This is a genomic window from Kribbella albertanoniae (assembly GCF_004348455.1).
Taxonomy (GTDB): domain Bacteria; phylum Actinomycetota; class Actinomycetes; order Propionibacteriales; family Kribbellaceae; genus Kribbella; species Kribbella albertanoniae.
In genome coordinates, this window is the sequence record NZ_SMKA01000033.1 from 1 (window position 1) to 47,056 (window position 47,056).

Genomic DNA, 47,056 nt, shown 5'->3' on the forward strand with positions numbered 1-47,056 from the left:
TAACGTCCGAGCGTCCGGAGGCGGGTCCTCCGTTCTTTCGGACGTTAGGTGGGGGCCGGGGCTAGCGTCCGAACGACCGGAGACGGGCCCTCCGATCCTTCGGAGGTTGTGGGGGCGGTCAGTCTTTGAGGGCGCCGGCTAGGCCTTCTATGAAGTAGCGCTGGAAGAAGAGGAAGACGGCGACGATCGGGAGCATCGAGAGGGTTACGGCGGCGGCGAAGCCGGAGAGGTCGACGCTGTATTGCTGGGTGAAGGCTCGGAGGCCTACTGAGACGGTGCGGAGGTTGGGGTCGCCGAGGGTGAAGATGAGGGGGACGAAGTACTCCTGCCAGCTGGAGGTGAAGCCGAGGATCGCGGTGGTGGCGATGATCGGCTTGGCTAGCGGGAAGATCAGGCGGAAGGTGCGGAAGAAGCCGGCGCCGTCGATTGCGGCGGCGTCGAAGAGTTCCTGGGGGATCGCGCTGAAGTAGCCGCGGAAGAGCAGGGTGCTGAAGCCGACGCCGCCGGTGAGGGCTAGCAGGACTCCCCAGACGGTGTTGAGTAGGCCGATCGTCTGGATGAGTTCGAAGACCGGCAGCACACTCGTTGCCGTTGGCATGAACAGGAAGGCGAGGATCATCATCCCGATCAGGCGGCTGCCGGGGAACCTGTAGCGGGCGAGCGTGTAGCCCGCGAGGGCAGCTGAGATCACGGTGATGGCGGTGCTCGCCGTACTGTAGAAGACCGAGTTGAACAGGTAGCGGCTGAAGTTCGCCGTGGTCCAGGCTCGGCTGTAGTTCTCGGTTGTCCAGTGCTCGGGCCAGAGTTTGAAGCCTGCGGTGTACATCTCGTTGGAGGATTTGAACGACGAGAACACAGGCCACAGGAACGGGTAGAGATAGATGAAGGAGACGGCCAGCAGTACGGCGACCAGCAGGACCGAGCGTGGAGTCCATCGTTGGGTGCGCATGACTAGACCCCGTATTCCTTCCGTTTGAGCTGGGCCCGGCCGACGAGCTTGCCGACCAGCGCGTACACGATCAGCACGGTGATCCCGAAGACGAAGGCCGCGGCGCTCGATGTACCGAACTGTGGCCGGGCCTGGGCGAAGGCCATCTCGTAGACGTAGTAGTTGATGACGTACGTATCGGTGCCGGGGCCGCCGGAGGTCAGGATCTGGATCCAGTCGAAGATACCGAGCGACCAGATCAGGCCGAGGGACGCGATCACGATGCCCATCGGCCGGACCAGCGGCAGGGTGATGTGCCATAGCCGCTGGCGTGCTCCGGCGCCGTCGACCTCGGCGGCCTCCAGGAGGTTCTGCGGAACCAGTTGGAGGGCGGCCATCCAGAAGATCACGTACTGCCCCATGATCTGCCAGGTCGAGATGACCGCGATCGTGCTGAATGCGATCGGTCCGGATCGGAGGAAGTCGATCGGCTGGTCGACCAGATGCAGAGCGGTGAGCAACTGGTTGATGGCGCCGTCGGAGGGACTGAGCAGGTAGCCGAAGACCATCGCGACGATCGACGCCGGCATCAGCCAGGGCAGGAAGAACACGGTCCGGAAGAACGCCGGCCACCGCAGCCACGGGCGGGTCAACAGCAGCGCGATCAGGAAGGACAGCGGCAGCTTGATCAGCGTCTGCCCGATCGTGAACGCCCAGGTGTTGGCGTAGGCCTTGCCGAACAACGAGTCGGTGAGGACGGCCTTGTAGTTGTCCAGCCCGACACCAGGTGAGTCGCCGAGGGCGCCGATCCCGTCGAAGTCGTGCAGGCTGAACTGCACGGTCCGGACCAGCGGCCAGACCGTGAAGGCCAGGAACAGCACGATGAACGGGATCATCACGAGATAGATCCACCCGACGTCTGTACGGCGGTTCATTTCGTGAACTTGAACGGCGTCAGACCGTCCCAATCGGGCTCGGCGTAGCAGTCGGTCGAAACCTTCAGTCCGGACGCGGCTTCCTTGCTGAGCTGGGCTTCGAAGACCTTGTTCTGCTTGTCCTCGATGCTCTTGGCCAGCGCCGGCCAGTCACCGCCGCTCTGCAGGTACTTGTTCACCGTGCTGTAGACGAGGTTCTCCTGGATCCGGTCGACCTTGCTCATCGCCTCGGACTTGGCCAGGTCCGGGCACTTGAGCGCCGGAACCGGAGCGAGGACGTGCACCTTCGGATCGAGCGGCAGCAGCTCGCGGGCCAGGTTCTCCTTCGGCAGCCACTTGGCGGCGTCGGCCGGGTCGATCCAGGGGAGCAGGTCGAAGCCCTTGGCGGTGAAGTGTTCCGAGAACCAGCCCTTGGGCCGGGTCATCCACTCCAGGAACTGGGTCGCTTCCTTCGGGTGCTTGCTCTGCGAGCTGATGAACAGTTCGGGCAACGGCGGTCCCTGGGCGATCCGGCCGGCGTACCCGCCCGGTGCTGCCGTGGTCTTGGCCGGCGGCAGCGCGACCCCGAAGTTCTTGAACTTGAACGTCTGCGGGAAGACCGACGACATCCAGCCACCGTCGAAGTAGAACGCGGCCTTACCACCGACGACGGCCTGGCGGGCGGCGATCTTGTCGTACTGGCCGGGGAACACGTACTGCCGCTCGTACAAGGACCGGATGTACTGCAGCGCCTCGACAAACGCAGGGTCGGACGTCTCGGTGAACTTGCCGGTCTGCAGGGAGACCTTGCTCGGCCGGTAGCCCTTCTTGTTCACCCCGACGAACGTCGTGAGCAGCCGCTCGATCTCGTCCGGGCCCTGGGTCGACTGGGCGAGACAGCTCGCCCCGGCTTTCTCTTTGATTGTCTGGCAGGCGGCGGTGAACTCGGCCCAGGTCGCCGGGAGCTTGCCGGTCAGGCCGGCCTTGGCGATCACGTCCTTGTTGAAATACATGTAGCCGAAGCCGATCGTGCCGGTCGCGGGCGGCCGGGGCGTGGTGTAGATCTTGCCGCCCTGGCTGTAGATCGGCTCCATCAGGTTCGAGGTGTCGCGGAAGCGGGAGCGGAAGTCGGCCGGGAGCACGGAGTCGTCCAGCGGCGCGGCCCATTTGTTGCCGATGACATCGGCCAGCTCGAAGTACTCACCGGCGGCCGGCCAGGTGTAGGTGAAGATGTCGGGGGAGTTCTTGCTCCGGAAGCTCAGCGGCAGCGCCTGCTTGTAGTCGGCCTCGGCGAGTTCCTCCGGGACGACGTTGATGTTCGGGAACTCCTTGCGGAACTCGGCCGCGGCCTCCCGGTAGAACTCCAGCCGCTCCTGGCTGTAGCCCTGCCACTTGATGGTGACCACACCGTTGTCGCTGTCCGACTTGGCGCCGCTGCCACTACAAGCGGCGAGGCTTGCCATCGCGAGCCCAGCGGCCAAAGCCGCCCGCGCAATGCTGCTCAGGTTCATCAGTACTCCGTTCGCTGCAGGGATCGATCGGCGGCTGAGTCATAAACAGCCTGTACGGCGGCTACGACCGACAAGCCGTATTTGCCGGTAACGCTCGGGGGCTCGGTGCCCGTGAAATCGACGAGCTGGTCGCGGAAGGCGGACACGATCTCGTCGTGGCCGGTCCGGTCCCGGAGGTGGACGGACTTGCCGTCGCGGAACATCCACAGCCCGCCGGTGTGGGACAGGCGCAGGGCGCCGTGTTCGCAGACGACCTCGGTCTCGTCCTGCGGAGGCAGGCCGGTGCTGGTGATCGAGAACGTCAGCTGGATGTCGCCGGACAGTTCCATCACGCCGGAGGCTTCGGTCTCGACGGCGATCCCGGGCCGCCGCCAGATCCGCGCGTTCACCGCGACGACCTGTTCGCCGGTCAGCACCTGCGCCTTGTCGATGCTGTGGCCGCCGATGTTCATCATGATTCCGCCACCGGCGAGCTCGGGATCGAAGAACCAGGCCGGGCGGGATTCGGGGTCGTACCGGACCGCGCGCCGCTCGGTGATCAGCAACGGGCGGCCGAGTTCCCCGGAGCGCAGAATGGCGCTCGCCTGACGGACCGCCGGGACAAATCGCTGCAGATTACCAATAGCCAGTCGAACACCGGCATCGGCACAGACTTTGATCATTTTCCGGCAATCGGCCACGGTGGTCGCCATCGGCTTTTCCATCAGCACGTGCAGACCTGCGGCGGCCGCGTCCTCGGCCATCGGGATGTGCAGCGAGTGCGGGGAGGTGATGATGACGGCATCGAGGTTGCCGGCGGCAAACATGGCCCGGTGATCGCTGTACACACTGGCATTCAGCGGTCCGGCGAGCGCCTGCGCGGCATCCCGCCGTACGTCGCAGATCGCCGTGATCGCGACCCCGGGCAGACCCGCCGCGGCCTCCAGGTACACCGCGGCGACGCTGCCGGCGCCGACCAGTCCGACGCGAACTTCATTCCTTTTATGGAATGAATTCAGTCCATTCTCTGCCGTCATGCCCTGGAGTTTGCGGACGGCCGGGAGAACGTGTCAATGGAATGATTGCGTATTACTTGCTGACGCGCTCGACATTCATCCGATCGGTCTCGTCAACGCTCGGGGTCCCGGCGAACCAGGCATCCAGGATCTCCTCGAGGAGCGGCTCGGAGGTGAGCCGGAGACTCAGCGCGAGCACATTGGCGTCGTTCCACTGCCGTGCGCCGTCGGCGGTGTAGGCGTCGGTGCACAGCGCGGCCCGCACACCCGGAACCTTGTTCGCGGCGATCGATGCGCCGGTGCCGGTCCAACAGCAGACGATCGCCTGGTCCGCCGCGCCGTTGGCGACATCGCGCGCGGCGGCCTCGGAGCAGACCGCCCACTGTGGATCACTGCCGGGCATGAGCGCGCCGTACGCCGTCACCGCGTGCCCGCGTTTGGCCAGTTCGGCACCGAGTGCCTGCGCGACGGGCAAGTCCATATCCGACGAGATCGAGATCCGCATGCTGTGACCTTAGTTCGGGGAGGTTAGTTCCGGAACTTCGGTCAGGTCTTGAATTAAGTCGGGGAATCCGCTTTCCTGAGCGCACCTCTGCCGCCCCAACCGAGGAGTTCTCATGCCCGGAGCCGCCCCACTCCGTCCGCCGCCGCGCGCCTGGCGACGGCGTACCGTCGTGATTGCCGCGGCGCTGGCCGGTCTCGTCGCCGGTGGATTGACGCTGGTCGACCCGCCGTCCGCGACGGCTGCTATCTCGCCGACCGGCTGGAACACCGTGGCCGCCAAACACAGCGGCAAGTGTGTCGACACGCGGACCGCCGGTACGGCGAATGGCACCGTCGTCCAGCAGTACACCTGTAACGCCAGCACCGCCCAGCAGTGGCAGTTCCAGCCGACCAGTGGCGGGTATGTGCGGGTCAACGTGCGTACCGCGCCGGCCCAGGTGGTCGACGTCTCCAACGTGTCGACGGCGGACAACGCCCTCGTCCACCTGTGGGCGTATGGCGGTGGCAACAACCAGCAGTGGCTGCCGGTCGAGGAGGCGGATGGCGCCTACCACCTGGTGAACCGGCACAGCGGCAAGTGTCTCGACGTACCATCTGCCTCCACCGCGGACAGCGTCCAGCTGGTGCAGTTCACCTGCAACGGAAGCGCCGCCCAATCGTTCAGGATCACCTCCGTGGACACACCGCCGGACCCCGGTACGCCGGACCTCGGCCCGAACGTCTCCATCTTCGACCCGTCGATGCCGGCCAGCCAGATCCAGTCGCGGCTCGACCAGGTCTTCCAGCAGCAGGAGGAGAACCAGTACGGCGAGCAGCGGTACGCACTGCTGTTCAAGCCGGGCACCTACAACGTCAGCGCGAACGTCGGGTTCTTCACCCAGGTCGCCGGTCTCGGCCTCACCCCGGGCAGCGTGAACATCAACGGCGCTGTCCATGTCGAGGCCGACTGGTTCCCACCGCAGAACGCGACGCACAACTTCTGGCGCGGCGCCGAGGGCCTCACGGTTACCCCGCCGGGCGGGCTGGACCGCTGGGCGGTCAGCCAGGCGTCGGCGTACCGGCGGATGCACCTCAAGGGCAACCTGGCGCTGGACGACGGCGGTTGGTCGAGCGGCGGCTTCATGGCCGACACGATCGTCGACGGCCAGGTGCGGTCCGGCAGCCAGCAGCAGTGGCTGTCGCGCAACACTCGCTGGGGCAGCTGGACCGGTCAGAACTGGAACATGGTCTTCGTCGGCGCCGAGAACGCTCCCGCGGGCAGCTTCCCGAACCCGCCGTACACGAAGGTCGCGCAGACCCCGATCATCCGGGAGAAGCCGTACCTGTACGTCGACAGCGCCGGCGCGTACCAGGTGTTCGTCCCCGCACTGAAGTCGAACTCGGCGGGCCCCGGCTGGGCGAACGGTACGCCGGCCGGTCAGTCGCTACCGATCAGCCAGTTCTACATCGCGAAGCCCGGTGTCACCGCGGCCACGCTGAACGCCGAGCTGGCGGCCGGTAAGGATCTGCTGTTCACGCCCGGCGTCTACCGGCTGAGCGACACGCTGCGGGTCAACCGCGCGAACACGGTCGTCCTCGGTCTCGGCCTGGCGACGATCATGCCGACCAACGGTACGTCGGCCATGTCCGTCGCCGATGTGGACGGGGTGAAGATCGCCGGCCTGCTGATCGATGCGGCCCCGACCAACTCGCCGCTGCTGATGGAGCTCGGCGCGTCGAACTCGTCCGCCGATCACAGCGCGAACCCGACGTCGTTGCACGACATCTACTTCCGGATCGGCGGCTCCGCGGTCGGCAAGGCCACCGAATCGCTCCGGATCAACAGTGACGACGTGATCCTCGATCACGCCTGGCTCTGGCGCGGTGACCACTCGATCGGCGTCGGCTGGGGGACCAATACGGCTGACACGGGACTCGTGGTGAACGGTGACGACGTCACGGCGTACGGGCTGTTCGTCGAGCACTATCAGAAGTACCAGACGATCTGGAACGGCGAACGCGGCCGCACGTACTTCTACCAGAACGAGATGCCCTACGATCCGCCCAACCAGGCTGCCTGGATGAACGGATCCACCCGCGGTTATGCGGCGTACAAGGTCGCCGACGCGGTCACGACCCACGAGGCCTGGGGGCTGGGAAGCTACTGCTTCTTCAATGCGAACAATTCCGTCGTCGCCGAACGCGCTTTCGAAGTCCCCAACAAGCCGAACGTGAAGTTCCACAACATGGTCACGGTGTCGCTGGGCGGCGTCGGCACCATCGCCCACGTCATCAACAACACCGGTGGTCCGTCCAACTCATCAACCAACGTGGCCCAATGGGTCAACTATCCCTAGCTGAGCAGTGACCTCTGGGCCGCCGGCGATTGTTCACTCGATCTCGGCGGCCCAGTGGTTTGCCCAGCGCTGTAAGGGCTCTAGGGATTCGTAGAGCTCGCGGCCGAGTGACGTGAGCAGGTAGGCGCGGGTTTCGTTCTGGGTAACGATGCCGGTTTCTTTGAGTTCGGTGAGGCGGGTGTTGAGGACTGTGGGGGAGGCCTGGTCGCAGCGGGTGCGGAGGTCGCGGAACCCGACTGGACCGTCGCGGAGCTCCCAGAGGATGCGCAGCATCCAGCGGCGGCCGAGGAGGTCCAGGGCAGCCATGATCGGCCGGCCGGTGCTGGAATTCCGCACGGGACGGCCTGGTTTCGGAGGCGTAGAGTTGATGATACAGAAACTGTATCACTACGAGGAGTGCGCCGATGCGACCGATCGATCCGCCGTACGAACCGCGAGTGGCCGAACTGCTGGCCAAGCTGATGCCGCCGGACAGCGGTCTCGAACCGCTGGCGCTGTTCCGGCTGTTCGCTGTTCATCCCGAGCTCGCCGAGCGGATCCGGCCGTTCGCCTCCGGACTGCTGAACCACGGTCTCCTGTCGGCGCGGGACCGGGAGATCGTGATCGCGCGGACCACGGCTGCGTGTGATGCCGAGTACGAATGGGGCGTTCATGCCACGTTCTTCGCCGGCTCGTCCGGGCTCGGTCGCGACGAGTACGACGTACTGGCAATGGGGGATGCCTTACCGGAGCCGGATCGTGTTCTGGTGAACGCGGTCGACGAGCTGCTCGACGCGGCGACGCTGTCGGACTCGACCCGGTCGGCGTTGGCCACCCGCTACAGCGATGCGCAGGTGATCGAGTTGGTGCTGCTCACTGGCTGGTACCGGTCGATCGCGACCCTCATCAACGCGGCCCGCCTGCCGCTCGAGCCCTGGGCCGCGACCTTCCCGGTCCGGCGCTAGTTGGTGAAGAGGATGCGGTTCGGGGTGCCTAGGGTGTCCGTGCCGAGCCGTCCGGTGGTGGCGTTGTCGTTGAGTAGTTGCTGGATCGTGGCCGGGGAAGCGGTCGGGTTCTGTTCGAGGAGCTTGGCCGCGGCGCCGGCGGTGACGCCGACATGGCCGCCGTGGATGCCCCACGGATTCTCGTCGCTGCCGCCGCCGACCGCGGTCGTTCCGCTCGGTGCGGCGAGGTCGACGCAGCGGCCGCGGTTCTGGCCGGCGCCCAGCTGCTCCTTGGGATTGCCGGTGTTGGTGAGGTCCAGTTGGGTCGCGGTGATGGCACCGGGAACCCGGGCGGGGGAGTAGTTGCACGCGTCGGCGCCGAAGTCGGTTCCGTTGTTGCCTGCGCTGACGACCCACGTGACACCGCTCTGGATCGACTGAGCGACCGCGGCGTCGACCGCGGGGTCGGCGGCGATGGCAAAGGGCAGTACGGCGACTGCGGGTTTCACCGCGTTCTGAGTGACCCAGTTGATCCCGGCGAGCGCCCGGTCGGCGGTCGGCAGCACATTGCACCGGAAGGTCCGGACCGAGACGATCTGCGCTTGTTTTGCGACGCCGTACTTGGTGCCGGCCACCAGCCCGGCCACTCCGGTTCCGATCGGCCCGCACCCGGTGGTCCCGCCGACCAGATCGACCCCCTGCGTCGCTCGGCCACCGAAGTCGGTGTGCGTCGTGCTCACGCCTTCACTGAGTACGTAGACGCGGACGTTGGCCCCGGACGCAGTCCAGCTGTACGACTTGTCCAGCGGCCGATCGCGTTGATCGATCCGATCCAGCGCGCCACTCGGATTCAGTTGACTGCCCGCGGCGTACGCCGGGGACTGGGCGAGCAGGGTGACCGCGGCGAGCGCCGTACCGATCAGCAGGGTAGGGAATCTTGCCATCTCGTTGCCTCCTGGGCTTGGAAGGAAAGCCCCGAGCCTGGTTGCTGCCGACAGGCCCCGCAAACGTTTGAACACTGGTCAAATCCGGTGAACCGAAGGCCCGATTCGTCCGTATGCCGTGCCGTTTCGTGGTTACCCACGCGAAACGTGTGCCGTCGGTTTGGAAACGCGAGTTTGTTCCGGCGGCAACGACGGGGCAATCGGGCGGTCCTTCACTGGATGACATGCAGCTCAGGGACGGAAGGCACTTCGCCGTCGCGGTGGTCGGTGGTGGTCAGGCCGGTCTCGCCACGAGCTGGCACCTGGTGCGGGCCGGTGTGGACCATGTGGTGCTGGAGGCCGACCGGGTCGGCAGCGAGTGGCGGAGCCGGCGGTGGGACTCGTTCTGCCTGGTTACGCCGAACTGGCAGTGCAACCTGCCAGGCTTCCCGTACGGCGGCTCCGAGCCGGACGGCTTCATGGTGCGCGGCGACATCGTCGGATACCTGCAGGACTACGCCCGCTCGTACGACGTTCCGCTGGCTGAGGGCGTTCGGGTGACGCAACTGGATCCGGGGTTCCGGCTGACCACGAGCGCAGGCACGATCACGGCGGACCAGATCGTGGTGGCGACCGGTCCGTACCAGCAACCGTGGATCCCGGCACTGGCCGAGCGACTCCCCGTTCACCAGCTGCACTCTTCGCAGTACAAGAACGCTGCCCAGCTACCCGACGGTGACGTGGTCGTGGTCGGCACCGGACAATCGGGCTGCCAGATCGCGGAAGACCTGCACCTGGCCGGCCGCCAGGTTCACCTCGTCACCGGTACGGCGCCGCGCGTGGCGCGGGTCTATCGCGGCCTGGACGTGGTCGCGTGGCTGGACCGGATGGGGTACTACCGGCGCGGGATCGACGAGTTCGACGATGCCGACGCGATCCGGTTCCGGGTGAACCACTACGTGACCGGGCGGGACGGCGGCCGCAACATCGATCTGCGGAAGTTCGCTCTGGAAGGAATGCGGCTGTATGGGCGGCTCGTCGACGCGGATCCGGCGACGCTGCGGTTCGCCGATGATCTGCGGACGAACCTGGACCACGCGGACGCGGTGTCGGAGGGGATCAAGGATTCGATCGACGCGTTCATCCTTGCCCAGGGCATCGATGCTCCGGACGAGCCGCGGTACCGGCCGGTCTGGGAACCGTCGGACGTGCCGGAATCCCTTGACCTGCAAGGGATCGGAGCGATCGTCTGGAGTACCGGATTCCGCCGGGAGGACAGCTGGATCCGGCTGCCGGTCTTCGACGGCCGTGGATACCCGACGCATCATCGCGGCGTGACCAGCGTGCCCGGTGTGTACTTCATCGGGCTGCCCTGGCAGCACACCTGGGGTTCGGGCCGGTTCGGCGGAGTCGGGGACGATGCGCAGTACGTCGTGGAGCGGATCGCGGAGATGCAGTTCCACTGGCTCGCCGGACAACCCCGCCGGACGGTGGCCTGATGCGCGTCGCCGACGCTCACCGGCACCTCGGAGTTCTGCCCGCCTATCCCTTCTACGGCGGCCCGCCGGTCAACCCGGACGTGACCGCCCGCGCGACCATCGACGAGCTGATCGCCGACCTCGATGCCGAAGGCACCGAACGGGCGCTGGTGATCCCGAACTACGGCGTACCGGATGTGGCGGTCTCCTTCGGGTTCAACGAACTGGTGGTCGAGGCCGCGGCCCGGGACGACCGGATCCGCGCCGGACTCTGGGTCTCTCCGCGACCGCAGGACGCCGAGCTGACGGCCAAGGCACTCACGCTCGCCACCGAGCCCGGCGTCCGGGCGCTCAAGTTGAGCTTCCTGCTGGGCGGTCATCCGACCGGCACGGATGTTCGCCCGGCCCTGGACGAGATCTTCACAGTTGCCCGGGACAACGATCTCGTCGTTCATGTGCACACGTCGCCGGGCGCGGCCTCCGACATCGACCACGTCGGTCACCTGGTCGACCAGTACGCCGACGACGTCCGGCTGCATCTCGTTCACTTCGGTGGCGGGATGAGCGGGCACATCAAGCTGATCGGCGGCCGGTTCTTCGACTGGATCGGAGCCGGCAAACAGCTCTACACCGATCTGTCCTGGGCGATCGGCTTCGCCCCGGGCTGGCTGGCCGCGGAGATCGAGCGGCGCGGGATCGGTCACGACCGGGTGCTGTTCGCCAGCGATCAGCCCTGGGGTGACCACGCGGGCGAACTGGCCCGGATGCACGCCGCGATGGGAGATGGGGAGCTCGGCGAACTGGTCTTCCACCGCACCTTCGAACACCTATATCACTGAGAATCAAGGGAGAACATCATGACCGCCGAACTGACCGAACTCGAGACCAAGAGCCTCGGCGAGATCCCGCACCCCTCGCTGCCGCAGGGATCCAGCATCTACGGGGGCACCAAGGTGTTCCCCGACTACCAGGCCGAAGAGGGCGAAACCTATTTCACCCTCGTGCACGGCATCGCCCACGAGTCCTCGGTGAGCTTCGTGGCGATCCTGCAGGCGACCCGCGCGCAGCGGAAGGGTTTCGAGTCGGCGATCTACTTCTACGGTCCTGGTTCGCTGAACTGCCTGGCCACCCGGGGTTTCCCGACCACCGGCAACTCCGCGTTCCCCGGTGAGCACAACATCAACGACTCGCTGAAGACGTTCATCGCCGAGGGCGGCAAGGTCTACTGCTGCCGGTTCGGGTTGTCGCTGCACGGCGCGCGCGAGGAGGACCTGATCGAGGGCGTCATCCCGACGCACCCGCTGGACGTCCAGGACGCGCTGATCCACTACGCCCGCAAGGGTTCCATCATCAACTCGACGTACATGTTCTGAGGGAGTCCTCCGATGAGCGTTGGTACTGAAGAAGCCCTGGCGGCCCGGGCGGAGATGGCGGTGCTGGGCGTTCAGGTGGACGCCCCGGTCCGCCGCAGCAAGGGCGCCGGCCCGAGCGACGACGGGCACCTGGTCGTCGACGGTGCCAACGCCACCCTGCCGATCGTTGCTGACAGCCCCTATCAGGTCCGGGACGGTGCGGTCTTCCGCAACGGGCTGAATCTGGGGCTGTCGGTCGAGCCGGTCCGCCGGCCGCGGTTCTACGACCTGACCACGGCCGACGGCATCCCGTACCAGCAGATCGCGTTGCTGCACGGCAAGGACGTGCTCGCGACCACCGTCGTACAGACGTGCATCCGGTACGGCGAAGAGACGCGCTGCCGGTTCTGTTCGATCGAGGAGTCGTTGCGGGCGGGGTCGACGATCGCCGCGAAGACCCCGGCGCAACTGGCCGAGGTGGCCGAGGCCGCGGTCCGGCTCGACGGCGTCACGCAGATGGTGATGACGACCGGTACGACGACCGGCCCGGACCGTGGTGCGCGGAACCTCGTGCGCTGTGTCCGGGCAGTCCTGGCCGCGGTACCCGGCCTGCCGATCCAGGTGCAGATCGAACCGCCGGGTGATTTGCAGGTGCTGTCGGAGCTGCGGGCAGCCGGGGCGACCTCGATCGGGATCCACATCGAGTCACTGGACGACGCCGTACGGCGGAGGTGGATGCCGGGGAAGTCGTCGGTCAGCGTGGCCGAGTACGAGGCGGCTTGGGACGAGGCCGTTCGGGTCTTCGGGCGGAATCGGGTGTCGACGTACCTGCTGATCGGGATGGGTGAGGATCCGGACGAGCTGGTGGCCGGAGCAGCGCGGTTGATCGAGCGCGGGGTCTACCCGTTCGTGGTGCCGCTGCGGCCGATGCTGGGCACGCTGGCACGAGCAGACGGGGTCGTGCCACCGTCGGCTGAGGTGGTTCGTGAGGTGACGGCTCGGGTCGCCGACCTGCTCGCGGCGGCGGAGATGCGGGGTGCTGATCAGGGCGCCGGATGCGCAGCCTGTGGTGCGTGCAGTCTGCTGTCGGCGGCCGGCGGATGATCGCGCCGCTGGTGCAGACCACCGGGGTTCGGCATGCTGCCGATGTCTCCGCGCTGCTGGGTGAACCGCCGCCGGCGTTTCTGATCGGGCCGGCGGACGCGGCTGAACGCCGTACCTATCTGCAGATGCGGCACGAGGCTTTCGTGGTTCAGCAGGGGTTGTTCGAGCGCAGCGATCTGGACGAGCGCGATGAGGATCCGCGGACGGTGGTGCTGGTGGCTCGGACCGCGGCCGGCGAGGTGATCGGTGGGGTTCGGCTGGGACCGGTGCCGGACGGGCCGGATATCGGTTGGTGGCAAGGCGGACGGCTGGTCACGGTGGGTCGGCTCAACGGCGTGGGGGCGGCGCTGGTGCGGGCCGCTTGTGCGTACGCCGAGACCGCTGGGGTGCTGCGATTCGAGGCGACGGTGCAGACGTCGACGTACCGGTTCTTCCAGCGGCTCGGGTGGGACACGGTGAAGCGGGTGGAGGTTGCGGGGGAGCCGCATGTGCTGATGCGGTGGCCGATTGCGCGGATCGCGCAATTGGTTGCCGCGAGCAAGAGTTCGCTGGGACCGTTGCTGGGTTCCGTTGGCCCGGCCGGATTTGTCGGGGACGACGGGGCGCCGGTGCCGGACAGCGATCTGGTGGCGGCGTGTGACGCGATTCTGCCGGCGATGGTGGAGCGGGATCCCGAGTGGGCCGGGTGGTGTTCGGTGCTGGTGAACGTGAACGACCTGGCCGCGATGGGCGCCGTACCGGTGGGGTTGCTGGATGCCCTCGGGGCTCGCGACGCGGCCTTCGCGGCGCGGGTGCTCAGCGGGTTGCGGCGTGCTGCTGAGGCTTATGGCGTGCCGTTGCTGGGCGGGCACACGCAACTGGGAGTGCCCGCGGCGCTGAGCGTCACCGCGCTCGGACGGACGGCGACGCCCGTACCGGGTGGTGGTGGTCAGCCTGGACAGGACGTGAGGCTGACGGCGGATTTGGGTGGCTCGTGGCGGACCGGGTACGCCGGGAGGCAGTGGGACTCGACGAGTCGTCGGCGGCCGGATGAGCTGCGGGCGATGGTCGGTTCGGTCGGGAAGGCGCAACCCGCGGCGGCGAAGGACGTGTCGATGGCGGGTGTCGTTGGCACGCTGGGCATGCTGGCCGAGGCCAGTGGCTGTGCGGCGGTGCTGGACGTGGCCGCCGTACCGAAGCCTGCCGAAGCGTCGATGGGGGACTGGCTGACATGCTTCCCCGGTTTTGCGATCGTGACGGCTGGGCCGGCCGAGCTCGAGGCTGGTCCCGCGGTCAGTCGGGTGTGTGGTTCGTTGACCAGTGGACAAGGCGTCGTACTGCGTTGGCCCGATGGTGAGGTCACGCCGGCAGTGAGTGCCGGTGTGACCGGAATGGGAGCGGCGTGATGCTGCGCATGGCGGCCGTGGCCGCGAACTTCGACCGCGATCTCGAGGCGGACTTCGAGAGGGTAGCCGCGTTGATTGCCGACGCCCGGCAGGCCGGCGTACAGCTGCTTGCTTTGCCGGAAGGTGCGTTGGGCGGATACCTGCTCAGTCTCGACGGTACGGCGGAGCCGCCGCCGGCGTTCGACGTCGACGGGCCCGAGATCCAGCGGCTCGCTGCGTTGGCCGGTGACATGGTCGTCGTCGCCGGGTATGCCGAGGGGGTCGACGGGCTGATCTACAACAGCGCGGTGTGCGTGACCGGAGACGGCGTCCTCGGGCGGCATCGGAAGGTGCATCAGCCGTTGCGGGAGGACGAGCACTATGCGGCCGGCTCTTCTTTCGCTGCGTTCGATACGCCGGTCGGGCGGCTCGGGATGATGATCTGCTACGACAAGGCGTTTCCGGAGGCTGCGCGGGCGCTGGCCCTCGATGGTGCCCAGATCATCGTGTGCGTCTCGGCCTGGCCGGGGGCGCGGACGAACCCGGATCCGGATCTGTCCAAGGACCGCTGGAAGCGGCGGTTCGATCTGTTCGACCGGGCGCGCGCGTTGGAGAACCAGGTGGTCTGGCTGTCGGCCAACCAGTCGGGGACCTTCGGATCGCTGCGGTTCGTGGCCAGTGCGAAGGTGGTGGATCCGGGTGGTGAAGTGCTCGCCGATACTGGTGTCGCCGCGGGGATGGCGATCGCCGAACTGGACGTTGCCGAGGCCCTACAACTCGCCCGGCGGTCGATGGGACACCTGCGGGACCGGCGGCCGGAGACCTACGGCGTGGCGGTCTGAGTCCCGTGAAGGTTGGCGCGGTGGCGGCTGGTTTCACTCGGGACCTTGAGTTCGATCTGTCCCGGGTGGAGGCCTTGATCCGGCATGCCCGGCGCGAGTCGGTCGAGTTGCTGGTGCTGCCGGATGCGGCGCTCGGGGGATACCTGGCCGATCTGAGCAACCCGGCGCTGGACGATCTGCCTCCGGCGCTGGCGCTGGACGACCCGCTGATCGCGAAGGTGATCGCGATGGCGGGGGAGATGGTGGTCTGCTTCGGGTTCTGCGAGGCGGATGCCGGGTTGCGGTACAACACTGCGTTGTGTGTGACGGGCGACGGTGTGCTGGGCAAGCATCGCAAGGTGCATCAGCCGCCGGGGGAGCGTGCGGTCTATGCGGCCGGCTCCTCGTTCGGTGCTTTCGATACGCCGGTCGGTCGGCTGGGGATGATGATCGACTACGACAAGACGTTCCCGGAGGCGGCCCGGACCCTGGCGGTCGACGGTGCCGACGTGGTCGCCTGCCTGTGCGCGTGGCCGACGAGCATCACGAACCGCGCGCCGCGGATGAACGAGGACCGGCAATCGCGGTTGTTCGACCTGTACGACCGGTCGCGGGCCGCCGAGAACCAGGTGGTGCTGGTCTCGTCGAACCTGACCGGCTCGATCGGCGGGATGCGGTTCCTCGGCCAGTCGAAGATCGTCGGTCCGGGCGGCGACATCATCGCGCGGACCTGGTCGAAGGCGGGAATCGCGATCGCGGAGGTCGACGTACGGGCCGAGATCGAGACTGCGCGGCGGGTTCTTCATCATCTGGATGAGCGGCGGCCGGAGGTTTACTGATGCGGATCGCATTGCTCAGCTACTCGACCAAACCGCGGGGCGGTGTCGTGCACACGCTGGCCCTGGCGGAGGCGCTCGCTTCGGTGGGGCAGGACGTGACCGTGTGGTCGCTGGGGCGTGGCGGCGACACCGCGTTCTTCCGGCCGGTTGACCCGCGGGTGCGGTTGTCCGTCGTACCGTTTCCTGAGGTGGCGGAGGAGTCGGTGGGCGCGCGGATTCTGCGGTCGATCGCCGTACTGCGGGAGGCTTTTGACGGTTCTGCGTACGACGTCGTGCATGCGCAGGACTGCATCAGCGCGAACGCGGCCGGGCGGTGTGTGCGGACCGTTCACCACCTCGACAACTTCAGCACGCCCGAACTCGCTGCCTGCCACGAACGGGCCATCGTCGAGCCCGTTGCCCACGTCTGCGTCTCGGCCGCCGTCGCCACCGAGCTGGCCGACGGTTGGGGGATCAAGGCAACTGTCATCCCCAACGGCGTGAACGCCGCCCGCTTCGCCGCTGCGGCATCGGATGCTCCGGATGCGGTCGCTCGCCGCGCGGACTGGCGCTCCCGCCTCGGTCGCTACATCCTCACCGTCGGCGGCATCGAACCGCGCAAAGGCTCGCTCGATCTCCTGCAGGCTTATGCGTTGCTGGCGGACCCGTCGGTGCGCCTCGTCATCGCGGGCGGCGAAACCCTGTTCGACTACCGTTCCTACCGAGCCACCTGGGACGCCACCGCGCGCTCCCTGGGCGTCTCGCCGGTCGTCCTCGGCCCGGTCGACGACGACCTCCTCCCCGCCCTGGTCGCCGCCGCCGATGTCTTCGCCTTCCCGTCGATCAAAGAAGGCTTCGGCCTGGCACCCCTCGAAGCCCTCGCCGCCGGCGTCCCCCTCGTCGTCTCCGACCTCCCCGTCTTCCGCGAAATCTTCGGCCCAACCGCCACCTACGCAGCCACCCCACCAGCCCTGGCCCAAGCCCTCCAATCCGCCCTGACCCCGGACCGCGCTCCCACCCCGCCGATCTCCGACGACGCGCTCACCACCTCAGCCGCCGACCGCCGTACCGCGGGCCGAGCCCTCGCCGCCACCTACACCTGGCCGGCCGCCGCCCAGGCCCACCTCGCCTTCTACAAAACCCTGACCCGCTAACCCAGCCGCCGCCTCCCGGCGCCGCGCACATGTCCAGGCCCACCAGTTCCTGTTCACTGTTGGTGGGGAACACCGCCGCTGCTCGCCGCCCCGCCGCACGCTCGTGGGTGGGCCCCTAGGCCGGTTAGTTAGGGCTGTCCGCACAAGCTGGTACGACGTTGAGCACGGGTCAACCATGCTCGCGGCCGCACGATGGTTGATGCGTGCTCAAGGCGGGGTGGTCGGCGCGACCTTGAGCACGGTTCAACCGTTTCGGCGGGGTAGCAGATGGTTGATGGGTGCTCAAAGTGACTCCTGGCCCGCGTTGCCTGGGGTTGCCGGGCTCTGGCTGGGGAAGCCGAGGTCCCGTCGCCTGACCAGTGACCGGGGCAATGATGCGGGGTTGACCTTGACACTGTGACAAGGTCTTCACTGGAGGCCGGAGGTGATCACCGTGAGTGCGGTGGAGAGGTTCGTCGAGGTGTTGGGTGCCGGGGATTCGTCGGCGCGGTTGCGGGCGGCTATGACGGTTGGGTCGGAGCCGGGGCTGGTGGAGGCGTTGCTGGTGCGGTGCGCGGTGGAGCCGGACTTCTTCGTGCGGGACATGCTGACCTGGGCATTGATGCGGCAGCCGGTGGAGTTGACGGTGCCGAAGGTCCTGGCCGAGCTGCAGTCGGGGAACGCGCAGGCGCGTAGTCAGGCGTTGCACACGCTGTCGAAGCTGGGTGTGCCGAGCACGTGGACGGCGATCACGCCGGAGCTGCTGCGGGATCCGGACGACGAGGTAGCGCGGACGGCTTGGCGGGCGGCCGTCGTACTGGCGCCGTTCGAGGAGCGGGAGGCGTTGGCCGCTGAGTTGGCCACGCAGCTCGGGCGTGGCGATCGGATGGTGCAGCTGAGTCTGAGCCGGGCGCTCGTTGCGCTCGACGACCTCATCGAGCCGTACCTGCAGCCGGCACTGACTCACGCCGAACCTGCTGTTCGTCAGCACGCCCGGGCGACGCTGATGTTGCTGCGGGACCCGGATGCGGCGTTTGCGGCGGATGTCGAAGCGGCGAAGCGGATGGATGCGCTCGGCCCGGAGAAGGCGGCCCAGGCGGAAGCTCACAAGGAGGCACAGGCCGCGTGCTGATCGGTGAAGTGGCGCGCCGCTCGGGGGTGAGTAGCCGGATGCTCCGGCACTACGACTCCCTCGGGCTGGTGCGCCCCACCGGGCGTACCGTCGGCAACTATCGCGAGTACTCCGCCGACGACATCCGCCGGATCTTCCACGTCGAGAGCCTGCGTTCACTCGGCCTGTCCTTGCGCGAGATCGGCCAGGCGCTGGAAGACCCGACCTTCGCCCCGGCGGCCCTGGTCAGCGACCTGATCCAGCGCACCGAGGACCGCCTGCACCGCGAGCAGGAGCTGCTCGAACGCCTCCGCACGGTCGACGCGTCCGCACCGTCCGGCTGGGAAGACGTACTGCGCATCATCGAGCTCCTGCACTCCCTCGACTCACCCAACGCCGCCCGCCGCCAGCAGGCGGTGCTGGCTCCGCGCGACGACGTACCGGTCCCGACCGAGGTCCTCGCCAAGGCGATCCTGACTGAGTCGAATCCGAACGTCGCCGGCGCCCTCCGCTGGGCCCTCGCCCGCGCGGAGGGTGGTGTGGCGAGTCTCGCGCCCGGGCTGCAGTCAGAAGACGTCGAGGTACGGCGTCGCGCGGTGCAGGCGCTGGTCGAACTGCCCGGCGCGGATGCAACCGCCGTACTGGAAGGCGCACTGGACGATGACGACCCGATCGTCCGCAAGCACGTAGCCCTTGCCTTAGGCAACCGAGGTGTCGTGGCAGCGATCCCAGCACTGGTTGGCCTGATCGTCGAGGGAATCAACGACGTGGAGGCCGCCGAGATCCTCGGCACTCTCGCCCAGGACCCCAGCGTGATCACCTCCCTGACCGACGCGTTGGCGGTCTCCGAGTCGGCTGCGCGGATCCGCCTCACCCAAGCGCTGGCCGAGTTACCTGCCCCGCTCGCCGACGACGTTCTTCGTCAACTGACCAACGACTCCGACCGCGTTGTCGCCATGCTCGCCAACGCACTCCTGAAAGGCTGACGATGGCTCCCCGACTCGTCCTGCTCTGCGGTACGGCGTTCTCCGGCAAGAGCACGGTCGCCCGAACCGTGGCGCCCCGGCTGGCCGCCACCGTCGTCAGCCTCGACGAGATCAACGCCCGCCGCGGCCTGTGGGGCGGCGACGGGATCCCGGTCGAGGAGTGGATCCGCACCAACACCGAAGCTCATGCCGAGACCCGCGCCCTGCTCACCGCCGGTACGTCGGTAGTCGTCGACGACACCAGCTCCCCGCGCTTCCTCCGCGACGGGTGGCGCGCACTGGCGGCTGATGTGGAGGCCCAGTTCACACTGCTCTACCTGGACATCGACCACGCCACGATCCTGGCCCGCCGAGCCGCCAACCAGACCAGCGGCAAGCGCCAGGACGTCACCGACGAAGTCCTCACCCAACACCTAGCCGACTTCGACCCGCCCGGCCCCGACGAGAACCCGGTCCGCCTCAGCTCAATTGACCTGGAGTCCTGGTCGGCGCAGTGACCACCTGGTTGCGCCCGGCCTCTTTCGCCGCATAGGTAGCGGTATCGGCCGCCATCAGCAGTACGTCGAGACTGTGGCCGGCCGCCGGGTACGTCGCCGCACCGATCGAGCAGGTCAGTCCGTCGACCAGTGTGGTCCCGGTCGGCGCGGTCACGCTGATGACGAGGTTGGCAATGCGATGCCGGATGCGCTCTGCCGTGCGCAACGTGTCGTCTGCGTTGGTGTTCGGGAGCAGGATCGCGAACTCCTCACCACCGAGCCGCCCGACCAGGTCATCGGTCCGGATCTCGTGCTTCAGCTCAGCCGCGATCGTCTTTAGCACCTGGTCGCCTGCCAGATGGCCATGAGTGTCGTTGACGGTCTTGAAGTGGTCGAGATCCAGATACAGAACCCCAAGCGAGGCATTGGCATTCTGCGCACGCTCGAGTTCCTTGGCGGCGATCTCGTGCCAGAACATCGTGTTCGCAAGACCGGTGTTGGAGTCGGTGCGCGCCGCAAACTGGAATTGCCCGACAAGTAGCGCGCGATGTAGTCCGAGAACCGTGATCAGCAAAGCCACCGTCAGCCAGGGCTGATAGACCAGTAGAACAGCACTCGTCGTGCCGAGGCCGAGAGCGCCGGCGACGATGAACTGATCCGAAAGCTGTCCCAATGCTTTGCGGGCGTTGGCCTCGGGGTTGCTCAGCAGCACCGCGCCGACAACGAGGGAATAGTTGATGAGCCAGTAAGCAAGTGCTGCGGCGGTTACAGCGACGAGGCCGATCGCACCGCCTGCGTAGCTGAGTTGATTGCCGGGGTTGATGGTGCGCAGACACATGACGGCTACTGCTGAGCCGAGGACCACCGTGGCGGCAGAAAACGCAGCGCGGTGAGGCGCGGTTCGCCGCAGCCGTGCCCAGGAGTGGAGATAGCTCAAGGTGATGACTGCGATCGCCAGCAGGGGTGGCAGGATCAAGATGCCGGCGAAGATCCACATCGACTTCAGATTCACGTAGGTGGAGCCTTCGGCCGCGACCAGCCGGAGCCGCTCGATCTCGCGGCCGGCCTCGATATGGATCGCCGACCCGACCATCAGGACAGCAAACCGAACCCAGTCGCCCGGGGCCATCTCAACGTCGCCGAAGGCAACGCCGATCACCACGAGTGCTAGCACATCGACGGCCAGAACGTACCCCAGAACTGCAGTAGGAGCCGTCCACAGTGACCATCGGGAAGGAACCCAGGCAGCCGCAGCAGAATCGTTGTCACGACGGCGTCTGCGCCGCAGCCTCCAATGGCGGATACTCAGCATTAACGTTTCCCCCAGCCCCACTCGTCCTCACCTTCAGAGTAAACGCGGCATCACCCAATGTCACTGCGTTGGCCCTGATCGTGGTGCCGAGCCCGAGCCCCCGGGAGGGAGGTGCGTCGCGATGCGGACCAACGATTGGCCGTGATCCTCAGATGGCGGCTCGCCGGTACCCTCGGGCGGCACCGGCGGCGTAGACCACGCCGAGTACCCCAGCGACGGCCACGACCATGGCCGGTTTCCAATGATCCGCCGCCGCCCCGGCGACCAGGATCCCCATCCCCTGAGCAACCACCAGCGCAGTGCGGGCCAGGCCGATCACCTGTCCCCGCTGCGCATCAGGAATCTCCTGCACGAAGGTCGCTTGCGCGAGCGGCATGAAGCAGGCACACATTCCCGAGACCATCCACAGCACGACCGTCACCCACAACCCCGGCTGGAAGACGCATCCGATCAGTACGGCGCAGGTGCCGATCGCGAGCGGGCCCATCATCGCCATCCGGCGCGCCGGGGCGATTCGTGATGCCGCGAGGATGCCGACGACCTGGCCGGCCGGGTTCGCGGCGAACAGGATGCCGGCGGCGATCGGGCCGCCTCCGACAGAGACGGCGTACGGCGTGGCCAGTCCTTCGACGGTGATGTAGAAGCCGGGCACGCAGATGAGGGCCAGCAGGTAGCGCAGTCTGCGGTTGTTCCAGACCAGTCGGGCGCCTGCGACCAGGGAGCCCCACCAGCTCGGTCGGGCGGTCGGGTCGTCGCCCATCGGGACAGGACGTTCCCGCACGCCGAAGCGCAGTAATACGGCCGAGACCGCAAAAGACAGCGCGTTGAGGGCCAGCGCCTGGCTGGAGCCGAGCAGCGCGACGATGGTGCCACCGGCCACGAAGCCGGCCAGCTGAGCGGCTTGAACGGTGACCGTGGACAGACCGACGGCCGCCCGGTAGGTGTCCCCGGTCATCAGCGTCGCGAGGAACGCCGTACGGGCTGACTGGAAGGGAGCCGCGAGCAACTGCACCGCGACGAGCAGCACGCACAGGATCCACAGCGGTGTGCCGGGGATCGCCATCATGGCGACCAGCACCGCGCGAGCGGCATCGCAGCTCACCATGATCTGGCGGCGAGGGAAGCGGTCGGCCAGCCCGCCGAGCAGCGGCCCGCTGACGACGTCCGGCAACATTGTCAGTGCATAGGTCAACGCGGACAGGCCCGCGGAGCCGGTGCGGTCGAACACCAACACCGCGAGCGCGACCCGAGCCAACTGGTCCCCGATGACCGAGCCGACCAGTGCCAGCCACGACCACCTGAACTCGGCATCCGCGAAGACCTCCGCGTACGTCGCAGAGCGTTCAGGCTGGCCGGGGCGGGACATGAATCACAACGTACTGACTATGGCCGCGCCCCGGCGCGTCGTACCGGTGAGCCGTTACCGCTTCGAAGCCATCGCCTGGTCGATGGCGTCCTGCGGTACGTCGCCGTGCAGGGCTCGGTAGAACGGGTGGCCAGGGGTCAGGTCGGCGCGCTGGACCGTCGTACCGGTGAGGGCCGAGGCGTAGAGCGCGGTCACGAACTCCATCGTCGGCCGCGTGCTCGCCAGCGTGGTGTCGTGGGTGCGGCCGGCCAGCAGGTCGTCGACCAGCCGCCCGAGTTGAGCCGCGTGGTTGCTCGGTACGTCGTCCCCGGCCGATGCCGCCCACGGGTCGGTGTCTGCAGCAACGAGGTCGGTACGGCGGACGCCCGGATCGAGCCCGAGCGTCGCAGCGCGCGCCGCGTCCGGGACGGGCGTGAACTTCCAGTCCGTGTCGGAGTAGCCGTACAAATGATTGACCTCGAGCGAACCGCCGGTCGTGTCGATGCGGATCCGGCTCAGCTCGTGGGGTGACAGCAGGCTGTTGATCACGGTTGCCACTGCACCGCTCTCGAAGATGACCGAGGCCATCGACACGTCCTCGAACTCGACCGGCCGATCCAGCCGGAGGGCAGTCGCGGTCATCGACTTCCAGGGACCGAGCAGATGCAGCAACAGGTCGATCTGGTGGATGCCGTGGCCGAGGGTCGGCCCGCCACCCTCGCCGACCCAGGTCCCACGCCACTCCGGATCGAAGTAGCTGACTGGGCGGAACCACAGGGTCTCGCAGACGGCGACCTGCGGCTTCCCCAGCGAGCCGTCGGCCAGCAGCGACGCGGCCCGCCGGCCACCCGATCCGTGCCGATGCTGGAAGACGACGTACACCGAGCCGGCACTGGCCGCTTCGGCCGCGGCCACTGCATCCATCTCGGCCAGATTCAGGACCGGCGGCTTCTCCAGCAGGACGGACTTGCCGGCGGCCAGGACCTCGATGGCGATCTCGGCATGACTGCCTGGGGGAGTGGTGACCGAGACGAGGTCCGGATCAGTTGCCGCCAGCAACTCGGTGACACTGGCGAACGGCTTACCGCCGTACTTGTGGGCGTGCTCCTCCGCCTTGTCAGGAACGATATCCGCCACACCGACGAGCGATGCCGGGGCAGCGGCGTACGACCGGATGTGGCTGCGGCTGATGTTGCCGCAGCCAACGATCGCGACCTTGAGAACCGTCATTCGGCGGCTCCGCGGACGACCGCCTGCTGCTGCGCGGTCAGCGCCAGCCGCATGGTCTCGAGCGTGTGCTCCTGCGGCGCCGCCGTACTGGTCCGATCCCGTACGTCGTTCAGCAGGTCGGCGTAGTACGTCAACTGCACGTCCGAGCAGTCGATGTACTCCATGCCCTCGTGGTTGACCAGGAAGACGTGGTCGGTGCCCGGCCGGCCGGCGATGTCGACGTACTTGCGCAGCTCGATGTAGCCCTCGGTGCCGAGGATCATCAGCCGGCCGTCACCCCAGGTCGGCAGCCCGTCCGGCGTGTACCAGTCGACGCGGATGTAGCCCTGCGCGTTGTCACTGCGGATCAGCAGGTCACCGAAGTCCTGCAGACCGGGCTTGCCCGGGTTGGCGAAGTTGCCGACCGAGCTGGCCACGACCTCGGCGGTCCGGGAGCCCGTGTAGAAGAGGAACTGGTCGATCTGGTGGGACGCGATGTCGACCAGGATGCCGCCGTACCGGTTCTTGTCGTAGAACCAGTCCGGCCGCCCGGCGCCACCACCGAGGTGACCGCGGTCGCCGATCCGGTGCGGCCCGAGCCCGATGGTCTGCACCACCGTGCCGATCCGGCCCTCGCGGACGAGCTCACCGGCCTTGATCGCCGACCGCACCTCGAGCCGCTCGGAGAACGTCACCGACCAGAACCGCCCGCTCTCGGCGACCGCCTTCTCGATCTCCTCCAGCTGCGCGAAGCTGACGCAGCCCGGCTTGTCGGCGACCACGTCCTTCCCTGCGCGCAACGCGGCGACCGCGATCGGTCCGCGCCGGTCCGGTACGGCGGCCGTCACGATCACGTCGATGTCGTCCCGCTCGATCAGCTCGGCCGGGAAGTCGGCGACCGGCACGTCGGGGTACCGCTCCCGGACCTGTACGGCGATCGCTGCCGCCGGATCGTCGGTCGCCATCGCGACGAACTCGGCGCCGGCGGCGATCAGACCGGCGATCTGGCCGTGGATATGGGCGTGATCAAGACCGACGGCCGCGAACCTGACGGTGTTGGTGGTCAAAACAGTTCCTTTCAACAGGTGTATCAGCGTGAGGACTGCAAGGCCTGGGCGAACTCTTCGGCGATCTTGTCGCCGCCACCACTCTTCCATTTCTTGACCGCATCGCCCCAGGCGGAGACCGGTTTGCGGCCCTGGATGATGTCGTTGGTGACCTGGGTCATGTCGGTGTTGAGCTGCGGACCCTTGCGGACGTTGGTCTCGGAGTACATCCCGGCGACCGGGTCGGCCAGGGCGGTCGGGCAGAGGGCCTTCATCGCGTTGTACTCGGCCTCGGCGTCCCCCGCCTTCTCGGGCAGGAAGACCGTCCACGGAGCGTCCGCTGTGTACATCAGACCGAGCTGGACTTCGCTGAAGCCCTTCTTGGTCAGCACCGGGTTGCCGTCGACGACGTTGTGATGCAGGCCGGGCAGCCCGTATTTGCGGAACAGGTACTCCTGGGTGCCGAAGGGCGCGGCGAGGAAGTTCATGTACGCCAGCAGGGTCTCGACCCGCGCCTCGGACTTCTTGCTGATCGCGGCGAAACCGATCGCGGGTGCACCGAGCCAGATCTTGCCCGGCCCGGAGCCGTCGTGTTTCGGCGGCCCGACGATCCCGATCCGGGCCTCCTTGTCGACCGCGGTCTGCAGGTAGCTCGGCCAGGCGCTGAAGGTGTCCTGGACCAGCGCACTCGATCCGTTCCCGAATCGGACCTTGAGATCCTGGTTCTGGCCGGAGAAGGCATCCGGGTGGATGTACCCCGAACTCCACAGCTTCCGCAGGACCTCGAAGACCTCCTCCTGCGCCTCGTGCTCGTTGCTGCTGACCAGCGTCTTGCCGTTCTCGCTCCAGTTGTTCGGTACGTCGAACATGTTCCGCACGAATTGGGTCGGAGATGCCGCCAGCGCGAACCGGTTGCGCGGTTTGTCGGTCAATGCCTTGCACAACTCGAAGAAGTCGTCGACATTCTTGACCTCACCCTGCAGGCCCTGTTTCTGCAGGATATCCGCGCGCGTGTAGAGCACATTCGAACTGATCGCCCCGCGCGGAATGGGTACGCCGAAAATCTTGCCGGAGAAGATACAGACATTCCAGGCGGTCTCCGGCAGGTTCGCCAGGTACGGGTATTTCTTGATGTTGTCGCCGGACAGATGCGATGTCAGGTCGACGGCCTTCGCCTCCAGCATCTGCGGCACCTGGGGGACTGCGCCGACCAGGAAGATATCGCTGAGCCGGTCGCCCGCGACCACGGTGGCGAACTTCTGGGCGTAGTCGACCGACGGTGTCAGGTTCACCGTGACCGGCGACCCGACCCGGCTGTTCAGCTCCTGCCAGAACCGGTTCTGCTCGAGCTTCGGCGGGATCGGCGTGTTCGTGTAGGTCAGCACGTCGATCGGCTTGCCGTCGCCCGGAGGTGTCGTGATCGCCTGGACGGGATTGGCCGGATAGCGGGTGAACGCGTTCGGGATGTTGTACTCGGCGCCCGGCAGATCGGGTTTGACGCCGGTGTACGGCTGGTACGCCGGGCGGACGCCGGCCGTGTCGCCGCCGGCGCCGGTCTGGCCGCCGCGACCGTCGTTGGAACAGCCGGCGAGGCCGATGGCCGCGGCGCCGGCGAGCAGGGTTCGGCGGCTGAGCCGCGCATCGTGGTTGGTCATAATCAGCCCTTCACTGCTCCGGTCAGCACGCCCTTGGCGAAGTGCCGCTGGATGAACGGATAGACACACAGGATCGGGACGACCGAGATCATCAGGATCGCCATCTGGATGGAGGTCTGTGGCGGCAGCGCTTCGGTCGCCCCGAGGTCCTGGGCGCCGATCTCGACGCCGTTGACCACGTAGGTCCGCAGTACCAGCTGCAGCGGCCACTTGCTGCTGTCGTTCAGGTAGAGCAGGGCGCCGAAGAAGCTGTTCCAGTAGCCGACCCCGTAGAACAGGCCGACCACCGCGACGACCGCCTTGGACAGCGGCAGCCCGATGTACCAGAACATCTTCCATTCCGAGGCGCCGTCGATCCGGGCCGAGTCGAGCACGGCGTCCGGCAGCCCGACGAAGTACGCCCGGACGACGATCACGTTGAACGCGCTCACCGAGGTCGGCAGGATGACCGCCCACAGGCTGTCGAGCAGCCCGAACTGCTGGATCACCAGGTAGCTCGGGATCAGTCCCGGGTTGAACAGCAGGCTGATCAGCACGAGCAGCAGCAGCGGCTTGTTGCCGACACTGCCGCGGCGGCTCAACGCCCAGCCCAGCATGCAGGTCAGGACCAGGGCGATCGCCGTACCGACGGCGGTGATGAAGCCGCTCACCAGAAGGGCCTGCGTCACCGTCCCGCCGGACAGGATCGACTTGTACGCCGACAGGTCGATTCCGTGGGTGGGGAAGAGTACGAAGCCGCCGGCCCGGATCACTTCCTCGGGCGAGGCCAGGCTGGTGGACACGACCCCGATGAACGGGACCACCACCACCGCGCAGATCAAGGTCAGGAAGATCGCCTTGACGATCCGCTCGGCCAGGCCCGGCATCGGCATCCCGCCGGCGAGTACCTGCTGGCGTTTCATCCTCGGTACACCCCTTCCTCACCGAACCGGTGGGCCAGTTTGTTGGCGCCCAGGACGAGGACCAGCGCGACCACGCTCTTCACCAGACCGACCGCGGCCGACGTTCCCCAGTCGCCGCCGAGGATGCCGTTGTTGTAGACGTAGGTGTCGAGCACTTCACTGACATCGGTCCCGACCGCTTGCTGTTGCAGGATGATCTGCTCGAAACCGACCGTCAGCGAGTCGCCGAGCTTGAGGATCAGCAGCAGGATGATGATCGGCTTCAGGCCCGGCAGCGTGATGTGCCAGGTCTGCCGCCAGCGGGTGGCGCCGTCCACCGCGGACGCCTCGTACAGCGACCGGTCGATCTGGGACAGCACGGCCAGGAACAGGATCGTGGCCCAGCCGGTGTCCTTCCACATCACCTGCGAGGTGAGCAGGGCCCGGAACGCTTCGGCGTTGCCGATGATGTTGATCGGGTCGTACCCGTGCGAGCGCAGCCAGTTGTTGATCATCCCGGTGCCGCCGAGCATCTGCTGGAAGACCGCGACCACGATCACCCAGGACATGAAGTGCGGCAGGTAGATGACGGTCTGGACGAACTGGCGGATCCGGTTGGACAGCAGGCTGTGCAGGACCAGGGCCACCACGATCGGCGCCGGGAACACGATCACGGTCTGGATCGCGGTCAGGATCAGCGTGTTCTTGACCGCGTTCAGGAACTCCGGGTCGCCGTCGACGATGGTCTTGAAGTTCTCGACCCCGGACCACAGGCTCTTGCCGACGCCGAGGTACGGCTGGTAATCCTGGAACGCGATGACATTTCCCCAGAGCGGGAAATAGTGGAATGCAAAGAGGATCAGCATCCCGGGGATCGCCAGTAACAGGATGGGATAATCGCGGCGTAATCGCGTGAAAAGAGACACTGTCCTCCTCGGTGGAGGTTACCCAATAATTGGGTGAGTTAGGCAGGGGCAATAAAAAGTGATCGATCCACTTCTGAGTCGGTAGCTAACCGCAGCCCGTGGAGGGTGTCAAGAGTTCGTTGTTCGGCTAGTGTTCGGGAGTGAGCGAAGTGGAGCGGAAACGGCCGTCGACCATTCACGAGGTGGCCCGGCTGGCAGGCGTCTCGCACACGACCGTGTCGCGGTACCTGCAGGACAAGGACAGCCTGAAACCGAAGACCAGGATCAAGGTCGAGTACGCCGTGAAGGCGCTCGACTACCGGCCGAATCTGGCCGCGCGGTCGATGCGCACCCGCCGGACGAACCGGCTCGCCATCGTGCTGGCGACCGGCCCGAACTTCCCCGGGCGCGCGCTCTCGGCGGCCGCCGAGACCGCGCACCAGGCCGGCTACCAGATCGAGGTCGTCAGTGTCGAAGGCGGTCCCCGGGTCCGGGCGGCGCGCATCGACGAGCTGGCTCGCTCGGGGCAGGTCGACGGGATTCTGGCCATGTCCTCGATCGACCTCAAGAGCTCCAGGTCACTGGAGGTGCCGCTGGTCCGCAGCGAGATCCATGACGAGAAGCTGCGGGTGCTGGGCGAGCTGGCCGGAGCGACCGAGGTGCGCGAGATCATCGAATACCTGGCCGGGCTCGGGCACCGGACTTTTCTGCATGTGGCCGGCGACCAGGAGTTCTCCTCGGCCCGCAACCGCAAGAGCGTCTACCTGGAGACCATCGAGCGGCTCGGTCTGCGCTCGGTGGGCGTGGTCGACGGTGACTGGTCGGCCCAGTCGGGGTACGACGCGATCACCGCGCTGCCGGCCGACTGTGGCGTCACGGCGGTGGTGGCCGCCAACGACGTGGTGGCGATGGGCGTGATCCGCGGCGCGCGGTCCCGCGGCTGGGAAGTGCCCCGCGACCTTAGTGTGTTCGGATGGGACGACGAGGCCATGGGCCAGTTCGCGACCCCGTCGTTGTCGACGGTGTCGGTGGACCGCGAGGCCCAGGCCCGCGACGCGATCCACCGGTTGCTCGCGGAGATCCAGGGCAAGCCTGCTCCGGAGCGGTCCGCCCGGACCCTCAACCACGTCATCTACCGAGAATCGACCGCGCCACCGCCCCCGGCGGACGGGCGCTCGGAGGCACAGTGAAGTTCACCGCCCGGCTGATCGCCGCAGTCCTCGCGGCAACCGCCCTGCTCGTCCCAGCCAGTACGGCGAATGCCGCGACCACCGCGGTGGCGCAGCACCCGGCACGCTGCTCGGTCGTCTGGTTCGACCTCGGCAACACCTTGGTCGACACCAAGGTGGCCGGGCGGATGACCTGGATGGAGGGGGCGCAGCGGCATCTCCGGCAGCTCCGGGCCGTCGGCGTACCGGTCGGTCTGATCACGAACGTGCCGCCGGAGTGGGGCGCGACCGACGCCGAGCGTGCGGCCGCGACCAAGGCGTACGTCGACGGTCAGTGGGCGGAGGCGGATCCGTTCCCGTGGGCGCTGTTCGGTGACCGCATCCTGACCCCGCGGACCAAGGCCGAGTCGAAGCCGGCCCTGGCCCTGTTCGAGCGCGGGAAGTCGGCCGCGTCCCCGTGCCGATCGTTCTACGAAGGGGAGACCCCGGCCGAGATCACCGCGGCCGAGCAGGCCGGCCTGACCGGCTACCTCACCGGGCAGCCCGATCAGCCCGCCTTCATCCCGCTGTGGCGCGTGCTCTTCCCCGTGAAGCTCTGACAGAAGGGATTGTCGGCGTGACAGATCGGTGACAGGGTGCCCAATGCATCGTTGTAGCCGCAGTCTGTCCCCGCCCCGACGCGCATTGGAGTACCTCCGATGAAACGCCTACTCCGGTTGCTGATCACCGGCCTGTTACTGGTCACCGGCCTGGTCGCCGCCCAAATCCCCGCCTCGGCTCAATCCGCTGCGCCCACTGCCAGCGGCACCTTGCTGCAGCCGGCCGGAGCGAGTCTCTATCCGCGAGCCATCCGGCTTCAGCACAACGGCGCCGCCAACGGACGCATCCTGGCGAGCGTCGTCTCGTTCCGGGGTGCCGCGAGCGGTGTCGGCGTGATCCACGAGAGCACTGACAGCGGCGCGAGCTTCGCCGAGGTCGGTGTGGTCGCCGATCCGGAGGCCGCCAACAACCAGGGTCTGTGCTGCGCGACCCTCTTCGAGCTGCCCCGGCAGATCGGCTCGATGCCGGCCGGCACGCTGCTGTGGGCCGGTTCGGTCGGTTCGAACGACCGCCCGATGGCCCTCCGGATCTGGAAGAGCAACGACCTCGGCCGGACCTGGAGCTACCTGTCGAACTGCGCAACCGCGCCGAACGACCGCGGCCTGTGGGAGCCCGAGTTCTCAGTGGCCTCGGACGGCCGGCTCGTCTGTCACTACGCGGATGAGACCGACGGCGTCCACAGCCAGAAGCTGATGGAGGTCCGCAGCAGTGACGGCGTGAACTGGACCGACCGGGTCCCGACCGTGCAGAGCACGAACGGCGGCCACCGGCCGGGCATGCCGGTGGTGCGGCAGCTGAACCCGAACTTCTACGTCATGGTCTACGAGATCTGCGGACTCGGTGGTCAGTACGACTGTGTCGTCCACAAGCGCACCTCGAGCGACGGCTGGAGCTGGGGACCGCCGAGTGATCTCGGCACCAGGCCGCAGACCATCGACGGCAAGTACTTCACGCACACGCCGACCGTCGCGGTCGTCGGCAACAAGCTGTTGCTGATCGGTCAGATCCTGCAGAACGCCAACGGATCAGTTGCCGCTGACAACGGCCGCACGATCCTCGCGAACACCGAAGGCTCCTTCGGCTTCTGGTACGAGCTCGAGGCACCGGTCCACGTCCCGAACCCGGTCAACCATTACTGCCCGAACTACAGCTCACCGCTGGTCGGTTCGGCCGACGGCACGAAGGTCCTGCAGCTCGCCAGCGACTTCAGCAACGGCGACTGCCAGACGTTCTTCGCGACCGGCTCCGCGATCGGTACCGGAACTGACACCGGCGTGATCGGCGGAGCGACGTACCGGCTGCTCAGCGCGCAGAGCACCTACTGCATGGATGTCGCGGCCGACTCCCGCGAGTACGGCGGCCGGATCCAGCAGTGGTACTGCAACGGCCTCGGCCCGCAGAACTTCCAGTTCACCGCCGAGGGCAACGGCTACTACCGGATGAAGGGCCAGAACAGCCAGCTCTGCGTCGAGGTCACCAAGAACTCGTTCGAACCCGGCGCGAAGATCCAGCAGTTCGCCTGTCAGGACGGCGGCTGGCAGCGCTGGAAGTTCGTGAACGTCGGCCGCAACTACTACCAGATCGTCGGCCAGAACTCCGGCCACTGCCTGGACGTAGCCGGCGGCTCCACCGCAGCCGGCGCCGACCTCCAGATCTGGCACTGCAACAACCTCCAGCCCCAGATCTGGAAACTCGAACGCCGCTGACGTAACCCGGAGCGCTCAGGAGCCTGCAGCGGGCAGGCCGAGCGCGGTGCGCAGGCGGGCCGGGCTCATCGCGCCCGGCCGGTCTGCCTCCGGGAACGACGCGAGCAGCTTGATCAGATCGTCACGACGCGTCGGATCCGCCGCGGCCTGCCGCGGTGTGAACCCGGACAGCGCCGGGATCGGTTCCGTCAGCCACTTCTGTTCGTACTCGAGAACGAACTCCTCCAGTACGGCGGCAGTCTCCGGATCGACCGGACCACCGAGAGCCCCGCGGTCGCGGGTGGAGTCCGACGCGAGCGCGGCCATCTCGCGCATGTCCCGGGCCGGTCGACGGGACTCGCTGACCAGAACGACCGCGGGCATCAGATCGCGCAGCACTGCGACGACCCGCTCGAACCGACGCTCGCTGTTCGCTTCGACCTGCAGGATGTCTCCGCTCAGCTGGAGAGTCGCGCTGATGCGTCGCAGATCGTCAGTCGTCACGTGCTCGAGCCAGGTCGGCTCCGGCGCGTCGGCGCGGTCGAACTGCTCGTCGAGGAGGTTGCTCAAGGCAACTGGGTCCTCGGTGCGAAGGGTGGCCTCGCAGAAGACGAGCGGATCGCCTTCGGTGTTCTGCAGGACGGCCGGCGCGAAACGGCGGGTGAGGTATTCGACCACCTCGGGAGGGGTTGGTTCGGAGTCGAGTAACGCGATCAGTTCGTCGCGCTGGTGTAGCGCGACGGGCGTGATTCCGCCGAAGATCTGCAGGGTGTCGCCGGCTGCGGCGACGCGGGCACAGATCAGATCGCCAGCGGTCAGGGCGGTGCTACCGGTGCGCTCGCGTACCTGCTGGATATCGCCGGTCCGCAGGTCGCGCAGAGTGAGATTCTCGCCGGGACTGACAGCTGTCACCTCGTGCACCGAGCGAGACGTCAGCAGCCACTGCTGCGCGAGCAGTTGCTCGTCGGCTGGCAGCAGCACACCGCGAGTACTGAGGAAGTCCTCGAGCAATCCGCCTTCGAACAGCAAGACATCAGTGATGAGCGGATCCGAGATCGCCGCCTCGATCTCGGCATCGGTCTCGGCGTACTCAGCACGCAGATCACCCAGATCGTCGTGCAGGATCTGGCGGGGTGGGTCGGCCAGGTACCGGTCCGCCTTCTCGTACAGCCAGCGTGCGCGCTCCGCGAGAGGGAAGTCCTTGTTGGTGAGGTGGCACTTCTTGTACTTCTGCCCCGATCCGCACCAGCACGGGTCGTTTCGCCCGAGGTCAGCGCGCGGCGCCGCGTCGTAGCGCTCGAAGATCTGCAGCATGGGGTCGTTGTCGGGCGCTTCCACGCGCCGGAGCAGCGACAGACCACGCGTGGTGTCGCCCCGGTCGAAGGCGTAACGGGCCAAGTCGTACACAGCCGGCGGCCAGTCCGGATCGAGTGACTCGGCGGCCAGCAGCGTCTGCTCGGCGGCTGTGATTTCGCCGAGCAACTCCTGGGTCTTGGCTCGCAGCCAGCGGAGGGCGGGGCGAGTGTTCCGCGGCATCAACGGTTCGAGTGCCTCGGCGAGCAGTCCGAGTGGAGCCGCCCGCTCGGCGTCGTAGCCAGTCGTTTGCTCAAGCAGCGCCACGGCGACCATCGGTTCGTCCAGAAGCGCGAGCAGCTCCTTGACTTCGCCGGTCAGTTCGTCGAGCGCCGTGGCGTCGTGCTGCTCGGCTACCTGCGTGTACAGACCGGCGGCCGCCAGCACGGCCAAGGCCTCTTCGTTGTCCAGCTCGAAACGATCCATCACGGTTTTCAGCCGGCTGTCCAGCTGCCACGCACCGAAGTCGAAGCCTTCCCGCGCCAGCCAGTCGACGCCCCGGGCCAGACCGTTCGCCGCGAACAACTCGTCCAGCGGCATCAGTGGCTCGCGGAAGAGCTCGGGATCCTCGGCGCACACAGTCCAGATCGCCGTATCGAGCTGCTCGGGCTCACGCCGATCCAGTACGGCGATCAGGGCCTCCGCGACCGCAGTTGCCGCCTTCGCGTCGGCCGGCGCATCCGGAACCTCGAGCGCGAGCCCGTCGCCGGTGATCCGCAGCGCGATCAGATCACCGGATCGAACCTTCCTGGCGCCCCAGTACCCGAGGGGCAGTAGGACCACCTCGAAGTCGGTCACTTCTTCGAGCGGTACGTCGCGTTCGGCGAGCTTCTCGGGCTCGAACGGAACAATGATCAATTCGATCGGTGTGCCGTCCAGCAGCTGAGTGTCTTCGGTTGCGAACAGCAGTGCCGCCGCGGTGAAGTCGGGCGTCAGGTAGAGGAGATCGTGGGCGGCCTCCACCTCCGTCACCCGGCGAACGAACACCCGCCCGGCGAGCAGGCTCGGCAGCCAGGCCCACCGCTCGTCGCCGAGGAGCACCAACTGGGTGTCGGGCACCTCCTCGAGGGCTTCCTCCCAGGTGTCCACAGGCTCCGGACCGAGATCGACACCGCGACCTTGCAGTTCGGCGAAGAGCTCGTGGTCCGCCAGCGGTCCGCGCGCGGCAAGGATCTCCGCTGCAGAATCCAGTACTGCGTCGTACGACACGTCGAAATCGCCCATGGCAGACCACTCTAGGGGGCCGCGTCCTCGGCGGTGGACCAGGTGTCTGGACGGCACCGCGACGTACTGTGGGTCGCATGAACTTGAAGCTTTTGAATGGTGCTGAGATCCCCGCGGTGGGACTAGGTGTGTGGCAGGTCGAGGACGGTGCTCAGACTGAGCAGGCGGTGTCGGCGGCGCTGGAGGCCGGGTACCGGCTGATCGACACCGCGCAGGGGTACGGGAACGAGGTGAGTGTCGGGAAGGCGATCCGGGACAGCGGGATCCCCCGGGAGGAGATCTTCCTGACCACGAAGTTCGACCCGAATCGCGACGACTCGTTCACCGAAGCCCAGAAGAGCCTCGAGCGGCTCGGCACCGACTATGTGGACCTGTATCTCGTGCACTGGCCGCAAGGTGGTCCGACCCGGGCCTGGGCCGGGATGGAGAAGGCCAGTGCGGCCGGACTCGCGAAGGGCATCGGCGTCTCGAACTTCAGTGCCGCCGAGCTCGCCGAGCTCGCGAAGGTGAGCGAGGTCCCGGCCGCGGTGAACCAGGTCTACTTCAGCCCGTTCGCCTACCGCCGCGGCCTGCTGGACGCGAGCAACAAGGTCGGTCTGGTCACCCAGGCCTACAGCCCGCTGGGCACCGGCGACCACCTGACCGATCCGGTGGTCGGCCGGATCGCGGCGGAGCTGGGCCGGACTCCGGCCCAGGTCCTGATCCGCTGGGGCGTCCAGAAGGGCATGTCGGTCATCCCGAAGTCGACCCACCGCGAGCGCATCGAGCAGAACTTCGCAGTCTTCGACTTCGAGCTCGACGATGCGACCGTGGCAGCCCTCGATGGCCTCGACACCACCGGCGGCACCGCCGAGGCCCGCGAGGACAAGTGGTGGTGAGCTAGGACGCCCACACGCAGGTCGCCGTACCGAAGCCGAGTGTCCGGCCGGTGTGCGGCGACCTGACCGTCACCCAGACGGTGCGCTCCAGAGAGATGCCCGGCTGGAGTTCCGGCACGGTGTCGGTCCAGCCGAGGTCGCTGAAGCTGCCGTTGACCGCGGACTGGTAGTGGGTTGTCCGCAGGTAGCGCGCGGTGCCGAACACGGGCTCGCCGGTGCTGCTCTTGGCGACGCTGCCGTACTCGTACTTGAGCTCCATCGCCTGCTGCTGCGGTTCGTTGTACTGGACTCCTTCGGCCCGGGCCGTGACGGTCTTCGCGTCGCGGTCACAGGTCAACGTGACGGTCGTCCGGGTGTCGTAGGCGCAGGACGCGGACCGCTCGGCGAGGACATCGCCGGACAGGTTCTTGACGGTCGCGACGACCTTCTCGGTGTAGAAGAGGTTGCTGCTGATCGGGAAGCTGCGCTGGTAGCCCGCGACGGTCAGGTCGCCGTTCGCGTCCGACTTGCCGGCCACGGTGGTCGTCGTACCGAAGGCCGGGATCCTGGCCGAGGTCGTCGCCGTCGCGGAGTAGCCGGACTCGACCTTGAAGTCGACGGTGACCGGCCAGTTGGCCGCGACGCCGCCCACTCCGGTGATGCCGGTGCGGATCGCGTTCGTGGCCGGGTCACAGGTGATCCAGGCGTGGAACTTGGTTGTCGCGGCAGCGGCCGGAGCGGTGGCAAGCAGGGGTATGAGCAGGCCGGTGGCAGCCAGCACCGCCGCCAGGCGGAAGTTTTTCACGAGGGTCCCTCCCAGGGATCGAATCAAGGTTGATGATTCGACCACGCGGCGAGGTCACCCACTAGACCAGAACTAGCGCAGGGTGTCTCGCAGTTGGCGGCGGGAGGTGATGCCGAGTTTTGCGAAGGTCTTCCGGAGGTGCCACTCGACGGTTCGCGGGCTGAGGAACAGTTGCGCGGCGATCTCGGGGTTGGTCAGGCCGTCGCGGGCCAGCCCGGCGATCTGCGCCTCCTGCGTGGTCAGGTCGTTCACCGTCTCGACCGAGCGCTTCCGGACCGTCTCCCCGGTTGCGAGCAGCTCGTGCCGCGCCCGCTCCGCGAAGGCGCCGAGCCCCAGCGCGGTCAGGGCGTCGTACGCCGTCCGCAGCTCGCCGCGGGCGTCGGCGCGACGACCCTCGCGACGCAACCATTCGCCGTACAGGAGTCTGCTGCGCGCGGCCTCACCCTGCAGGCTGGTCCGGTCGAGGCACTCGATCGAAACCCGGTACGCCGCTTCGTCCGCGTCCCGGAGAGCCCGCACCCGGGCCTCGATCCCACGACTCCAGTCAGTCGGTACGGCGGTCGCCCGCTCGCTCAGCCAGGTGAGGGTGGACTCGACCAGCTTGCTGTCGCCGGTCCGGGATGCGGCTTCACCCAGCTCGCCCGCGATCAGAGCGCCGTACCCGATGATGTCCTGCTCGAAGATCCACTGTGCTGCGTCCCGGGCGAGGTCGTAGCGACCGAGCCCGTTGTTCAGCACGGCCTGGGCATACCGGACGAGGACACCTGCTCCGGTGCCGGTCACCTCGGTGCCGCGGAAGGCGGTGACCAGCAGGCCGCCGTACTCGACCGATTGGTTGCCGGTGGCCACCGCGATCCGGCGTTGTTCGTCGACCATCCGGGCCGCCTCGTCGAGTTCACCCGACAGGCAACGCAGAGCCGCGCCGAAGTCCAGCGCGAACTGCAGGCGCAGCAAGGCGCCGGTCTGCCGGGCGAGCCGTTCCTGGCGGGCGACCAGCCTGCGGGCGCTCTCGAGGTCCCACAGGTCGATCGCGATGATGCCGCTGGCCAGGTGCCCGGTCGGCTGGTCGGTGTGATCCCGCAGCTCGGTCGCGATCGCCTTGGCCAGCCCCGGCGCTGCCGCGACATAGCCACGGGTGAACCGCGCGGCGAGCGCGTGCAGGAGCTCCGGGGCACCCGAGCCGATCGGTGACGGTACGGCGTTGGCCGCCTCCGCGACGATTCCGGTCGAATCGCGTCCGGCCGCCCAGATGGCTGCGGTCAGGGCGGCGAGCTGGGTGCTCTGGGCGAGGTCGGGTTTGAGCGGTTCGAGCTGCCCCGCGGCGTCGAGGAGGGTGGCGGCCGCCTCGCGGTTACGGCCTTGATCGAACTGGATCTGACCGCGCAACCGCTGAGCCAGCGCCGATCGGAGCTCGTCCGGCGGACCGTTCTGCAACTGGTCGAGAAGACCGAGCGCGGTGTCGAGCGCGCCACCCGCAGACCGCGCGGTCGCGGCGGCGAGTAGGCGCTCGGCCCGCAGATCGGGATCGAGGGTCAGCTCGACCGCTCGCTCGAGGAACGCGCCGGCGGCGAAATGCCCGCCGCGCTCCCGGACGCCGGCCGCGGACCGTTCGAGTTCGGAGGCGACCTCCTCGTCGGGGAGCGGAGCTGCCTGCGCGCGATGCCAGGCGCGACGGGCCGGGTCGAGATCCGGATCGGTCACCTCGGCCAGCGCCAGATGAGCGGCCTGCAGATCGGATGCGGCCGCAGTCCGGTACGCCGTCGATCGGACCAGCGGATGCCGGAATCGGATGTGGGTGCCGAAGGTGATCAGCCCCGACTCGAGTGCGGCCGTGGCTGCGTCGGCGCCGAGCCCCAGTCGCTCGGCGGCGCGCCAGAGCAGGGTCGGATCGCCGAGCGGCTCGGCCGCGGCCAAGGTCAGGAGCTGCCGGGCAGCGGTCGGCAACGCGTCCAGCCGCTGTTCGAAGCTCTCCTCGATCAGCGCGGTCCGGCCGGATCCATTGGGCCGCCCGGTCTCGGTGTGGGGGAGCTCCAGCAGCGCGAGCGGATTGCCCTGCGCCTCGGCGACGATCCGGTCCTTGACCCGCGAATCCATCAGCCCGGGGACGGTCGTCTCCAGCAGGGTCTGGGCGTCGGCGCGATCCAGGCCGCCGATCTCCAGCTCAGGCAGTCCGGTGAACCCGTGATCGAAGCCGTTGCGGACGGCAATGACCATGACGACAGACTCGGCGTTCAGGCGGCGGGCCACGAAGGCGAGGATGCGTTCGGACATCTTGTCGAGCCACTGCGCGTCGTCGATCACGCAGACGAGCGGCTGGTCGGCGGCCGCGTCGGCGAAGAGGTTCAGGACCGCCAGCCCGATCAGGAACTTGTCCGGCGTCGGCCCGCTGACCAGGCCGAACGCCGTACCGAGGGCTTCGGCCAGCGGAGCCGGCAGTCGGTCGCGGTGTTCCAGGAAGGGCTGGCAGAGCGGATACAGACCGGCGTACGCGAGCTCCATCTCGGCCTCGACCCCGGCCGTCCGGGTGAACGCGCAACCGCTGGTGCGCGCCTCCATTGCCTCCAGCAACGCCGTCTTGCCGACGCCGGGCTCACCCCGCAGTACGAGGACCGCGCTGCGGCCGCTGCGGGCTGCCTCGACCAAGCGGTCCAGCTCAGCGCTCTCCGGACCGCGTCCTACGAGCTCTGCACTGACCACCTGGGCATCGTACTGACCGATTGTGAAGATCTAACGGACCAGCCCCGATTCCCAGGCCCAGACGGCGACCTCGGTCCGGTTGCGGGCAGTGATCTTCCGCTGGATTGCGGTCAAGTGCGACTTCACCGTCGATAGCGAGATCATCAGCTCCTTGCTGATCTCGGCGTTCGTCCGGCCGCGGGCCACGGCCATCGTGACGTCGAGTTCGCGCTGGGTCAGCGCCGGTACGGCGGTTCGCGCCTTCCCGCTCGGTCCGCTGAACTGGGCCAGCAGTCGGGTGGTGATCGACGGGGACACCAGCGACTCGCCGTTCGCCGCCGCGTGCACGGCCTCGACCAGCAGCCGCGGACCGGCGTCCTTCAGCAGGAACCCACAGGCACCGGCCCGGAGAGCCTCGTGCACCAGCTCGTCCAGATCGAACGTCGTCACGACCAGCACCCGCAGCGGGTCGGCGACTTCCGGACCGGCCAGGATCCGGGTCGCGGCCAGGCCGTCGACGAGCGGCATCCGGATGTCCATCAGCGTCACGTCCGGCCGCAGCTCCTGGGCAAGGGCAACGGCCTGCTTGCCGTCCGCCGCCTCACCGACCACCTCGACCCCGGGTTCACGCTCCAGGATCAGCCGGAACCCGGTCCGCACCAGAGCCTGGTCATCAGCCAGCAGCACGCGCAATGTCACGAACTCTCCTTCGGCAGGGGAAGCTCGGCGAGCACCCGCCAACCACGCTCGCCGTACGGTCCGGCGGTCAGTCTCCCGCCTAACGCCTCGATCCGCTCGCGCATTCCGATCAGTCCGTAACCGCCTGCCTGAGGGAGTCGATTCTGCCGCCGGGCGCGGGCGACCCCGTCGTTGCCGATCGCGACCCGCAGTTGGTTGTCCTCGACAACGACTGCGACCATCACGTGCCGAGCCTCGGGTGCATGTTTGGTGACATTGGTCAACGACTCCAGGACGACGCGGTGGACCGTCGAGACAGTTGCCGGAGGCACGGCCAGCTCGGCGAGGCCGGGAGCCAGCTCGAGTACGACCTGATCTTTGCCATCGACAACGGACTCGATCGCCTCCACCAGACCGCCGGTCGTGATCTGCGCGGCATCCTCCGGACTACGCAGTACGCCGACCAATCGTCGTACCGCTGCCAGCGCTTCGGAACCGGCCTGCTCGATCTCGCCGAGCATCTCGTGTTCGGTGCTGTCGGCAAGCACCACCTGCGCTGCCTGGGCGCGGACGACCACACCGGTGATGTGATGCGCCACGAGGTCGTGCAGCTCGCGGGCCAGGGCGAGCCGCTCGCGGTTCCGGGCGGCGGCCAGGGCGGCCTCGCGGCGGGTGACGCTGTCGCGCAGCATCAACCCGACTGCCAGCGCGATACCCCACAGGATCGCCCAGAAGATAGCGACAGTGAGCCTCGGCTGGTCGTCGCCGTACCGCAGCAGGGGCCCGACGACCATCGCCAGCCCACCGAGTACGGCGAGCGCGCCCGCCCGAAGGGAGGCGAGCCGATGGCAGCACGCCCCGATCAGGAGCGCCAGCCCCGTCACCTCGCAGTCGCCGGCCAGCGGCGCGGCCGGCGTACCGAGCACGCCGATTCCGCTGCACAGCAACGAGATGGCGATCGCGGCCGCCGCGAACTGCCCGATCCGCTCGGGGTAGCGACGGCGCAGCAGCGCGAGCGCGCTGATCACCGCGCCCGACGAGTAGTAGAGAATCTCGCCGGGCTGGGTCTCGTCCAGGATGATCCGCCGGACCGCTTCGTCGAGGTTCAGGCCGACGACGAGTGCGATCTCGGCGATCATCAGGGCTCGGGAGCGTGTCACCGAGGCGCCGCCGCTGCCGAGCAGGCGTAGTCGTGCGCCGGGCGGACGCCGGTGGTCAGGAACGTCGTCACCGGATAGTTCGCGCACCGGTTGCGGCCGAACAGGTAGACGCCGTGACCGCCTTCATCGGCCGTGACCATCGTGGCCCGCCGGCCCAGAGCCTGCCGCATCTGCTGGGCGGCGGCCAGGGGAGTGGCGGGGTCGCGGAGGTTCTGCACCATCAGCACGTTAGCCGGACCGTTGTCGCTGACGCGGACGGGTGCCTCGGGCGCGTCCGGCCAGTAGGCGCACGGCTGGATGTTGGCCCCGGCCGCACCGAACAGCGGGTAGCGAACCCGATCGACGGCCACAGCGCGCTGGTAGGTCTGCACCGAGGTGGGCCAGCGCGAGTCGTTGCAGATGATCGCGTACCGCCCCGAGATGAGCTGGTCGGCGCCCTCAGCGACACTCGTGGCGCTGCCGGGTGGCGGAGGCGGCGGCTGGTTCGCATCCAACGACTTCCACAGCTCGGCGAGCACCGGCATCTGCGCGGCGCCGTACAGGTAGGCGAACGTGATCAGCCGGAGCATGGCTCCGTCGTACGTGGCGTCGGGCGCCACCACCGGCTTCTTGTCCAGTCGTGCCGCAAGCTGGTGGTACTTCGTGGTGACCTGGGCCGGCGTCCGGCCCAGCCCGTACTCACGGAAGTTGGCCGCGAGGTACGCCGCAAAGTCCGGCAGCCGATCCTCGACACCCTGCGACCACAGCCGCTCGCTGGGGTAGTCCCAGCCGCCCGGCGGGAGATTGCTGTCGAGCACGATCCGGTCGCTGCGCTCCGGGAACAGCGTCGTGTAGACCGCTCCGAGGTGCGTCCCCCACGAAGCACCGAGGTACGACGCCTTCGCTTCACCCAGTGCGCTGCGGATCTGGTCCATGTCGCGCGCGGTGTTGGCGGTCGAGATATGGGGGAGCAGCGCGGAGGTCTTCGAACTCCAGCACTGCTTGGCGATCTGCTGCACGTCGGCCGCCCGCTTGGCGACATCGGCCGCGGACTTCGCGTACGGCGGGATGTTGCCGTAGAGCTGCTGTTCCGCGGTCAGGTCGCAGGTCACCGGCGTACTGTGCCCGATCCCGCGCGGATCGAACCCGATCACGTCATAACTGTCGAGCACGCTCTGCGGCAGCTTGGCGGCCACGAGGGTGGCCGGATAGCCGAGGCCGGCGCTGGGTCCGCCGGGGTTGACCAGCAGCACCCCGCGCCGTTGGTCCGGCTTCTTGCTGGCCAGTCGGGAGACCGCGATGTCGATCTTCCGGCCGGACGGATTGCGGTAGTCGAGCGGTACTTTCAGGGTCGTGCACTGCATTCCCGGTGGAACGGGTATCCCCGGCGAGACATCTGCCGGGCACGCGCCCCACTTCAACTCATTCGACGATTCTGCCTGCGACGTACCGGGGACCAGTGCCGTCACCACGGTGGCGGCGGCAACGGCCAGGGCCAAGGTCTTCCGCATCTCGAATTCCTCCCGAGCTCGATGTGGACAGCCCTTACTCTTCCGAGCGGACTGCGCTGCCACATCGCACGCGCGGCTACTTCTGCACCGGCCAAAAGTACGAGGCGATACGGTTCGTGTCGTTGGAATTCAAGGGAGGCAGACGAGATGGCACTGTGGTTAATCACCGGCGCTGGGCGTGGGCTGGGCCGGGCGTTCACCGAGGCGGCGCTCGAGCGTGGTGATCGGGTGGTCGCGACGATCCGCCAGGACGGCGTACTGGACGACCTCGTGAAGCAGTACGGCGATCGCCTGGTCCCGCGTGCGTTGGATGTCGCGTCGGCAGCTGAGGTGAGCCGCGTGGTGGCGGACATCGTCGAGACCGTCGGTACGCCGGATGTCGTGGTGAACAACGCGGGCTACGGGCTGGTCGGGGCGATCGAGGAGCTGTCCGAGGAGGAGATCCGGGCGCAGTTCGACGTCAACCTCTTCGGTGCAATCTGGGTTACGCAGGCTGTGCTTCCGCATCTGAGGGCGCGCGGATCGGGCCGGATCATCCAGGTCTCGAGTGTCGGCGCAGTCGGCCACCTGCCGTTGTTCGGTGCCTACAACGCAACGAAGTGGGCGCTCGAAGGCATGAGCTCGGCGCTCGCCGCGGAGGTCGCGCCGTTCGGGATCGACGTCCACCTGCTGCAGCTCGGCGGCTTCGCCACCGACTGGGCCGGCTCGAGTATGCGCTTCACCACGGCGAACTCGGCGTACGACGGCACTCGTGAAGGGATCCTCGGGATGCCGGGCTACCCGACGCCGGAGGACGTTACGGCGGCTGGGCCGTCCACCGACGAGTCACCCGCGGTCGCCGCGCAGGCCCTGCTGGCGCTCCTCGATGAGCCGGAGCCGCCGCTCCGCAAGATCATCGGGAACGGCGCGCACGACATGGTGCGGATGGCGCTCGAGTTCCGGCGCGACGACTACCTTCGCGATCCGGCGTTCAGCTGGCCCGCAGGATCATGAACGGGGGCTTGTCCGCCAGCTCGGTCGGGACATCCCGCCCACCCGGCACGATCCGCCGTACGGTGTCGTAGCCGGCGGCGTGCAGGCCCTCGATCAGTACGTCGGTCGCCCAGCTACCGGACTGGAAGCTGAAGCTGCCGCCGATGTAGAAGATCGTGGCCTCGTAGGGCTGGCGTCCGTCCACGGCAGGCCCGTTCGGGTGCTGCTGCACGCCGTACTGCGGGTTCTGCGTGCTGAGCACGTCCCAGTCGGCGTCGGCGTTGGCGGTCACCAGCAAGAGGTCGTCACCGGCGACCGCGAATCCCTTGAGCATGGCGTCCAGGTCGGCCCGCGTCTCCGCATGGTTCACCAGCCACATCGCGGTGACCAGGTCGAACCGGCCGTCCTGCGCGCCGCGCGTCGCATCGCCGAGCAGGTACTCGATCTCGCCGGGTACCGACTCGGCGATCGCGATCATCTCTTCGGACAGGTCGACCCCGACCACCCGGTCGGCTCCTTGCGCGGCCCACAACCGGCTGTAGAAACCGGTCCCGCAGCCCACGTCGAGCACGGTCCGCCCGGCCAGCCCACCGACCTCCGCGAGTACGACGTCCTGCTGGAACTGGCCGGCGACGGACAGATTCCATTGGTCGTAACGGCCCGCCAGCGTCGCGTACGTCTCCATACCGTCCCCCTCGTTGCCTGATGCATCGAGTCTGGCACCGGTCGCGCGACGGCTGCCGGGAGTGGACCGGACGGACCCGACGACGTCCCCTTCGGGCAGCCCGAGGGGCTCGAAACCGGGGGTGTTGTCGTCCTCGTCGGAGGCCAGGCAGATACTGCTGGAGGTGACCGGATGAGGCCGGTCCCTTCTGTCACAGTTCGGAGTACATTCAATGCCCGGTTTGACCCGGCGTTCCGTTCTTTTCGCCGTACCAGCTGCTGCTGCCGCGATCGCGTCCCCAGCCCTGATCAGCAGAGCGACCGCCTCCACCCCACACCAGAGCCCGATCGACATCCACCGCCATGGTGCTGTCGTGAGTCCCCATCTGCCCGCACTGCACGTGCACTACCCGCACTCGCTCGATCTCGAGATCCGTTACGAGAGCAAGGACCAGAGCCAGCCGGACGGCTGCGAGCACCGCACGGCCGAAGAGACCGTGCTGGCCGAGATCCCCGAGGGCGCCGCGTGGGTGACGCTCGCCGGCGTCCGCTACAACCTGGCCAACTTCCACTTCCACACCCGGTCCGAGCACCGCCTCGACGGTCACCAGTTCCCGCTCGAACAGCACTGGGTGCACCTCGGCCCGAACGGCGAGAAGCTGGTGATCGGCCAGTTCATCAAGACTGGCGGCCACGGCGGCACCCTCCAGGACCAGGCCCTGGCGACTGTTCCCGAGGAGTGCGCCGAGGACGTCCACCTGCACGCCGCCAACCTGGCCGCAGCCCTCCCGTCCGACCTCTCGACCTTCCGGTACGACGGTTCGCTGACGACCTCGCCGTACTCGGAGCCGGTGTCCTGGCTGGTGCTCAACCACGTCCGCGAGATCAAGGCCTCCTCGCTGGCCCACTTCCAGTCCCGCTTCCCGGACGGCGACAGCCGCCCGTTGCAGGCGCTGAACGGGCGGACCGTCAAGTACCGCCCCCAGCACTAACTGACATCCTCTGGTTGTCCACCACGTTCTGAGACAGGCTTCCCCGCAAGCCAATGTCTTCTAGATTGGTGGACAACCGAGGAGGAGAAGCCTGTGACCGTGTCACCGGAGACGTCGTACCGGTTGCGCTACGGCGCACCGACCGTGGTCGAGCCGCCGGCTGAGTGGACCGAGGTCCTCGCGCAGCAGTTGTCGCATCGATCGGTACGACGGTATCGGCCGGACGACGAGGTGTCGGACGAGACCCTGTCCGCGCTGATCGCTGCCGCCCAATCGGCTCCCACTTCGGGGAACCTGCAGCTGTGGAGCGTGGTGGCGGTCCGGGACGACGCGCGCCGGCGGCGGCTCGCCGTACTGGCTGGTGAGCAGGGCTTCATCGCGCAGGCGCCGCTTTTCCTTGTGTGGCTGGCGGATCTGGCCCGGGCGCGGCAGATAACGTCGAATGCCGGGGCGCCGACCGCTGAGGGTGCGGACTTCGTCGAGGCGGCGCTGCTGTCCTTCGTCGACGTCGCGTTGGCCGCGCAGAACGCGTCGCTGGCGGCCGAGTCCCTGGGGCTGGGCACGGTGTTTGTCGGTGCCATCCGCAACCGGCCGCTCGAGGTGGCCGCGGAGCTCGGCTTGCCGCCGAACGTGTTCCCCGTCTTCGGTCTGACGGTCGGCCACCCGGACAGGCTCGACGAGACCGCGGTCAAACCGCGCCTGCCGCAGGAGGCCGTGCTGCACCGCGAGCAGTACTCGCTGGATCCGCAGAAGCCTCACGTGGAGACCTACGAGGACGTGCTCAACACCTTCTACGCCGCGGCCGGCCTCCCCGAGGGCTGGGCGCAACGAGTAGCCCATCGGTTCGGCACGGTCGCAGGACTGAAAGGCCGCGAGCATCTTCGCGAGGCTCTGTTGGCCCAAGGCTTTCAGCTCCGCTGATCTATAGGCGTAGCTCCGGCCAGTCCTTTAGGTCGCGGAGGAGTTGGCGGTCGTGGGTGGCGATGACGACTGCGGCCGGTGTGATCCGCAGTGCCTCGGTGAGCTCGTCGACCAGGGCGATCGACAGGTGGTTGGTCGGCTCGTCCAGCAGTACGACGTGCGGCCGGGCGGCGAGCAGCATCGCCAGATCCAGGCGGCGCTGCTGCCCGATCGACAGCTCACCGATCGGCCGGGACGCCTCCCGCGAACCCAGCAGCCCGAGTTCGCTCAGCGACACCTGCTCGGACTCGGCAAGCTTCCCCGTACTGACCAGCCGGCCGACCGCTGCGTCGTACACCTCATAGGCCCGGCGAGCGGACGCTTCCGGCGACTCCTGACTCAGCAACCCGATCCGCACATTCGGCCCGTGCTGAACCACACCCGTTGCTGGAGGCAACCGCCCCGCCAGAAGCGATAGCAGTGTCGACTTCCCAGCCCCATTCGGACCGGTCACGACGAGCCGATCACCCGACTGAAGCAGCACCGACCCGACCGGTTCGAGCCGACCCGGCACCCCCGCATCGGTGACCTGCACCAGCGTCGCGCCTGGCCGCGAACCCAGCTCCGGCATCCGAAACCGCATCGGCGGCCGCGGAACCGCGATCACATGCGCGTCGAGATCCTCCTGCCGACGATGCACCGCACGCACCAGCGCAGGCGCACGAGTAGCCCGTGCGTGCTTGCCGGTTCCTTTGGGCGGACGCCAACCGGTGGACAACCGGTTCTGTGCAGTCGACAGATCGTTGGCGAGCTGCTGACGCTCGGCAACCTGAGTGCGGTACTCGTCCTCCCACCGCTCACGCTCAGCCGCCCGGCCATCCCGGTACCCGCGATAGCCACCGCCGTACGTGCGAGGCAGGTCATCGCTCGTCGGATCCAGATCGAGAATCGCCGTGGCGACATCCGACAGCAGCGCACGATCGTGGCTGACCAGAACCACGCCGCCGGGATGCGCCTGCAACTGTGCGGTCAGGTACGCGAGACCGCCCGCATCCAGATGGTTGGTGGGCTCGTCGAGCAACAGCAGTTCGTGTCCGGCACCAAGCAGACAAGCCAGCCGGATCCGATACCGCTGCCCGACCGACAGCGTCGACAACACCCGACTCCGATCATCAACCGCACCCAACGCCGCAAGCGCGACATCAACCCGCCGATCGGCGTCCCACGCGTCCAATGCCTCAGCCACCGCGAGCGCGTCGGCGTACTGATCCTCCGCGCCCGCCCGCTGCTCAGCCAGCGCCGCAGCCGCACCATCGAACCCCGCCAACGCAGCCCGCACATCGCTCAACTCGACATCGATCAGATCGCCGACAGTCCGGTCATCACCGACCGGCATCTCCTGATCAGCAATCCCGATCCCACCAGTACGCCGTACTTCACCCGCATCGGGAACGAGACGCCCGGCCAGAATCTGAAGCAACGTGGTCTTCCCACGCCCGTTCTCCCCAACCACCCCGAGCCGATCCCCAGCCGACACGGTCAGATCCACACCCTGCAGAACGGCATGCCCGCCCCGCACAATCCGAACCCCACTAGCCGTCAGATGCGCCCGGGCACGCGTAGATACAACAGTAGTAACGCTAGACATACTTCCTCCGAAGCGAACCCGGACAGAGCTCTGCCAAGGTTCGATGACATGGGTGAACAGCGGACACAAGAACCGCGGCCAAGCCCAATCAGGCGCCGCGGGGTCCGAGCTGTCAGAGGAAGTAGAAATAGTGCATCCCCAAACCCTACCAAGC

At 67.6% G+C, this 47,056-nt stretch carries 42 protein-coding genes; 20 read left to right on the top strand and 22 right to left on the bottom strand.

Features of this window, described 5'->3' with window-relative positions; translation table 11 throughout:
* Window positions 1-118: 118 nt before the first annotated feature.
* Genes E1261_RS10800 through E1261_RS10820 form a run of 5 tightly spaced genes read right to left on the bottom strand, consistent with a single transcriptional unit; the run spans window position 119 to window position 4,853 of the window.
* The gene (locus tag E1261_RS10800) at window positions 119-949 is read right to left on the bottom strand and encodes a carbohydrate ABC transporter permease (protein WP_132405399.1); all 831 of its coding nucleotides are present in this window, start codon (window positions 947-949) and stop codon (window positions 119-121) included.
* A 2-nt stretch (window positions 950-951) separates the two neighbouring features.
* Window positions 952-1,863 (bottom strand): carbohydrate ABC transporter permease, encoded by a 912-nt coding sequence (locus E1261_RS10805; RefSeq protein ID WP_132405401.1) that lies wholly within the window; start codon window positions 1,861-1,863, stop codon window positions 952-954.
* Window positions 1,860-3,353, bottom strand: coding sequence for an ABC transporter substrate-binding protein (locus E1261_RS10810; protein ID WP_132405403.1), 1,494 nt, complete (start codon window positions 3,351-3,353; stop codon window positions 1,860-1,862). Before E1261_RS10810 ends, E1261_RS10805 begins: the two co-directional genes overlap by 4 nt.
* Window positions 3,353-4,369 (bottom strand): Gfo/Idh/MocA family protein, encoded by a 1,017-nt coding sequence (locus E1261_RS10815; RefSeq protein ID WP_132405405.1) that lies wholly within the window; start codon window positions 4,367-4,369, stop codon window positions 3,353-3,355. The genes E1261_RS10810 and E1261_RS10815 overlap by 1 nt, the downstream gene beginning before the upstream one ends.
* 52 nt (window positions 4,370-4,421) lie before the next feature.
* On the bottom strand, window positions 4,422-4,853 hold the full coding sequence (locus E1261_RS10820) for an RpiB/LacA/LacB family sugar-phosphate isomerase (protein WP_132405407.1): 432 nt from the start codon (window positions 4,851-4,853) through the stop codon (window positions 4,422-4,424).
* A 112-nt stretch (window positions 4,854-4,965) separates the two neighbouring features.
* On the opposite strand from E1261_RS10820, the gene E1261_RS10825 reads away from it, so the two are divergent.
* Window positions 4,966-7,188, top strand: a complete 2,223-nt coding sequence (locus E1261_RS10825) for an RICIN domain-containing protein (protein ID WP_132405409.1) — start codon at window positions 4,966-4,968, stop codon at window positions 7,186-7,188.
* 33 nt (window positions 7,189-7,221) lie between these two features.
* On the opposite strand, the gene E1261_RS10830 is transcribed toward E1261_RS10825, so the two are convergent.
* Window positions 7,222-7,524, bottom strand: a complete 303-nt coding sequence (locus E1261_RS10830; RefSeq protein WP_238176132.1) for a winged helix-turn-helix transcriptional regulator — start codon at window positions 7,522-7,524, stop codon at window positions 7,222-7,224.
* A 68-nt stretch (window positions 7,525-7,592) separates the two neighbouring features.
* On the opposite strand from E1261_RS10830, the gene E1261_RS10835 reads away from it, so the two are divergent.
* On the top strand, window positions 7,593-8,132 hold the full coding sequence (locus E1261_RS10835; RefSeq protein WP_238176133.1) for a carboxymuconolactone decarboxylase family protein: 540 nt from the start codon (window positions 7,593-7,595) through the stop codon (window positions 8,130-8,132).
* On the opposite strand, the gene E1261_RS10840 is transcribed toward E1261_RS10835, so the two are convergent.
* Window positions 8,129-9,055 (bottom strand): S8 family serine peptidase, encoded by a 927-nt coding sequence (locus E1261_RS10840; protein WP_132405411.1) that lies wholly within the window; start codon window positions 9,053-9,055, stop codon window positions 8,129-8,131. The two genes, E1261_RS10835 and E1261_RS10840, sit on opposite strands and share 4 nt — an antisense overlap.
* A 224-nt stretch (window positions 9,056-9,279) precedes the next feature.
* On the opposite strand from E1261_RS10840, the gene E1261_RS10845 reads away from it, so the two are divergent.
* The 11 genes from E1261_RS10845 to E1261_RS10895 all read left to right on the top strand — a co-directional run bounded on the left by E1261_RS10845 (window position 9,280) and on the right by E1261_RS10895 (window position 19,698).
* Window positions 9,280-10,533 (top strand): MSMEG_0569 family flavin-dependent oxidoreductase, encoded by a 1,254-nt coding sequence (locus E1261_RS10845; protein ID WP_132405413.1) that lies wholly within the window; start codon window positions 9,280-9,282, stop codon window positions 10,531-10,533.
* Window positions 10,533-11,351, top strand: a complete 819-nt coding sequence (locus E1261_RS10850) for an amidohydrolase family protein (RefSeq protein WP_132405415.1) — start codon at window positions 10,533-10,535, stop codon at window positions 11,349-11,351. Before E1261_RS10845 ends, E1261_RS10850 begins: the two co-directional genes overlap by 1 nt.
* Window positions 11,352-11,369: 18 nt before the next feature.
* On the top strand, window positions 11,370-11,885 hold the full coding sequence (locus tag E1261_RS10855) for an MSMEG_0572/Sll0783 family nitrogen starvation response protein (protein WP_132405417.1): 516 nt from the start codon (window positions 11,370-11,372) through the stop codon (window positions 11,883-11,885).
* A gap of 12 nt (window positions 11,886-11,897) precedes the next feature.
* Window positions 11,898-12,968 (top strand): MSMEG_0568 family radical SAM protein, encoded by a 1,071-nt coding sequence (locus E1261_RS10860; protein WP_132405419.1) that lies wholly within the window; start codon window positions 11,898-11,900, stop codon window positions 12,966-12,968.
* On the top strand, window positions 12,938-14,353 hold the full coding sequence (locus E1261_RS10865) for an MSMEG_0567/sll0787 family protein (protein WP_238176134.1): 1,416 nt from the start codon (window positions 12,938-12,940) through the stop codon (window positions 14,351-14,353). Before E1261_RS10860 ends, E1261_RS10865 begins: the two co-directional genes overlap by 31 nt.
* Window positions 14,353-15,174 carry a carbon-nitrogen hydrolase family protein gene (locus E1261_RS10870; protein WP_202874619.1) on the top strand — a complete coding sequence of 274 codons (822 nt, stop codon included), beginning with the start codon at window positions 14,353-14,355 and terminating at the stop codon, window positions 15,172-15,174. The genes E1261_RS10865 and E1261_RS10870 overlap by 1 nt, the downstream gene beginning before the upstream one ends.
* A gap of 20 nt (window positions 15,175-15,194) precedes the next feature.
* On the top strand, window positions 15,195-15,992 hold the full coding sequence (locus E1261_RS10875) for a carbon-nitrogen hydrolase family protein (RefSeq protein ID WP_238176135.1): 798 nt from the start codon (window positions 15,195-15,197) through the stop codon (window positions 15,990-15,992).
* On the top strand, window positions 15,992-17,125 hold the full coding sequence (locus tag E1261_RS10880; RefSeq protein WP_132405423.1) for an MSMEG_0565 family glycosyltransferase: 1,134 nt from the start codon (window positions 15,992-15,994) through the stop codon (window positions 17,123-17,125). The genes E1261_RS10875 and E1261_RS10880 overlap by 1 nt, the downstream gene beginning before the upstream one ends.
* Window positions 17,126-17,558: 433 nt before the next feature.
* The gene (locus E1261_RS10885; protein ID WP_238176136.1) at window positions 17,559-18,236 is read left to right on the top strand and encodes a HEAT repeat domain-containing protein; all 678 of its coding nucleotides are present in this window, start codon (window positions 17,559-17,561) and stop codon (window positions 18,234-18,236) included.
* Complete coding sequence (locus E1261_RS10890; protein ID WP_132405427.1) at window positions 18,230-19,201, top strand: HEAT repeat domain-containing protein; 972 nt, start codon at window positions 18,230-18,232, stop codon at window positions 19,199-19,201. Before E1261_RS10885 ends, E1261_RS10890 begins: the two co-directional genes overlap by 7 nt.
* 2 nt (window positions 19,202-19,203) lie before the next feature.
* Window positions 19,204-19,698, top strand: a complete 495-nt coding sequence (locus E1261_RS10895; protein ID WP_132405429.1) for a P-loop nucleotide/nucleoside kinase family protein — start codon at window positions 19,204-19,206, stop codon at window positions 19,696-19,698.
* Here the strand turns inward: E1261_RS10895 and E1261_RS10900 are convergent.
* The 7 genes from E1261_RS10900 to E1261_RS10930 form a co-directional block, all read right to left on the bottom strand.
* Entirely contained in the window at window positions 19,661-20,770 is a 1,110-nt protein-coding gene (locus tag E1261_RS10900; RefSeq protein ID WP_420813995.1) for a GGDEF domain-containing protein, read from the bottom strand. The two genes, E1261_RS10895 and E1261_RS10900, sit on opposite strands and share 38 nt — an antisense overlap.
* Before the next feature lie 367 nt (window positions 20,771-21,137).
* Window positions 21,138-22,355, bottom strand: a complete 1,218-nt coding sequence (locus tag E1261_RS10905; protein WP_132405433.1) for an MFS transporter — start codon at window positions 22,353-22,355, stop codon at window positions 21,138-21,140.
* Between the two features lie 54 nt (window positions 22,356-22,409).
* Window positions 22,410-23,564 carry a Gfo/Idh/MocA family protein gene (locus E1261_RS10910; RefSeq protein ID WP_132405435.1) on the bottom strand — a complete coding sequence of 385 codons (1,155 nt, stop codon included), beginning with the start codon at window positions 23,562-23,564 and terminating at the stop codon, window positions 22,410-22,412.
* Complete coding sequence (locus tag E1261_RS10915) at window positions 23,561-24,610, bottom strand: Gfo/Idh/MocA family protein (RefSeq protein ID WP_238176137.1); 1,050 nt, start codon at window positions 24,608-24,610, stop codon at window positions 23,561-23,563. The genes E1261_RS10910 and E1261_RS10915 overlap by 4 nt, the downstream gene beginning before the upstream one ends.
* Window positions 24,611-24,633: 23 nt before the next feature.
* Entirely contained in the window at window positions 24,634-26,244 is a 1,611-nt protein-coding gene (locus E1261_RS10920) for an extracellular solute-binding protein (RefSeq protein WP_132405439.1), read from the bottom strand.
* A gap of 2 nt (window positions 26,245-26,246) precedes the next feature.
* A complete protein-coding gene (locus tag E1261_RS10925) occupies window positions 26,247-27,146 on the bottom strand; it encodes a carbohydrate ABC transporter permease (RefSeq protein ID WP_132405441.1) in 900 nt (299 codons plus the stop codon).
* Window positions 27,143-27,991, bottom strand: coding sequence for an ABC transporter permease (locus E1261_RS10930; RefSeq protein ID WP_132405443.1), 849 nt, complete (start codon window positions 27,989-27,991; stop codon window positions 27,143-27,145). The genes E1261_RS10925 and E1261_RS10930 overlap by 4 nt, the downstream gene beginning before the upstream one ends.
* Window positions 27,992-28,191: 200 nt before the next feature.
* Between E1261_RS10930 and E1261_RS10935 the strand changes: the two genes are divergently transcribed.
* The 3 genes from E1261_RS10935 to E1261_RS10945 all read left to right on the top strand — a co-directional run bounded on the left by E1261_RS10935 (window position 28,192) and on the right by E1261_RS10945 (window position 31,505).
* Window positions 28,192-29,220: a LacI family DNA-binding transcriptional regulator gene (locus E1261_RS10935; RefSeq protein WP_132405445.1), complete on the top strand. Its 1,029-nt coding sequence runs from the start codon at window positions 28,192-28,194 to the stop codon at window positions 29,218-29,220.
* The gene (locus E1261_RS10940; RefSeq protein WP_132405447.1) at window positions 29,217-29,798 is read left to right on the top strand and encodes an HAD family hydrolase; all 582 of its coding nucleotides are present in this window, start codon (window positions 29,217-29,219) and stop codon (window positions 29,796-29,798) included. The genes E1261_RS10935 and E1261_RS10940 overlap by 4 nt, the downstream gene beginning before the upstream one ends.
* Window positions 29,799-29,897: 99 nt before the next feature.
* Window positions 29,898-31,505, top strand: a complete 1,608-nt coding sequence (locus E1261_RS10945; RefSeq protein WP_132405449.1) for an RICIN domain-containing protein — start codon at window positions 29,898-29,900, stop codon at window positions 31,503-31,505.
* Between the two features lie 15 nt (window positions 31,506-31,520).
* Here the strand turns inward: E1261_RS10945 and E1261_RS10950 are convergent, their stop codons facing one another.
* Window positions 31,521-34,061 carry an SEC-C domain-containing protein gene (locus E1261_RS10950; protein WP_132405451.1) on the bottom strand — a complete coding sequence of 847 codons (2,541 nt, stop codon included), beginning with the start codon at window positions 34,059-34,061 and terminating at the stop codon, window positions 31,521-31,523.
* A 77-nt stretch (window positions 34,062-34,138) separates the two neighbouring features.
* Between E1261_RS10950 and E1261_RS10955 the strand changes: the two genes are divergently transcribed.
* Window positions 34,139-34,939 (top strand): aldo/keto reductase, encoded by an 801-nt coding sequence (locus E1261_RS10955; protein WP_132405453.1) that lies wholly within the window; start codon window positions 34,139-34,141, stop codon window positions 34,937-34,939.
* Window position 34,940: 1 nt separating this feature from the next.
* On the opposite strand, the gene E1261_RS10960 is transcribed toward E1261_RS10955, so the two are convergent.
* From E1261_RS10960 to E1261_RS10980, 5 genes are all read right to left on the bottom strand, one after another.
* The gene (locus tag E1261_RS10960; protein WP_132405455.1) at window positions 34,941-35,723 is read right to left on the bottom strand and encodes a hypothetical protein; all 783 of its coding nucleotides are present in this window, start codon (window positions 35,721-35,723) and stop codon (window positions 34,941-34,943) included.
* Window positions 35,724-35,795: 72 nt separating this feature from the next.
* Window positions 35,796-38,420 (bottom strand): ATP-binding protein, encoded by a 2,625-nt coding sequence (locus tag E1261_RS10965; protein ID WP_132405457.1) that lies wholly within the window; start codon window positions 38,418-38,420, stop codon window positions 35,796-35,798.
* Window positions 38,421-38,450: 30 nt separating this feature from the next.
* A complete protein-coding gene (locus E1261_RS10970; protein WP_132405459.1) occupies window positions 38,451-39,098 on the bottom strand; it encodes a response regulator in 648 nt (215 codons plus the stop codon).
* On the bottom strand, window positions 39,095-40,237 hold the full coding sequence (locus E1261_RS10975; protein WP_238176138.1) for a sensor histidine kinase: 1,143 nt from the start codon (window positions 40,235-40,237) through the stop codon (window positions 39,095-39,097). Before E1261_RS10975 ends, E1261_RS10970 begins: the two co-directional genes overlap by 4 nt.
* Window positions 40,234-41,727, bottom strand: coding sequence for an alpha/beta hydrolase (locus E1261_RS10980; protein ID WP_132405461.1), 1,494 nt, complete (start codon window positions 41,725-41,727; stop codon window positions 40,234-40,236). Before E1261_RS10980 ends, E1261_RS10975 begins: the two co-directional genes overlap by 4 nt.
* A gap of 147 nt (window positions 41,728-41,874) precedes the next feature.
* Between E1261_RS10980 and E1261_RS10985 the strand changes: the two genes are divergently transcribed.
* Window positions 41,875-42,720 carry an SDR family NAD(P)-dependent oxidoreductase gene (locus E1261_RS10985; RefSeq protein WP_132405463.1) on the top strand — a complete coding sequence of 282 codons (846 nt, stop codon included), beginning with the start codon at window positions 41,875-41,877 and terminating at the stop codon, window positions 42,718-42,720.
* On the opposite strand, the gene E1261_RS10990 is transcribed toward E1261_RS10985, so the two are convergent.
* The gene (locus E1261_RS10990) at window positions 42,698-43,384 is read right to left on the bottom strand and encodes a class I SAM-dependent methyltransferase (RefSeq protein ID WP_165952450.1); all 687 of its coding nucleotides are present in this window, start codon (window positions 43,382-43,384) and stop codon (window positions 42,698-42,700) included. The genes E1261_RS10985 and E1261_RS10990 overlap by 23 nt on opposite strands.
* A 220-nt stretch (window positions 43,385-43,604) precedes the next feature.
* Between E1261_RS10990 and E1261_RS10995 the strand changes: the two genes are divergently transcribed.
* Complete coding sequence (locus tag E1261_RS10995) at window positions 43,605-44,354, top strand: carbonic anhydrase family protein (protein WP_165952451.1); 750 nt, start codon at window positions 43,605-43,607, stop codon at window positions 44,352-44,354.
* A 93-nt stretch (window positions 44,355-44,447) separates the two neighbouring features.
* On the top strand, window positions 44,448-45,275 hold the full coding sequence (locus E1261_RS11000) for an NADPH-dependent oxidoreductase (RefSeq protein ID WP_132405469.1): 828 nt from the start codon (window positions 44,448-44,450) through the stop codon (window positions 45,273-45,275).
* A gap of 1 nt (window position 45,276) precedes the next feature.
* On the opposite strand, the gene E1261_RS11005 is transcribed toward E1261_RS11000, so the two are convergent.
* A complete protein-coding gene (locus tag E1261_RS11005; RefSeq protein ID WP_238176139.1) occupies window positions 45,277-46,833 on the bottom strand; it encodes an ABC-F family ATP-binding cassette domain-containing protein in 1,557 nt (518 codons plus the stop codon).
* Between the last annotated feature and the right edge of the window lie 223 nt (window positions 46,834-47,056).

Excerpts from the sequence above, each read along its gene's own strand:
- E1261_RS10800 (WP_132405399.1), bottom strand. The coding sequence starts at position 949 with ATGCGCACCCAACGATGGACTCCACGCTCGGTCCTGCTGGTCGCCGTA.
- E1261_RS10805 (WP_132405401.1), bottom strand. The coding sequence starts at position 1,863 with ATGAACCGCCGTACAGACGTCGGGTGGATCTATCTCGTGATGATCCCG.
- E1261_RS10810 (WP_132405403.1), bottom strand. The coding sequence starts at position 3,353 with ATGAACCTGAGCAGCATTGCGCGGGCGGCTTTGGCCGCTGGGCTCGCG.
- E1261_RS10815 (WP_132405405.1), bottom strand. The coding sequence starts at position 4,369 with ATGACGGCAGAGAATGGACTGAATTCATTCCATAAAAGGAATGAAGTT.
- E1261_RS10820 (WP_132405407.1), bottom strand. The coding sequence starts at position 4,853 with ATGCGGATCTCGATCTCGTCGGATATGGACTTGCCCGTCGCGCAGGCA.
- E1261_RS10825 (WP_132405409.1), top strand. The coding sequence starts at position 4,966 with ATGCCCGGAGCCGCCCCACTCCGTCCGCCGCCGCGCGCCTGGCGACGG.
- E1261_RS10835 (WP_238176133.1), top strand. The coding sequence starts at position 7,593 with ATGCGACCGATCGATCCGCCGTACGAACCGCGAGTGGCCGAACTGCTG.
- E1261_RS10840 (WP_132405411.1), bottom strand. The coding sequence starts at position 9,055 with ATGGCAAGATTCCCTACCCTGCTGATCGGTACGGCGCTCGCCGCGGTC.
- E1261_RS10845 (WP_132405413.1), top strand. The coding sequence starts at position 9,280 with ATGCAGCTCAGGGACGGAAGGCACTTCGCCGTCGCGGTGGTCGGTGGT.
- E1261_RS10850 (WP_132405415.1), top strand. The coding sequence starts at position 10,533 with ATGCGCGTCGCCGACGCTCACCGGCACCTCGGAGTTCTGCCCGCCTAT.
- E1261_RS10855 (WP_132405417.1), top strand. The coding sequence starts at position 11,370 with ATGACCGCCGAACTGACCGAACTCGAGACCAAGAGCCTCGGCGAGATC.
- E1261_RS10860 (WP_132405419.1), top strand. The coding sequence starts at position 11,898 with ATGAGCGTTGGTACTGAAGAAGCCCTGGCGGCCCGGGCGGAGATGGCG.
- E1261_RS10870 (WP_202874619.1), top strand. The coding sequence starts at position 14,353 with ATGCTGCGCATGGCGGCCGTGGCCGCGAACTTCGACCGCGATCTCGAG.
- E1261_RS10880 (WP_132405423.1), top strand. The coding sequence starts at position 15,992 with ATGCGGATCGCATTGCTCAGCTACTCGACCAAACCGCGGGGCGGTGTC.
- E1261_RS10895 (WP_132405429.1), top strand. The coding sequence starts at position 19,204 with ATGGCTCCCCGACTCGTCCTGCTCTGCGGTACGGCGTTCTCCGGCAAG.
- E1261_RS10900 (WP_420813995.1), bottom strand. The coding sequence starts at position 20,770 with ATGGTCGGGTCGGCGATCCATATCGAGGCCGGCCGCGAGATCGAGCGG.
- E1261_RS10905 (WP_132405433.1), bottom strand. The coding sequence starts at position 22,355 with ATGTCCCGCCCCGGCCAGCCTGAACGCTCTGCGACGTACGCGGAGGTC.
- E1261_RS10910 (WP_132405435.1), bottom strand. The coding sequence starts at position 23,564 with ATGACGGTTCTCAAGGTCGCGATCGTTGGCTGCGGCAACATCAGCCGC.
- E1261_RS10920 (WP_132405439.1), bottom strand. The coding sequence starts at position 26,244 with ATGACCAACCACGATGCGCGGCTCAGCCGCCGAACCCTGCTCGCCGGC.
- E1261_RS10925 (WP_132405441.1), bottom strand. The coding sequence starts at position 27,146 with ATGAAACGCCAGCAGGTACTCGCCGGCGGGATGCCGATGCCGGGCCTG.
- E1261_RS10930 (WP_132405443.1), bottom strand. The coding sequence starts at position 27,991 with ATGCTGATCCTCTTTGCATTCCACTATTTCCCGCTCTGGGGAAATGTC.
- E1261_RS10945 (WP_132405449.1), top strand. The coding sequence starts at position 29,898 with ATGAAACGCCTACTCCGGTTGCTGATCACCGGCCTGTTACTGGTCACC.
- E1261_RS10950 (WP_132405451.1), bottom strand. The coding sequence starts at position 34,061 with ATGGGCGATTTCGACGTGTCGTACGACGCAGTACTGGATTCTGCAGCG.
- E1261_RS10955 (WP_132405453.1), top strand. The coding sequence starts at position 34,139 with ATGAACTTGAAGCTTTTGAATGGTGCTGAGATCCCCGCGGTGGGACTA.
- E1261_RS10980 (WP_132405461.1), bottom strand. The coding sequence starts at position 41,727 with ATGCGGAAGACCTTGGCCCTGGCCGTTGCCGCCGCCACCGTGGTGACG.
- E1261_RS10985 (WP_132405463.1), top strand. The coding sequence starts at position 41,875 with ATGGCACTGTGGTTAATCACCGGCGCTGGGCGTGGGCTGGGCCGGGCG.
- E1261_RS10990 (WP_165952450.1), bottom strand. The coding sequence starts at position 43,384 with ATGGAGACGTACGCGACGCTGGCGGGCCGTTACGACCAATGGAATCTG.